We start from the raw sequence: 56,475 nt of genomic DNA on the forward strand, positions 1-56,475 counted from the left end.
TCACGCAAGACAAGCGCCCACATCAATTACCTGATCGATTGTTAAAGAGCGTCCTTACTTGAAGCCTCGTCTCACGTGGAGATCCGAGCCTTCTGCCGTGACCCGAAAGTGACTCAAGTGCTTGTCAGCGCTTGCTTTCTGGGCCGCCGTAAGGAGAGGCGTATTTTAAGGATCTTGGCGAAGATGTCAACGTCTTTCTTGTCGATTCTTGCCCGGCTCACGTTGCTGCTTGAGAACCGATCCTGGAAAAGCGAGGGGCACATCTTGCCGCCTCCGAGGCTAAGCGTCAATCGATTTTTTTCAATCTTTTCAACAGCTTAGCTAGCCTTTCTACCAACCCCGAGAACCTGTCTCGGCGTCAGCGGATGCGTACTTTACGGATCTCCCCCGGCCTTGGCAAGGGGAAATGTCGAAAAAGTGTCGCCGCGTTCCGGCGCCGGCGCTAGAGGCCGCGTATGGCGTGACTTCTGAAGGAAAATCCATCAGGCCAGAGACGCCGACGCCCGCACGAGGCGGGCGTCAATAGCCGTCGATGGCAGTCCTGCGTCAGTCGTCCTGGGCCTGCTGGTCACCAGAGGCGCTGCGGCGCTTGTCCCGGCGCGCCTTGTTGAGTCGCCCCAGCGCAAACAGCGGCCCCGACACCACGTAGCAGCCAAAGAGCGCCAGCAGCATCACCGAGGGTTCGATCGAGATCAGCACGAACAGCAGCACGATCACCAGCAGGAAGACGAAGGGCACGGGGCCCTTGAAGTCGATCTCCTTGAAGCTGTGGTAGCGCACGTTGCTCACCATCAGTACGCCGGCGGCGGCGACGACAACCGTCATCAGTACCTTGAAGCCGATGGACTCGGCATCGAAGGTATGGAAGACCCAGACGCAGCCGGCGACCACTGCGGCGGCCGAGGGGCTGGGCAGGCCGACGAACCACTTCTTGTCGGTACTGCCGATCTGCACGTTGAAGCGTGCCAGCCGCAGCGCCGCCCCGGAGACGAAGATGAAGGCAGCGATCCAGCCGATCTTGCCGATATCCTGGAGAATCCAGGTGAAGGCAACCAGCGCCGGCGCCATGCCGAACGAGACCATGTCGGCGAGGCTGTCGAATTCGGCGCCGAAGGCGCTCTGGGTGTTGGTCAGGCGCGCCACCCGGCCATCCAGACCGTCGAGCACCATGGCGATGAAGATCGCGATCGCCGCCTTGGCGTAGTCACCGTTGATCGCCGCGACGATCGAGTAGAAGCCGGCGAACAGCGCCGAGAGGGTGAACAGATTGGGCAGCAGATAGATGCCGCGACGGCGGATGCGCTTGCCGTTCTCCACCGTTTCCTCGATCACCTCGTCCTCGTCGTCGAACAGCGGCGAGGTCGCGCCGATGGTGATGGTTTCGGGCTCCTGCTCGTGGTGGCGTTCTTCCTGCGTCATGGCGGCGAGTCCTTTGATATCGAGAGCGTTCCGGTATGCAAGCCGGGCAATTCTACCCACAGCCTAGCGGCAATCGCGACACATACCCTACCCGCGCACGCAAACTTTCACCCGGGCAGACAAGCGGACATACACGCAAAAGGGGCGCGACCTCGGTCGCGCCCCTCGTTGCCTACCGCGTTCGATGCAGCTCAGTTCTTGCTCTTGTCGACCAGCTGGTTGGCGGTGATCCACGGCATCATGCCACGCAGCTTCTCACCCACCTGCTCGATCGGGTGCTCGGCGGTCTGGCGCCGGCGGGCGTTGAGCGAGGCGTAGTTGCAGGCGCCTTCGGCGATGAACATCTTGGCGTATTCGCCATCCTGGATGCGCTTGAGTGCCTTGCGCATCGCTTCTTTCGAGCTCTCGTTGATGATCTCGCGGCCGGTCACGTATTCACCGTACTCGGCGTTGTTGGAGATCGAGTAGTTCATGTTGGCGATGCCGCCTTCGTACATCAGGTCGACGATCAGCTTGAGCTCATGGAGACACTCGAAGTAGGCCATCTCGGGGGCGTAGCCCGCTTCGGTCAGGGTCTCGAAACCCGCCTTGACCAGCTCGACCGCGCCGCCGCAGAGGACCGCCTGCTCGCCGAACAGGTCGGTTTCGGTCTCGTCCTTGAAGGTGGTCTCGATGATCCCGCTGCGGCCACCGCCGATCGCCGCGGCGTAGGAGAGTGCGATCTCCTTGGCCTGGCCGGAGGCGTTCTGGTGGATCGCGATCAGGTCGGGGATACCACCGCCACGCACGAACTCGGAACGTACGGTGTGGCCCGGCGCCTTGGGCGCGACCATGATCACGTCGAGATCGGCGCGCGGCTGGACCTGGCTGTAGTGGATGTTGAAGCCGTGGGCGAAGGCAACGGTGGCACCCTCTTTCAGGTTCGGCTCGATCTCCTGCTCGTAGATCACCTTCTGGTTCTCGTCCGGCGCCAGGATCATGACCACATCGGCGCTCTTGCACGCCTCGGCGACGCTGGCCACCTTGAGGCCGGCACCTTCGGCCTTGGCGGCGGAAGAGGAACCCTTGCGCAGTGCCACGGTCACGTCGACACCGGACTCCTTCAGGTTATTGGCGTGGGCGTGGCCCTGGGAGCCATAACCCACGATGGTGACCTGCTTGGATTGGATCAGCGCGAGGTCACAGTCCTTGTCGTAATACACGTGCATGGCAAACTCCGATATCGATGCGAGCAGTCTGAAAAGTGTCGGGTCGGTATAGCGATCGCGCCGGCCGCCAGAGCGGGCGGTGATCGTCGAACCGTGATGCCACGATAAGGCAAGCGCCTCGTTGCGTAAAACGCTATATTTGCAATGCGACATTTCACATTCAGCAACGAGCACGCTTCATGGACTATCGCCCGCTCACCCACTTTCTGGCCCTGGCCGACCATCTCCACTTCGGCCGCGCCAGCGACGCCTGCCATGTCAGCCCCTCGACCCTGAGCCGCTCTCTGCGCCAGCTCGAGGAGAGCCTGGGCGTGACCCTGTTCGAGCGCGACAATCGCCATGTCGAGCTGACCCGGGAGGGGCAGCTTTTCCACACCTATGCGCGGGAGACGCTGGAGCAGTGGCAGACGCTGCAGCGCGAGCTGATGGCAGAGACTCGGGAGCTTGCCGGCGAACTCAGCATCTACTGTTCGGTCACCGCCAGCTACAGCTTCCTCTACCGTCTGCTGAGCGAATTCCGCCAGCGCCATCCGCGCATCGAGATCAAGCTGCACACCGGCGACCCGGCGGATGCGATTGCCCGGGTCCAGGCCGAGCAGGAGGAGATGGCGATCACCGCGCGCCCGCGCAGCCTGCCGGACGCGGTGGCGTTCAAGCCGCTGGCGACGTCGCCGCTGGTGTTCATCGCCCCGCGTGACGGTGCCGCCTGGCTGCCGGCGACCCCGGAGGTGCCAACGCCTGCCCAGTGGCGCGACGTGCCGATGATCCTGTCGGAGTCGGGGCTTTCCCGCGATCATGCCGACACCTGGTTCCGCGCCCTCGGGGTACGTCCGCGCATCTACGCCCAGGTCGCCGGCAACGAAGCGATCGTCAGCATGGTCGGGCTCGGCTTCGGCGTGGGCATCGTGCCGCGCATCGTGCTCGACAACAGCCCGCTGCTCGACCGTATCGCCATTCTGCCGGTCAAGCCCGAGCTGCCCCACTACGACGTCGGCCTGTGCGTGCTCAAGCGCCGTCTCAAGAGCGCCCTGATCGAAGCGCTCTGGACGCAATTGCCGGGCTGAACCACGTTCGACCGCGCTACCCCGGCGCGCCCCGCGAGTCCCCATTCCACGAGCCCCAATCCCGAGACCCCATAGCAAAACGCCCGGCGGAATCGCTTCCGCCGGGCGTCGTGCCATTGCCGTCGACGCGGCTACAGCGACAGCAGCTTGTCGCCGCGGGCGATACCGGAAACCCCGGTCCGCGCCACTTCGAGAATGCCGATCGGCGCCATCGCCTGGACGAAGGCGTCGAGCTTGCCGGCATCGCCGGTGATCTGCACGGTGTAGACGCTCGGCGTCACGTCCACGATCTGCGCCCGAAAGATGTCCGCGGTGCGCTTGACCTCGTCACGGCTGGCGCCCAGCGCCTTGACCTTGACCAGCATCAGCTCGCGCTCGATATGGTTGCCCTCGGTCAGGTCGACCAGCTTGACCACGTCGATCAGCTTGTTGAGGTGCTTGGTGATCTGCTCGATCACCCGGTCGTCGCCCACCGTGGTGACGGTCAGCCGCGACAGCGAGGGATCTTCCGTCGGCGCCACGTTCAGCGTTTCGATGTTGAAGTTGCGCTGGGAGAACAGCCCCACCACGCGGGACAGGGCGCCGGGTTCGTTTTCCAGCAGAATCGAGATGATATGGCGCATCAGGTCCGCTCCGTCTTCGACAGCAACATGTCACGCATGGAGCCCAGCGGCACCTGCATCGGATAGACGTGTTCGAAAGGATCGACGTAGATATCGAGGAACACGAGTTCGTTGGTGTCGGCAAAGGCACGCTCCAGCGCCGGCTCCAGCTCAGCGAAGGTCGTCACCTTGATCGCGGTGAAGCCGTAGGCCTCGATCAACTTGGCGAAGTCCGGCAGCGACTCCATGTAGGAGTGGGCGTGGCGAGACTTGTAGTTGAGATCCTGCCACTGGCGCACCATGCCCAGCGACTGGTTGTTGAGGTTGACGATCTTGACCCCGACATCGAACTGCTTACACGTCGACAGCTCCTGCATCATCATCTGGAAGCTGCCTTCACCGGTGAAGCAGACCACGTCGTCCTGCGGGAAATTGAGCTTGACGCCCATCGCCGCCGGGAAGCCGAAGCCCATGGTGCCGAGGCCGCCGGAGGTGATGAACCGGTTGGGCTTGGCGAACTTGTAGTACTGGGCCGCGAACATCTGGTGCTGCCCCACGTCGGTAGTGACGAAGGCTTCGCCGCGGGTGGCGCGGTAGACCGCCTCGATCACCTCCTGCGGCTTGAGTGCCTCGCCCGGCTTCGACGGCTCGTAGAGCTTGCCTTCGCGCTCGGCGCGCCAGCCGTCGATGGTTTTCCACCACTCGGTGAGTGCATCGGGGCTGGCCGGCTCGCGGTCCTGCAGCAGGCTGATCATCTCGTCGATCACGCTGCCTGCGGCACCGACGATGGGCACGTCCGCGCGCACCGTCTTGGAGATCGAGCTGGGGTCGATATCGACATGCACGATCTTGGCCGTGGGGCAGAACTTCGAGGTGTTGTTGGTGACGCGGTCATCGAAGCGCGCGCCGATGGCGATGATCAGATCGGCGTGGTGCATCGCCATGTTGGCTTCATAGCTGCCGTGCATGCCGAGCCAGCCGAGGGAGCAGCGGTCACCCTGGGGGAAGCCGCCGATCCCCATCAGCGTGGTGGTGATCGGAAAGCCCAGACGCTGCACCAGATCGGTCAGCGCCTCGGAGGCGCGCCCGGTGATGATGCCACCGCCGGTATAGAACACCGGACGCCGCGCCTTGAGCATCATGTCGACCGCTTTCTTGATCTGGCCGGTATGCCCGCGCGTGACCGGGTTGTAGGAGCGAATCTTGACCTTCTTCGGATAGACGTACTCGTAGCGCTCGGTGGGCGACGTCATGTCCTTGGGAATGTCCACCAGCACCGGGCCGGGGCGTCCGGTGGCGGCGAGGTAGAACGCCTTCTTCAGCACCTCGGGGATCTCGCTCGGGTGCTTGATCGAGAAGCTGTGCTTCACCACCGGGCGCGTCACGCCGACGATATCGGTCTCCTGGAAGGCGTCTTCGCCGATCAGGTGGCTCATCACCTGGCCGCACAGCACCACCATGGGAATCGAGTCCATGTAGGCGGTGGCGATGCCGGTGACGGCATTGGTGGCGCCGGGACCGGAGGTGACCAGCACCACGCCGGGCTTGCCGGTGGCACGGGCATAGCCGTCGGCGGCGTGGGTCGCGGCCTGTTCGTGGCGAACGAGAATGTGCTTGACGCTATCCTGGCGAAAGAGGGCATCGTAGATGTGCAATGCCGCACCGCCCGGGTAGCCGTAGATATGCTCCACCCCTTCGTCTTTCAGGAAGCGGGCGATCATATCGGCGCCGGAAAGTAATTCCACTGGTGAGTCTCCCCTGGAGGTTCGAGTGCCACTGCGCGATTTCCGCGATCGCGTAGCGTTAATGCGGCGGTACGCCGCTACCGACATGCCGTCGGCGCCTGATGCCATAATCCTGGCTATGGGCCCTGGGTGGGGACCCGCACTCATGGAAACCGTCGTGACCGGCAGGTCGACGCGGCTCCCGGCACGGCAGATCGCCGTGTGGGGTTGGCGGGGACGAGCGGGTGGCCCGTTCCCCTCTTTCCTGAGAAAGAGTTCCTTCGACAGGCGGGTAGAGGTCACGCAGAACCTACCCTTCACGCAGCGGCCAGGGGTCGCCCGACAATGGCTGCGCCCGCAATCAGGAGTCGCCTAGATTCTCCCAGCGCTCCCGGAGTGTCAACCTTGGCGGACACCCGGCGTCAGCGCCGGCCCTCGGCGCCCGACACGCGCCCCCTCCGTTTACCGAAGCGCGACGAAAGTCTACCGACGAACGCTCGCATCTGCGTCGATCCCTTGCTGTAATGCGCAAGCTGAATCGATTCATCTCATGCATACCGCGTCGTTCGACCCGGAGAAGGAGGAGTTCCATGTCGCGTATCGTCCAGTGGTCGATCACGGTAGCCCTGGCCGGGTTTCTATTCGGCTTCGATACCGCGGTCATCTCCGGCGCCGACAAGCCCATCCAGGCGCTGTGGGGGCTGAGCGACCTGCAGCACGGTCTGCTGGTGATGTCGATGGCGCTGTGGGGCACGGTGATCGGCGCCATCTGGGGCAACTACCCCACCGACCGCCTGGGCCGGCGCGCCACCCTGCTGCTGATCGGCGGGCTCTATCTGATCTCGGCGGTGGGCTCGGCACTGGCCAGCGATCCTTACTGGTTCTCGTTCTTCCGCCTAATAGGCGGTATCGGTGTGGGCGTCTCCTCGGTGGCGGCTCCCACCTATATTTCCGAGATCGCGCCGAGCGAGCGCCGTGGCCTGCTGGTGGGGCTCTATCAGTTCAACGTGGTATTCGGCATCCTGATGGCGTTCGTCTCCAACTATGTGATCGGCGCGCTGGTCGACGGCCAGGCGTGGCGCTGGATGCTCGGCGTCGAGGCGCTGCCGGCGCTGATCTACACCCTGATGGTGCTGCGCATTCCGCGCAGCCCGCGCTGGCTGATCCTGCACCGCAACGACACCGAGGGCGCCGCCGCGGTGCTGCGTCAGCTCGACCCGCAGGCCGACGTCGACGCCCAGGTCACCGCCATTCGCGCCGCCGACGACAGCGACGGGCAGCAGGCGCGACCGGCGTTCTTCTCCGGCCGCTATCGCCTGCCGATCCTGCTGGCGTTCCTGATTGCCTTCTTCAATCAGCTCTCCGGCATCAACTTCATCATCTACTACGCCCCCCGGGTACTCGAAGCGGCCCAGCTCGGCAGCAGCGCGGCCCTGCTCTCGACCGTGGGCATCGGGGTGATCAACCTGCTGTTCACCATGCTCGGCATGGCACTGATCGACCGCCTGGGGCGGCGCACCCTGCTCTATATCGGCTCGGTGGGGTATATCGTCTCGCTGGTGCTGATCTCGCGCGCCTTCTTCTCGAATGATCTGGGCGGCCTCGACGTGCCCTTGCTGCTGTGTCTGTTCATCGCCGCCCACGCCATCAGCCAGGGGGCGATCATCTGGGTCTTCATCGCCGAAATCTTCCCCAACCAGGTACGCGCCCGCGGCCAGTCCTTCGGCAGCTCGGTGCACTGGATCTGTGCCGCCTGCATTGCGCTAGTGATGCCCACGGTGCTGGGGCACTTCAACGGCGGGCCGGTATTCGCCTTCTTCGCCGTGATGATGGTGCTGCAGGTGCTGTTCGTGATGTTCCTGATGCCCGAGACCAAGGGCGTCTCGCTGGAGGCGCTGCAGCGCCGCCTGGTGCGCGGCGCGAGCGACCCGACGGCGCCCCGGCGCCAGCCCGCCCGCGCCTGAGCAACCCGGGCTCTCGGCAAGCCCCGCCCCAGAAAAGACAAGAGCCCCGCCTATCGGCGGGGCTCTGTCATGGTTATGCGTCGTGCAGCGATATCAGGTCGAGAACACCAGATGATCGTCCTCGGCGCGGACCCGGATGGTATCGCCCGGAGCAAAGCGCCCGGCCAGTAGATCCTGCGCCAGCGGGTTCTCGATCCGGTTCTGGATCGCACGCTTGAGCGGGCGCGCCCCGTAGACGGGGTCGAAGCCCACCACCGCCAGCTGGGCCATGGCGTCGCTGCTGACCTCGAGCCCGAGATCGCGCTCGGCGAGCCGCCGGCGCAGACGCTCGAGCTGGATCGAGGCGATCGCCTGGATCTGCTCCTGGCCAAGGGCGTGGAACACCACCACCTCGTCGATACGGTTGATCAGCTCGGGGCGGAAGTGGTTGCCCACCACGGCCATCACCGCATCGCGCATCGCCGCGTAGTCGGACTCCTCGCCGCCCATGCGCTGGATCACATCGGAGCCCAGGTTGGAGGTCATCACAATCACGGTGTTGCGGAAATCCACCGTGCGCCCCTGGCCATCGGTCAGGCGCCCATCCTCGAGTACCTGCAGCAGGATGTTGAAGACATCCGGATGCGCCTTCTCGACCTCGTCGAGCAGCAGCACCGAGTAAGGCTTGCGGCGAACGGCCTCGGTCAGGTAGCCGCCCTCTTCGTAGCCGACATAGCCCGGCGGCGCCCCGATCAGCCGCGCCACCGAGTGCTTCTCCATGAACTCGGACATGTCGATGCGCACCATCGCTTCCTCGGTGTCGAAGAGGAAACTGGCCAGCGACTTGCACAGCTCGGTCTTGCCCACCCCGGTGGGACCGAGGAACAGGAACGAACCGTTGGGCCGGTTGGGATCGGAGAGCCCGGCCCGCGAACGGCGCACGGCGTTGGCCACCGCGGTGACCGCTTCGTCCTGGCCGATCACCCGCTCGTGCAGCGCCTCCTCCATGCGCAGCAGCTTGTCACGCTCGCCCTCGAGCATCTTGGCCACCGGAATCCCGGTCCAGCGCGACACCACTTCGGCAATCTCCTCCTCGGTCACGTTGGAGCGCAGGAGCTGGTGCTCCGCCGCGCCGCTGGCCTCGCTCTCGCTGCTCTCGGCGATCTGCTGCTCGAGCTTAGGGATGACCCCGTACTGCAGCTCGGACATGCGTCCGAGATCGCCCTGGCGCCGCGCCGCTTCGAGGTCGATACGCGCCTGTTCGAGATCGGCCTTGTACTGGGCCGCCCCCTGGATGCTGGCCTTCTCCGCCTTCCACACCTGCTCGAGGTCGGCGTATTCGCGCTCGAGTTCATCGATCAGGCTTTCGAGATTCTCCAGGCGCTTGCGCGAGGCCTCGTCGGTCTCCTTCTTCAGCGCCTCACGCTCCATCTTGAGCTGGATCAGACGCCGTTCGAGACGATCCATCTCCTCCGGCTTGGAGTCGAGCTCCATGCGGATGCGCGAGGCCGCCTCGTCGATCAGGTCGATCGCCTTGTCGGGGAGCTGGCGGTCGGTGATGTAGCGGGTCGAGAGCTTGGCCGCGGCGATGATCGCGCCGTCGGTGATGTCGACCCCGTGGTGGACCTCGTAGCGCTCCTTGAGCCCGCGCAGGATGGCGACGGTGTCCTCTTCGCTGGGCTCGTCCACCAGCACCTTCTGGAAGCGTCGCTCCAGCGCCGCATCCTTCTCGATGTACTGGCGGTACTCGTCGAGGGTGGTCGCCCCCACGCAGTGCAGCTCACCGCGGGCCAGCGCCGGCTTGAGCATGTTGCCGGCATCCATCGAGCCCTCGGCCTTGCCCGCGCCGACCATGGTGTGCAGCTCGTCGATGAACAGGATCACCCGACCCTCTTCCTTGGCCAGCTCGTTGAGCACCGCCTTGAGCCGCTCCTCGAAGTCGCCGCGGAACTTGGCCCCGGCCAGCAGTGCGCCCATGTCCAGCGACAGCACGCGCTTCTCCTTGAGCCCCTCCGGCACCTCGCCGTTGACGATGCGCTGCGCCAGCCCTTCGACGATCGCGGTCTTGCCCACGCCTGGCTCGCCGATCAGCACCGGGTTGTTCTTGGTCCGCCGCTGCAGCACCTGGATGGTGCGGCGAATCTCGTCGTCGCGCCCGATCACCGGGTCGAGCTTGCCGTCGCTGGCGCGGGCGGTCAGGTCGAGGGTGTACTTTTCCAGCGCCTCGCGCTTCTCTTCGGCGTTGGCGTCGTCGACCTGAGCGCCACCGCGCACCTCGCTGATCGCCGTGGCCAGACGCTTACGCTCCAGCCCGGCCTGGGTCAGTACCTTGGCCACGCCGCCCTTGAGATCGAGCGCGGCGAGCAGCACCAGCTCGATCGCGATGTAGTGGTCACCGCGGCTCTGGGCCTCGCGGTCGGCCAGATTGAACAGCCGCCCCAGGTCCTGGCTCATGCTGACGTTGCCGTCGAACTGGCCGACTTCGGGCAGCTTGTCGAGATAGCTCGTCAGCCCCTCGCGCAGACGGCTGACGTCGCCGCCCGCCTTCTGCACCAGGCCCTTGACGCCGCTGTCGCGCATCTCCAGTAGCGCCATCAGCAGGTGGCCCGGGTCGAGCTGATTGTGGCCGCGGCCAACCGCCAGCGATTGCGCCTCGGCCAGGGCGTTCTGCAACTTCGTGGTCATGCGATCCATACGCATCGGATTCCCTCCAGAGCCGGCCGACCGGGTCGGCGGCGAATCAGTTCATCAGTTGACAGCTAGATGGAGGTATGTTTGCACAATTCAAGCGCTGCGCATGAAAAATTCGCCTGCGCCAAATGGACGCAGACGAATCTCATTCATGTGAGAGTCGGATACTGGGGGAGCAGGAAAGCGCGCCTCAGCGCAGCCAGATCACGCTGGCCATATGCCCGGTGCGACCCTGATCACGGCGGTAGGAGTAGAAACGCGTCTCGTCGCAGGCGGTGCAAAAGTGACCCCCGCTGATCGAGTGGATGCCCAGGCGTTCGAGGCGCAGACGCGCCAGCTTGTAGAGATCGGCCATGTGGTGGCCGAGCCGGTAGGGGCTGCGATCGAAGGCGCTCTCGGCCTCCGGCTGGACCGCAACGAAGGCTTCGAACACCTCCGGGCCGACCTCGAACTGGGCATTCGAGATCGCCGGCCCGAACCACACCAGGATCTCGCTCGGATCGACGCCCAGCGCGGCCACGCTGGCCTCCAGCACGCCACCGGCGAGGCCACGCCAGCCGGCGTGGGCCACGCCTACTCGGGTCCCCGCACGATCGCAGAAGAACACCGGCAGGCAGTCGGCGGTGAGCACCACGCAGGCGTAGTCACGCCCGCTGGTGACCGCCGCATCGGCCTCGGGCGGCGTCTCGCGGTACTCGGGCTGATAGCTCTGCATCACCCGCGCCCCATGGACCTGCTTGAGCCAGAACAGCGGGCGCCCATCGCCCACCTCCAGCGACAGCAGCTCACGGCAGCGCGCCACCGTCTGCGGGTCGTCGCCCTTGAAGCCCTGCGGATTGAAGGCGGAGAAGTGGCCGCGGCTGGGGCCTGTCTGACGCGTGGTGACGAAGGCGCCGACGGTGCTCGGCGCCGCCCAGTCAGGCAGGATCAGCGTCGGCGCATCGCTGGCCGGCGGGGCCATGCCGGGCAGTCCGGAAGCGTCACTCAGACTCATGCCTCGCCCTCCCGGTCCTGACGCAGCGCATCCAACAGCAAAAACATGTCATCGGGCAGCGGCGCGCGGCACTCCACCGGCTCGCCGCTGACGGGATGCGTGAAGCGCAGCTTGTGCGCATGCAGCGCCTGGCGCGGGAAATCGCGCAGCAGCGTCTTAAGCGACTCGCCGGCGCCGGCGGGCAGCTTGAGCCGCCCGCCATAGACCGGGTCCCCAACCAGCGGGTAGCGCACGTGGGCCAGATGCACGCGGATCTGGTGGGTGCGTCCGGTCTCCAGACGACAGCGCACGTGGGTGTGCCCGCGGAAGCGCTCCTGGACCCGGTAGTGGGTCACCGCCGGCTTGCCACCCGCGGTGACCGCCTGACGCTGACGATCCTTGGGATGGCGCCCGATCGGCGCATCCACGGTGCCGCCGGCGGTCATGGTGCCGACCACGATGGCGTCGTACTCCCGCGACACGCTGCGCGCCTGCAGCTGCTCGACCAGCGCGGTCTGGGCCTCCAGCGTCTTGGCCACCATCATCAGCCCGGTGGTGTCCTTGTCGAGACGGTGCACGATGCCGGCACGGGGGATACCGGCCAGCGCCGGAAAATGGTGCAACAGGGCGTTGAGCAGGGTGCCGTCGGGGTTGCCGGCGGCGGGATGCACCACCAGCCCGGCGGGCTTGTCGATCACCACCACCGCGTCGTCTTCGTGGACGATGGACAGCGGGATATCCTGCGCCTCCCAGCGGGTCTCGGCTTCCAGCTGCGCGTCGAGCGCCAGCCGTTCACCGCCGAACACCTTGTCCTTGGGTCGCGCCGTGCGCCCGTCGAGGCTCAGCTCGCCCTGCTGGATCCAGCTCTTGAGCCGCTCGCGGGAGAACTCGGGGAACATTTCGGCCGCCGCCTGGTCCAGACGTCGTCCGGCCAAATGCTCGGGTATGCGCTCGTCACGCTTGAGGATGTCGGCCATACGTCGGGAAGGATTCCGTTTCGCCGGTACATTTCGCCGCTACCGGGGTTTGCTTTATAGTGAGCGGATTCGGCGGATTCTATCACGGCCGCCAGGGATTGGTTGATACGAGGATGACGATGCGATTTTCAGCGCGATTTCCCGCACTGGGCGCCCTGCTGATGTCGGGCGCGCTGCTCGCCGGGTGCGCCAGTAACGAGCCCGCCCCCGATCTGCAGGAGCAGGAGCTCTACCAGCAGGCCCAGAGCTCGCTCGATGCCGGCCGTTTCTCCACCGCGGTGACCCAGCTGGAAGCGCTCGATACCCGTTTCCCCTTCGGTCGCTACGCCGAGCAGGCGCAATTGGAGCAGATCTACGCCTACTACAAGGTGGAGAACTGGGAGCAGGCGCGCGCCGCCGCCAGCCGCTTCATTCGCCTGCACCCGGATCATCCGCAGGTCGACTACGCCTACTACATGCGTGGGCTGGCCGCCTATCAGGCGGGCCGCTTCAGCCTCGAAGGCCTGGAGCTGATCGACATCTCCAAGCGCGACCTGGGCGCCTCGCGTGACGCCTATGTCGACTTCGGCGAGCTGGTGCGGCGCTTCCCCGACAGCGCCTACGCCCCGGATGCGCGCCAGCGCATCATCTATCTGCGCAACGTGATGGCGCGCCACGAGCTGCAGGTGGCCGACTTCTACCTGCGCAAGGGCGCCTATGTCGCCGCGATCGAGCGCGGGCGCTGGGTGATCGAGCACTACCCCAAGTCCACCGCGACCCGCGATGCCCTGGCGGTGATGGTCGAAGGCTACCTGGGTCTGGACATGCGCGGTCGCGCCCAGAGCGTGCTCAAGACGCTGATCGCCAACGACCCCGACAACGCCCAGCTCGATGGCAACACTTTCGAGCCCAAGCACGTCAAGGTGAACCCGCCGCTCACAGCCAACGGCTGAGCCGGGACCCAAAAAAACCGCGACCTCGTCGCGGTTTTTTTATGCCTTAAATGGGCCTGATCAGAGGCCTGGCCAGGGCCTGACTAGGCGCCGGGCTGCCACCCATTGACGATCGGATAGCGCCGATCGCGGCCGAAGCCACGCAGCGTCACCCGCACGCCCACCGGCGCCTGACGCCGCTTGTACTCGTTGCGGTCGACCAGCTTGACCACCTTGTAGACGTCGTCGCGATCATAGCCGGCGGCGATGATCGCCTCGGCGCTCATGTCGCCTTCGATATAGCGCTCGAGAATGGCGTCGAGCACGTCGTAGCCCGGCAGCGAGTCGCTGTCCTGCTGGTCGGGGGCCAGCTCGGCCGAGGGCGGCCGGGTGATCACCCGCTCGGGGATCGCCGGGGACTGGGCATTACGCCACTTGGCCAGCCGGTAGACCCAGGTCTTGTAGACATCCTTGAGTGCGTTGTAGCCGCCGACCATATCACCGTAGAGGGTGGCATAGCCCACCGCCATCTCGCTCTTGTTGCCGGTGGTCTGGACCATCAGCCCTTTCTTGTTGGAGATCGCCATCAGCAGCACACCGCGCACCCGCGACTGCAGATTCTCCTCGGTGGTATCCGCCCCCAGGCCGCTGAAGCTCTCGGCCAGGGTGGCGGTGAACGCCTCGACCATCGGCGCGATCGGCATCACCTCGTAGCCGACGCCGAGCAGTCGGGCCTGTTCGGCGGCGTCGGCGCGGGAGATCTCGGCGGTGTAGTGATACGGCATCATCACCGCATGGACCCGTTCGGGGCCGAGCGCATCGACGGCGATCGCCAGCGACAGCGCCGAGTCGATGCCCCCGGAGAGCCCCATCACCACGCCCTGGAAACCACTCTTGTTGACATAGTCGCGCAGCCCGGTGACCAGCGCGCAGTAGAGATTCTCCTCGCTCTCCGGCAGCGCCTCGCGCTCGCCCGGCTCGGGGTGCCAGCCGGCGTCCGCGGCGACGAAGCGCACCGGCATCAGCCCGGCCTGCCAGAACGGCGCGCGTACCGCGACCTCACCCCGAGCATCCAGCACCAGCGAGCCGCCGTCGAATACCAGCTCGTCCTGGCCGCCGATGGCGTTGACGTAGACCACCGGCCGGCCCGCCTCGCGGGCGCGGGTGGCGAACAGCCGCTCGCGCTCGGCGGGCTTGTCGAGATGGAACGGCGAGGCGTTGAGCGTGACCAGGATATCGGCGCCGGCCTGCGCCGACTGCCGGACCGGGGCACCGTCCCACAGATCCTCGCAGATCAGGATGCCGAGCCGCGCGCCAGCGTGCTCGATCACCAGCGGCTGGGTGCCGGGCTCGAAGTAACGGTCCTCGTCGAACACCTGGTAGTTGGGCAGCGCCTGCTTGGCGTACTCGCCGAGCCACTCGCCCCCCAGCAGCACGCCGGCGAGGTTGTAGCGCTTGCCGTCGCGCAGGCCGGGATACCCCATCACCACCAGGGTCTGCGGCGCGAACTTGGCGATCTTCTGCGCCATCTCCGCCAGCGCCTCGGCCAGGCGCGGCTCCATCGCCTCGCGCAGCAGCAAATCTTCGGGCGGGTAGCCGGTGAGATAGAGCTCGCTGAACACCACCACGTCGGCGTCGTGCTCGAGCTTCGCCTCGCGCACGGCCTCGATCGCCGCTGCGGTATTGCCGGCGATATCGCCGACCAGCGGGTCGAGCTGTGCCATTACCAGGGTCAGGTCTTGCATGGGTCCACTCTTCTCCAGACAGCTACGACAGGGTTGGCTGGCGCCCCGAAAGCGGCCTCGGCGACGTCACGATCATTTTCGCCCATGGTCGCGGCCAGGGCAAAATCCGCGCTCAGCGCGGCAGGTAAGGGGTCGGGTCGACGATCGGCGCGCAGCCGATCAGCTGATCCACCAGCAGCCGGGTCGAGGCGGGTGCCAGCACCAGGCCGTTGCGGTAGTGACCGGCATTGATATGCAGCCCGTCGAACTCCGGCACCGCACCGATGGTCGGGATGCCCTCGGGCGAGCCGGGGCGCAGCCCGGCCCAGTGGTGCTCGACCTCGCACTCGGCCAGCGCCGGCACGATGCTGCAGGCGCTGGCGTGCAGCGAGTCGAACGCCGCGGCCGTGGTCTGCTTGTCGAAGCCGACCTCTTCGAGGGTCGAGCCGGCCAGCACGCGGCCATCGGCGCGCGGAATGACATAGCGGCCATCCTTGAGCACCACCCGCTCGACCAGCCCCGGTGGCGCCTTGAACAGAATCATCTGCCCGCGCACCGGGCGCACCGCCAGGGTAACGCCGACCGACGCCAGCAGCGCGCTCGACCAGGCCCCGGCGCAGACCACGGTGTGACCGGCGTGCAGCGCGCCGGTGTCGGTCTCGACCCCGCGGATGGCCGTGCCCTGGCGGATCAGCGCGCGCACCTCACGCCCCTCGTGCAGCGTCACCCCGGGGCTGGCGGCGAGGCGCGCGCGTAGCGCCTGGCCCAGACGCGGATTGCGAATGCTGCCCAGGGTCGGCATCCATAGCGCACCGTCGAATCCGGGTGCCGCCTGCGGCTCCTTGGCATACAGGGTCGCGGCATCGATGCGCGACAGCGGCTTGGCCACCTCGCGCGCCCAGTCGAGGGCGGCGGCGACATCCTCGACGCGCAGGTAGAGCAGCCCCTTCTGGCGGAACTCGGGGTCGATGCCGGTCTCTTCGAGCAGCCGCCCGGCGAGCTCCGGGTAGCGCCCCTCGGACCAGCTAGACAGCGCCGAGATCGGCCGCGAATAGCGCCAGGGGTAAAGCGGCGAGACGATGCCACCGCCGGCCCAGGAGGCCTCGCGGCCACAGCGCCCGCGCTCCACCAGCGCCACCGAGTGCCCGGCATCGGCCAGTTGCAGCGCCGTCAGCATGCCGATGACACCGCCCCCCACGATCAAGAAATCCTGCTGCATGTCGATATCCCGACAAAAGCCCGATGTTACCACCCGCACCGCCGCCCGTGCCCGACTTCGCCCGAGGAGATACCACCATCGCCCCGCCTACCGCTCACCGCCCGCCGTGTGCGCCCACCGCCTCGTCCCGATCGCCCCGACGCCGCCAGCGCGGCTTCACCCTGATCGAGCTGCTGGTCACCCTGGTGATCATCGGCATACTCGCCGGTATCGCGATCTCCACCAGCGGCTGGCTGGAGCGCCGCCACCTGGCCAGCGAGACCGAGGCCCTGCACCAGCGCCTGGAAGCGCTGCAGCAGCTCGCCGTGGCCACGCGCCAGCCGTGGCAGCTCTGCGCCCTCGGCGCCAACGGCCAGTGCGGCAAGAACTGGAGTCAGGGCTATCTATGGCAGCGGGCCGACGGCAACGGTGGACGCCTGGCGGGCGAGCATAGGCTGAGCGGCGTCACGCTGAGATGGAATAAAGGGAGTCGACTGACCTTCAACAGCACGCCGTGGCACTTCAATACGTCACTCGGCAGCTTCTGGGTCTGCACGGCCAGTGACGGCAACAAGCTGACCCTCAACGATGCCGGCCGGGTGACGCTGACCCAGGGTGATCGCAGCGGATGCCCTCCCTGAGGGCATCCGGACGTGGTTCAACGCGGCGTGCTGCGCTCCGCGGCACGCGCCTGAGCGCTGGAGAAGATCTCGCGGGCGCCGATGCAGCGCTCGACCTGACGCCCCTCGCCGGGCGCTTCCTGGTCGAGGAAGCGCTGCAGCGCACGCTGAGCCTCGCGCACCTCGTCGATCTCGATCCAGCGAATGCGCAGGGTGCCGTCGGCCTGACGCACTGCACACTTGGCCACCTCGCGCTCACCCGCCAGCGCAGGTGACAGCAGGCCGAGTAGACAGAGCACGAGCCCCGCCAGCCCCGCGACCGGTTTCATTGTCTGCATGCCCCTGACTCGCATCACCATGCCCCCTGCTCTGTGCCATTCAGCCGCCGCCCGGTATTGCCCTGAGAATCGATCCACAGCACGCCATCGCCCTGCTGCGGACTGCCCGCCTGAGGCGTCGCGGTCATGCGCACATACTGGCCCGCCGGCGGCGTCTGGCCCGAGCCCCCGCCGGAGCAACCCGCCTGATTGCCGCAGACCGCCAGCTGATAGTCGCTGTTGCCCAGGGTGCCGCCCCCGGTGAGGGTCGCCACATCGGGGGCGTATTGCAGAAACTGGCCGTAGTAGCTCTCCTGGCGCGCCATCGCGCTCTGCAGCAGCGCCTGGCCGTCGCTGCGCCGGGAGCGCTCGACATACTGCTGATAGCTGGGAATGGCGATCGCGGCGAGAATGCCGACGATCGCCACCACGATCATCAGCTCGATCAGGGTGAAACCACGCTGGCGCTGAGTCATAAAGGCTCCGTTCGCGGACTGGTAGGACAAAGGGGTAGAAAAAATAGGTATGAAAAAGAGGTAGAAAAAAGAGAGCGCCGTCGCGATCGAAGGCGATTCGGGACCAACGCCGGCGGGATCATGGAACCGGTTCATACCAGTAGGTGCGGCGCACGCGGTAAGGCAGTTGCATGCCCCCGCCGGCCGCTTCGGCACCCGCCTTGATCAATCCTTCCAGGGAGGCGGCACCGATCCCCTGCAGGTAGAGTTCGTCGCCACGCACCAGCACCGCCGGCCGCCCCAGCAGATATTCGCCCGCCGCGACCGCACGCGCGCCCTTCTTCAGCTCAGCGTCGTCTCCACTGGCGCCACCGATACCCAGACCGGTGAGCAGGTCGATACCGAACAGATAGCTGCGCCCCACCACGGGTACACAGATCGAGTCGGGCTTGTCGGGCACGTAGGCGGAGAAGTAGACGCCACCATCGAGGGTGACACTCGGCGAGAGCACCTTGGCCCCGATCAGCGGCAGGCTGTAGCCGCGGTCGAGATAGAGCACCCAACCCGCCCCCGACTGCCAGGCCGGCAGGCAGGCCCGCGCCGCCGTGTCCGCGTCATCATTGCCCGCCTCGGCGCTGTCGGCCTGGGGATCGCAGAAGCGCTGGTCGCTGATATCGGTCAACCGATCGAGGCTGACCGGCTCGATCTTGCCCCCCTCCGCCGCCGCCACGCTGACCGGATCACGCACGGCGAAGAAGGCATCATGCACCGCCGGCGCCTGGCTGCCCTCCCCGCCCGCCTTGGGATTGGCGCGGTCACCGCTACCCAGCAGCAGCAGTTCCTGGCGGCGACCGTCGACGTCGATTCCGACAAAATCCACGCTGGTGAAGAAACGCCGATTGTTCTGACCCGTGCCACCGAGTGCCGCGATCTTGCGCACCCGCCAGTCGCCGGGGTCGCCACCGGCGAGGTCGAGTCGCCACAGATTGCCGCCCACGTCAGCCAGATAGATACGGTCGGCGACGCCGTCGTTATCGCTGTCGACCACCCGCGGCGCGGCGGGCAGCGCCTGGCGAAACGTCTCGCCGTCAACGAAATGCTTGGGCGTGCTGGGGTCGGCGCGGTAGACGAGCTCGCCGGTCAGGGCGTCGACGATATACAGCGCGCGCCCCTGGCCATCCGCCTGAGTGGCATCGCGCTCGGGGTCGTCACGCCCGGGGTCGTAGCCACCGCTGATCACGAATACCGGATTGGCATGGCCTGGCACCCGCGCCGGGGTCGGCGCCGCCCAGCTCTGGCCGAGTTCGGCGAAGGCGTCGCTGGCGCTCAGTTGCCAGGCCAGCGCCGGCTTCGCCGGGTCGGTGACATCGAGCGCGTAGTAGTCGCGCCCGCCGCGGCGCAGCCCGAAGGCCAGCAGCATGCGGTCATCGCCGTTGGGAGTGATACGCCCGTCACGATCGGCATCGATGCGCACGAAGGCGGCCGGCCCATCCACGCCATAGGGGTGGCGCGGTTCGTCATCCGCCGCCTCCTGATTGTCACGCAGCGTTGGCTGTAGCGGTGCCAGCGCCCGTGGCATGAAGGCCCACTGCTCCTGGCCGCTGTCACCGTCGACGAAATGCAGAAAGCCGGCGTTGGTGCCGAAGGCGAGATAGAGCTTCTCCCGGGTGTCACCACGGTCGGCGTCGTCGAGGCGCCCGTAGTTCAGCGCAATGGGGTCGCTGTGCAGGATGTCGCCGAGAATCCATGGTCGCGCCTGGTTGCGCACCCCATCGCCATTCTCGTCGTCCACGTCTACCCCACGCGCCCAGGCGATCAGCCGGGCGATCTCGGTTTTCGAAGTCTGCGCAGGCAGCCCCCAATTGGCGGGATCATCCAACCAACTGGATTGAGACGACAGCGCCAGCGGACGCAGCGCCCCCTGCGCCTGGGTAAGGACCTGGCGCCCGTCGTTGCCCGTGTCCTCGGCGAGCGAACGCCCCACGGCCTGACGCAGCAGCGCTCCCACACCGCCGGCCTCGACCGTGTTGCCGTCCGGCGCATCGAGGTCGAGGCCATCACTGCCAGACCACCAGGTGTAAGCGCTCTTGAGAATATCGCCGGTCTGGGCATCGAACGCCTGATTGCCGCGCACGTCCTCCCAGTGCTGCTGCGAGACGAGGCGGAGTCGCTTGACGTTGCCGCTCCAGCGCGGCGTGTTGTGGGGCAGAAAGCGTGGCAGGTAGAGCCGGTCCAGGCTCTGGGTGTTGTTGGTGAAGGCGGCGGAGACCGCCGGTGCCGAAAAGGTGGTACTGCGCGAGAGCACATCGTCGATGGCGCCCTGGAAGGCAGCGTAGAGCTGGGCAGCATTGTTGGCGGTGAAATAGCCCACGCAGGCGTCACGGCCATGGTAGCGGGTATCCCTGCGCGGCGTCGGGCAGGTCTTGCCTGGCGCCAGGTTGAGCGGGCTGGCGCTATCGACCAGCAATCGCTGATCGGTATTGAAGCCGATGGTATAGGTGGTCACCGGTCCCCGCGGTGTATCGCCCTGGGTGAAGGTTTCCAACTGCTGCATGTAGTAAGCCAGCTCCGGCATGCAGTTGAGTTCGCGCGTCGGCCACGAGTATATGTTGACCGAGGCGTACATATCACACCTGAGCCCGCTGCCGGCCACCAGCCGGGTGATGGCTGCATTGGCGGCGGTATCGTTTTGCGGCACACCGTCGGTCATGTAGATCAGGTAGAGCGGCTCACAGGGTCGCAGCGGGGAGCGATAAGACGCATAGCGACCTGCGCCATCGAGTGCCTCGGCATTGTAGGGCGGATTGCTGTCGTAGTAGGCCCGGGGCTGGGTGCCGTAGAGTGGCCGCTCGCCTTCCAGATACCGGAATATCTCGTAATAGGTCTCGCACAGCGGCGTCGAGGTCACCGGATCGAGCTGCGACAACGTTTGCCGCAGTGCCTCACGCTGGGCATCGCCGCCGCTCTTCCCGGTGCCTGGCAACGGATAGACGATACGCCCGCCATCCGGCGAATAGGCGTTGTAGTTGAAGATCGTCAGACCGAAGTCGACCTGGGGGTTGTTGCGCACCAGCGCGTCGATCACCGACTTGGCGATGTTGATCTTGCTGTCGTTGCCGCTACCGCCGGCGACCACGTCGCGCATGCTGCCGGAGGTATCGAACAGGATCATCACCTGCGGCTTGGCCCCGCGCGACTCGATGTCGTAGAGACTACGATAGATATCGGTATCGTCGGCCCCAGCCGGCAGCGTCAGGCATAGCGTGACCAACATGCTCCAGCACAGGACCAGCCGCGCCAGCACCGCCGTACCGGGCCCACTGCAGGTGGTACGCTCAGAAGATACCAGCACGGCCATCCCCTCCCGATGTCACATCCACCGTCTCGATCCGCAGCCCCAGCACCTGACGGGCATTGACCGCGGAGGCGCCACGGTTGCCGCTGGCGTCGAGCTCCAGCGGCAGGCAGCTACCGCTGGAGTAGCCGGGTACCAGGCAGGTATGGGCGGCACGCAGGAGTTCGACCCCGAGCTGACTTCCCGTGGGTAGAACCGGGCTGCTGGGTTGCCACGCCTGCGGCGTGCCCGGCTGGGCCTGCTGCACCTGCGCGCGTAGCGCTGCCTGCTCGTAGCTGGCCGCGTCGAGCACGCCGTGTAGCGACTGGAACAACGTGCGCGCCTGCTGATGCGCCACGCCGAGGCGGTTCTGGGTTGCCAGGGTTTCGGCCAGCGCCGCGGCCACGATCGCCAGCAGCAGCAAGAAGATCAGACTCATGAGCAGCGCCACGCCGCGCTGGGCATGGGGCCCGCGACACTCAACCATTGCCGCCTCCCGGCCGATGCATCTCCAGCGGCACCACGAAGGCGAGTTCCCGATAGAGCCGGCCGCCTACCGGCGCGACCTGCGTACCGTCACTCAACGCGTACTGACGCGGATCCTGATAGGTCGCGCGAGTCGCCACCGAGACCACCGCTTCGATCTGTGCCGCCTGGATGCGTGGCGCCATCGCCGCGCTCAGATTGGCGCTGCTCTGCCAACTGCCGCCGCCACCGCCGGCGTTGGCCACGTACCAGCGGTAGGCCAGCGCCTCGACCCCCTCCAGCACCTCCTGGTTAAGTAAGCGTGAGCCAGAGAGTCGCAGCCGCCGCAGCGCGGTGTCTCCATTTTGCCGACTGAGGTAGTAGAGGCTGCCGCCATAGCGCCACAGATCATGGGTATCGGCACGCGCAGGCTCAGCGGGCGGGGTGCCGTCGAAGAAGCTCGCGAAGGGGTAGAAGCTCTTCAGCGCCGGGCCACCGCAGCCAGCGGCCGCACACGGCTCGGCGGCGTAGCGGATGACCACATAAGTCTGATTGGCCAGCGGACTCTGCAGCGAGCACGCCTTGGGCTGCGTGGTCGACGCCCATACCCCCAGGGGCCGATCGGAGGCCGCCTGGGCGCTGCGCCCGAAGGCGAAGTCGCCATCACAGTCGCCGCCCAGGGTGAGCGTACCCCGGCGCTCGGCGTCGGCGGGCACGCGGCCCCAGAAGTCGGCACGACGGAACTCGCTGTCGAAGCGCTCCTGGAGCAGGCGCGCCTTGTCCATTAGGCGCGCCTGCGCGGTGGCATCAGCGGCACTTTCGGCGCTGGCGAGATAGACCCGCGTCAGCGCCAGGATCATCACCAGACCGATCGCCATCGCGATCATCAGCTCGATCAGCGTCGCCCCGGCCTGCCGACGGGGGACGCCGGCCCGGCGCGGGTCGCATCCACCGCCCGACCAGCGCATCATGCCCCCACCCAGGCCACGAGTGTCACCCAGCGCTGATGGTTGGCGCTCCCCCGGGCGCTGACGCACGCCGGCAGCTGTGACGGCGCGGTCAGTGCGATGCGCGAGTACCACACCAGGGTGACGGCGACGTCGCCGGCGGCACCCGCCGTGGGCGCGCTGACACACACCCGCGGATCGGGCAGCGCGGCGCGCGGCATCCAGGCCGACATCCAGGACTGGAGGCCGGCGGGCACCGCGTTCTGCTGAGGAGTAGCGCCGGCGTTGCCCGGCTCGTAGCTTCCGGCGAAGCGCTGGTTTCGGCCCGGGTCGAGTTTGGCACGTTCGAGCAGGTCCTCCGCCATGATCGTCGCCATGGCGCGGTGGCTGGACGCCTGCCCCAGCCGCTGCTGCTGTGCCAACAGCTGCGCGGTCCCCAGCAGGCCGATGCTGAAGACCAGCATGGCGACGAGGACTTCGATGAGCGAGAGGCCGCGCTGTTGGCGCAAGCCGTGAGGACACTGGGGCACACCCGGCTCCGCGGAGAGCCGTCGGACAAGCGACGGCCGAAAGGGTAACGACCACCGGCACCGCCGGCGGTTACATTTGTTTACCTTGTATCGGCCAGAAAGAGAGGGAGTTTAGGGTGGGATCACGCTTCGCTGACGATGACCTGCTCGCGCAGCTCGCGCGGCATGGAGAAAGTGATGGTCTCGGCGCGCCCGTCGAGCTCCTCGGGCGGTGCGGCACCCAGCTCGGTGAGGCGTTCGATCACGCCTTTCACCAGCACCTCGGGGGCGCTGGCACCGGCGGTGATGCCGATACTGGCCACGCCCTCGAGCCAGGCGGCATCGATCTGGCTGGCGTCGTCGATCAGATGCGCCGGGGTACCCATGCGCTCGGCCAGCTCGCGCAGGCGATTGGAGTTGGAGCTGTTGACGCTGCCCACCACCAGCACCAGTTCACTGCCCTGGGCCAGTTCGCGCACCGCGTCCTGGCGGTTCTGGGTGGCGTAGCAGATGTCATCCTTGCGCGGCCCCTGGATCTCGGGAAAGCGCTCGCGCAAGGCATCGATCACCTTGGCGGTGTCGTCCATCGATAGCGTGGTCTGGGTGACGAAGGCCAGCCGCGAGGGGTCGCGTACCGGCAGCTCGCGCACATCCTGCTCGTCCTCGACCAGATAGATGGCACCGCCATAGCGGGTGTCATAGCGCCCCATGGTGCCCTCGACCTCGGGGTGGCCGGCATGGCCGATCAGAACGCACTCCTGGCCACGCTTGGCGTAGCGCAGCACTTCCATGTGCACTTTGGTCACCAGCGGGCAGGTGGCATCGAACACCTTGAGCCCGCGCTGCTCGGCTTCCTGCTGCACCGCCTGTGATACCCCGTGGGCGGAGAAGATCACGATCACGTCGTCGGGCACCTCATGCAGCTCCTCGACGAACACCGCCCCGCGCTCGCGCAGGCTGTCGACCACGAAGCGGTTGTGAACCACCTCATGGCGCACGTAGATCGGCGGTCCGAACACGTCGAGCGCGCGATTGACGATGTCGATGGCGCGGTCGACCCCGGCGCAGAACCCGCGGGGATTGGCCAGCTTGATCTGCAGCGGGGGGCGCGCCGATGGCTGGGTAGTGGGCTGATCCTGTGTCATGGAAACCTCGCGCCGGAGCGCTGACTCGGGGCTGACGCCGGCCGCCCGCGGGCGTGCCGGGCTGCCTCAATGGGTGGTGGCCGGACGCACGTCGAGAATCTCGACGTCGAAGGTCAGGGTACGCCCCGCCAGCGGATGATTGAAGTCCACCTCGACATGGCGCTCGTCGACGCTGGCGATCACGCCCGGCAGCTCGCCGCCGGCGGGATCGGCAAAGGACATCACCATGCCCGGCTCGACCGCCTCCTCGAAGCTGTCGCGGGCCAGACGCTGGACGTTCTGCGGATTGTGCTGGCCGAAGGCGTGCTCCGGCGACACCGTATAGCTGCCGCTCTCGCCCGCCGCCAGCCCGCTCATCGGCGCCTCGAAGCCCGGCGGCAGGTTGCCGTCGCCGACCTGGAAGGTCGCCGGCTGCTTGTCACGGGTGGAGTCGACCACCTGGCCATCCTCGAGTTTCACCGTGAAGTGCAGGGTCACTTCCATGCCCTCGCCGACCCGGTAACGGCCATCGGCCGGCTGATCATCGCGTGTCATCGGGTGTTCTCCTCGTCGGTCCCCGCCGCGCTCGCCTTGGCCCCGCGTCGGGATTCGAACAGCGACTGCAGGATCAGGCCGATGGCGCCGAGGGTAATGGCGCTGTCGGCCAGATTGAAAGCCGGAAAATAGTAGCCGCCCCAGTGGAACGACAGGTAGTCGACCACATAGCCGTGGACCAGGCGGTCGTAGAGGTTGCCGATGGCGCCGCCGATCACCAGCGCCAGCGAGATCGCGGTGAGCGTCTCGTCACGCTTGAGCCGGTAAAGCCACAGCGTCAGCCCGACGCTGGCACCGATCGCGATCAGCGCGAACAGCCAGCGCTGCCAGCCGGCGTGCTCGGCGAGAAAGCTGAAGGCGGCGCCGGTGTTGTGCAGCAGCGTCAGGTTGAATACCGGCAGCACCTTGAGCGGCCGGCCGTAGTCGAGGTGCGCCGTGGCCAGCGCCTTGACGCCCAGATCAAGCACGATGACCAGCAGCGACAGCCACAGCCAGCGCAGCGGACGCCGCATGCGCGCGGCGTCGGCACGGTGACCGGAACGGGAGGTAGCGTTGACGTCAGGCAAAACGGCGTACCTCACCCGGGCCACCCGGCAGGTTGGCGATGGAGCGGGCCGAGAGCGTCGGGTGCTCAGGATCGGCGCCCACGTCGGCACGCCGCTCCCAGCTGCGCTCGTCCTTGTCGTAAGGGCTCAGACGCACCGCCAGCTTGAGCCCGTCGAGCTCGGTCGGCTGGGCATCGCCACCTTCGGCCAGCGGCGCCAGGGTCGCCTCGGAGGTGATCAGCACGAAACGCAGCTCGTCCTCGAAGCGCGACAGCAGCGCATGTAGCGCGTCATCGACGTAGAGCGTCACCTCGCTGTCCAGAGCGCCCTTGATCACGCCCTCGTTGCGCGCCGCTTCGAGCTGCTTGTTGACCGCCTGCTTGACCTGGATCACCCGCTCCCAGAAGTCGCGGTCCATCCCCGCCTGCTCGGACGGCAGATTGGCGGCATCCGCCGGCAGCGTGAACAGACCGCTGTAGTAGGTCTCCAGATGCACGCTCTCGCCGCGTGCGCCGGGGATGTTCTCGTAGATCTCCTCGGCGGTGAAGGCGAGGATCGGCGCAATCCAGCGCGCCAGCGCCTCGACGATATGGTAGAGCGCGGTCTGGCAGCTGCGGCGCGCCAGCGAGTCGGGCTGGGTGGTGTACTGGCGGTCCTTGATGATGTCGAGATAGAAGCCGCCCATGTCACGCGCACAGAAGTCGTGCACCTGCTGGTAGACGTCGCGGAAACGGTACTCGGCATAGGCGCGCTCGATGCGTGCCTGCAGCACCGCGGCGCGGTCCACCGCCCAGCGGTCGAGGGCCAGCATGGCATCGCTTTCGACCGCGTGTTCCGCCGGATCGAAGCCGTTCAAGTTGGCCAGCAGGAAGCGCGAGGTGTTGCGGATACGCCGGTAGACGTCGGCGGTGCGCTTGAGGATCTCGTCGGAGACCGCCATCTCGCCGGAGTAGTCGGTGGAGGCGACCCACAGGCGCAGGATGTCGGCGCCCAGCTTGTCCATCACCTGCTGCGGCGCGACCACGTTGCCCAGCGACTTGGACATCTTGCGGCCCTTCTCGTCGACGGTGAAGCCGTGGGTCAGCAGCGCCTTGTAGGGGGCGTGGCCGTCGATGGCACTGCCGGTGAGCAGCGACGAGTGGAACCAGCCGCGGTGCTGATCCGAGCCTTCGAGATAGAGATCCGCCCGCGGCCCGATGTCGTGACCAAGTGAGTCGTGACCAAGTGAGTCGTGGCCGAGCGGGTGCGAGCCGCGCAGCACGTGCCAGTGGGTGGTACCGGAGTCGAACCAGACGTCGAGCGTATCGGTGACCTTGTCGTAGTCGGCGGCCTCATCACCCAGCAGCTCACTGGGGTCGAGCTTGAACCAGGCATCGATCCCCTCGACCTCGACACGGCTTGCCACCGCCTCCATCAGCTCGACGGTACGCGGATGCAGCTCACCGCTGGCCTTGTGCAGGAAGAACGGGATCGGCACGCCCCAGTTGCGCTGGCGCGAGATGCACCAGTCGGGGCGGTTGGCGATCATGCTGTGTAGCCGCGCCTTGCCCCAGGCGGGAATGAAGTCGGTCGCCTCGACGCCCGCCAGCGCCGTTTCGCGCAGCGTGCGGCCGTCAGGCCCCTGGCGATCCATGCCGACGAACCACTGCGCCGTGGCGCGGTAGATCACCGGCGTCTTGTGGCGCCAGCAGTGCATGTAGCTGTGGGTGATCTTCTCGTGGCCGAGGAGCGCGCCCGCCTCATCGAGGGCGGTGACGATCTGCGGGTTGGCCTTCCAGATCATCTGCCCGCCGAACAGCGGCAGCGTGTCGACATAGACACCGTTGCCCTGTACCGGATTGAGGATCTCGTCGAACGCCATGCCGTAGGCGCGGCAGGTAACGAAGTCATCCTCGCCGTAGGCCGGCGCCGAGTGCACGATGCCGGTGCCCGCACCCAGCTCGACGTAGTCGGCCAGATAGAGCGGCGAGCGCCGCGCATAGCCTGCGTCGACCGCGGCCAGCGGATGCTCGAAAGCGATGTGTTCCAGGCTCGCCCCGGATGCGGTGGCGAGGGTCTCGCCCGCGAGCGCGTAGCGCGCGAGACAGCTCTCCACCAGCTCCTCGGCCAGCAGCAGCAGGCGTTCGCCGGTATCGACCAGGGCGTAGGTGAACTCCGGGTGCACGTTCAGCGCCTGGTTGGCCGGGATGGTCCAGGGCGTAGTGGTCCAGATCACCGCGCTGGCCGGCTTGGGCAGCGCGTCGAGGCCGAAGGCCGCGGCCAGCGCCTCGGGCTGGGCGCAGGGGAAGGCGACGTCGATCGCATCGGACTGCTTGTCCTGATACTCGACCTCCGCCTCGGCCAGCGCCGAGCCGCAATCGAAGCACCAGTTGACCGGCTTGAGCCCCTTGAACACATAGCCACCCTTGACCATCTCGGCCAGGGCCCGGATCTCGCCGGCCTCGTTGGCGAAGTTCATGGTCAGGTAGGGGTGGTCCCAGTCGCCCTGGACACCCAGGCGCACGAAGCCCTCTTTCTGCACCTCGACCTGTGCCGCGGCATACTCGCGGCACAGCGCGCGGGCCTGGTCGGCGGGCAGATGCTTGCCGTGGGTGGTCTCGACCTTGTGCTCGATGGGCAGGCCGTGGCAGTCCCAGCCGGGCACGTAGGGGGCATCGAAACCGGCCAGGTTCTTCGACCTGACGATGAAATCCTTGAGCAGCTTGTTGACCGCATGACCGATATGAATGCTGCCGTTGGCGTAGGGAGGGCCATCGTGGAGCACGAAGCGCTCGCGGCCGCGGCGCGTCTCACGCAGCTTGGCGTAGAGGCGCAGATCGTTCCACTGCGCGATGCGGGCCGGCTCGCGGGCCGGCAGATTGCCGCGCATGGGGAAGTCGGTCGAGGGCAGATTCAGCGTGTGCTTGTAGTCGCTCATGGTGTTTTCGGTTCGCTCAGGGCTGTGTGCGTGTCGCTCGGGCTGTTTTCATACCGCTCAAGGCTGTGTCTATACCGCTCAAGGCTGTGTCTATACCGCTCAAGATCGTCGTCGTACCGCCGGGTGACGAGGCGTTCACTCATCCGTGCGCGTATCGCGGCTCGGGCTCGGGGGCGAATCGGCCGCCGCGGTTTCATGGGGCAGCGGCGCCGAGGCCAGCGGGAAGCGTGCCGGCGGCGGGGCCAGACTGGCCAGACCGCCGCTGATGCTTGCCCTATCGCCCGGGTTTTCCGTCGTCGCCGTCTGCAGCGCATCCGGCGCGGCGGGCGCCTGGATAGCTGGCGCGGTTTGGGGCGCCTGATCGCTAGCTGGCGCGGCATCGGGCGCCTGAAAATAGCGCCGCGCCTGATCCAGGTCATGATGAATCTGTGTCACCAGGGTGTCGAAGTCGGCGAACTTGGTCTCGCCGCGCAGCCGCGCGCAGGGCACCACGCTGAGCGACTCGCCGTAGAGTTCGAGCTGGCGATCGAGCACGTGGACCTCGAGCATCGGCTGATGGGCGCCAACGGTCGGCCGCCAGCCGATATTGGCCACACTCGGCGCCCAGCTGCCGTCGGGCAGCCGGGTGGCGCAGGCGAACACCCCGCGCAGCGCCAGCGGCCGCCGGGTCAGCGGGATGTTGGCGGTGGGCACGCCGATGGTGCGGCCGAGCTGGCGGTCACGCACCACCCGCCCCTGGAAGGCAAAGGGGCGCCCCAGCATGCGCGCCGCCTGGCAGAAGTTGCCGCTGGCCAGCAGGGTGCGCACGCGGGTGCTCGAGACGCGCTCGTCGTCGAGGGTGAAGGTGCGGGTATGCTCGACGGCAAAGCCGCGCTCGCGCCCGACCGCTTCGAGCAGGGCGAAATCACCGGCCCGGTCGCAGCCGAAGCGGAAGTCGTCCCCCACCACCAGGTGGCGCACGCGCAGCCCATCGATCAGCACGCGTTCGATGAACTGACGCGCGGTGAGGCTGCGCAGGGCGTCGTTGAACGGCAGACAGAGGATGCGATCGGCGCCGTGGGCGGCCAGCAGCTCGACCTTGTCGCGCAGCCGGGTCAGCCGCGGCGGCGCCTGGTCACCGGCGAAATACTCCCGCGGCTGGGGCTCGAAGATCACCACCGTGACCGGCAGCCCGGCACTGCGCGACAGCGACTTCAACTGCTCGAGAATCGCCTGGTGGCCGCGATGCACGCCATCGAAGTTGCCGATGGTGGCGACACACTCGCGCGGCGCCCCGCTGCGGGTGGCGCCACCGGCGGGCAGATTGTGCAAGCCTCGAATCAGTTCCATAGAGTCCGTTCCCGTGTCAACGCGGGCCGCGCGGCGGCGGTATGCGACAGCGCGCCAGCCGCCGACGCCTGGCGCTTCATTATACCCGCCCCGCGCCGGCCCATCAGCCGCGCAGCCTGAAGTGTCTCAGGCGCACGCCGGTCAGCGCCAGCCACACGAAGTAGAGCGTCGCGCCGCCACCCACCAGGGCCAGCAGACAGCCCACGCGACGCGGCGCATGCCAGGCGGTCCACTGGTGCCAGTCGGGGGTCAGCCACCATAGCCCGAGCGCCATCAGCGTGCAGCCACCGACCACCTGGAACGCGTAGCGCCCCCAGCCCGGCTGGAAGCGCAGCACGCCCTGACGGTGCAGACCACGCCCGAGCAGCCCGGCGTTGAGAAACGCCGACAGCGCCGTGGCCAGCGCCAGCCCCGCATGCGCCAGCGGCACGATCAGGGCCAGGTTCATCACCATGTTGGCGACCATCGCCACGATCCCGATCTTGACCGGGGTCTTGGTATCCTGGCGGGCAAAGTAGCCCGGCGCGAGCACCTTGATCAGCATGAACGCAAGCAGCCCCAGGGCGTAGGCGCGCAGGCTACGCGCCGCCATCACCACGTCGTGGTCGGTCATCGCCCCGTAGTGGAACAGGCTCACCAACAGCGGTTCGGCCAGCAGCACCAGCGCCAGCGCCGCCGGCAGCCCGATCAGCAGCACCATGCGCAGTGCCCAGTCGAGCATACGCGCGAAGTGCTCGCGCGACTGCTCGGCGTGGCGCTTGGAGAGCGCCGGCAGGATCACCGTAGCGATGGCGATACCGAATACCCCCAGCGGCAGCTCCACCAGGCGGTCGGAGTAGTAGAGCCAGGAAACGCTACCGGAGACCAGGAAGGAAGCCAGCACGGTATCCAGCAGCAGGTTGATCTGCGACACCGAGACCCCGAACAGCGCCGGTGTCATCAGCCGCAGGATGCGCCGGACCCCGGGGTGGCGAAAGCCCAGCCGCGGCCGTGGCATCAGCCCCAGCCGGAACAGGAACGGCAGCTGGAACAGCAGCTGCGCGGCGCCGGCGATCAGCACCCCCCAGGCCAACCCCAGCGCCGGGTCGCTCATCCATGGCGTCAGCCACAGCGCGGCGCCGATCAGGCACAGGTTGAGCAGCACCGGGGTGAAGGCGGGGATCGCGAAGCGCTCCCAGGTGTTGAGCACGCTACCGGCGAAGGCGGTCAGCGAGATCAGCAGCAGATAGGGGAAGGTCAGCCGCAGCATCTCGGCGGTGAGTGCGAGCTTGCCCGGGTCGGCCTTGAAGCCCGGCGCGAACAGCCACACCAGCCAGGGCGCGGCGGCGATCGCCAGGGCGGTGATCAGTGCCAGCACCACACTCAGGCTGCCGGAGACCGCATCCAGCAGCTCGCGCACCTCGGCCCGGGTACGCTGGGTGGCGTACTCCGAGAGCACCGGCACGAAGGCCTGGTTGAAAGCGCCTTCGGCGAACAGCCGGCGCATGAAGTTGGGGATCTTGAAGGCGACGAAGAACGCATCCGCCCCGCTACCGGCGCCCAACAGCGTGGCGATCACCACGTCGCGCACCAGCCCCAGCACCCGGGAGAGCAGCGTCATCACGCTCACCACCATCCCCGAGCGCAGCAGACCACCGCGGGTGACCGGCGTCGCCGTGCCGGTGGTGGCCGCTTCCGCCAGGGCCTCGGATTCACGCTTGCGCGTCTGTTTACTCATGCCGCCTCGTCATGCGCTCGCGCCCGTGATATTCACCCTATCCAGCCACCGCGACGGCCCGCAGGGTGACCGCCAGGGATGGCCGGTCACAAAAAAACCGGCCGAAGCCGGTTTTTTTCATCAAGCGCGTCCGGCTCAGGCAGCCAGCGCCTTAATTCGCTTGTTCAAGCGGCTCTTGATGCGCGCAGCCTTCTTCTTGGAGAAGGCGTCCTTGTCGGCGATGCGGTCGATGACCGGCTGAGCGGCCTTGAACTCGCTGTTGGCCTGGGCCTGGTCGCCGGCCTGGATCGCCTTGATCACGCGCTTGATGTAAGTGCGGACCATGGAACGCTGACTGGCGTTGTGCTTGCGGCGGTCTTCCGCCTGACGTGCGCGCTTGCGCGCTTGCTTGGTATTCGCCACCGTCGACTCCTTGGAGATGTTGACAGTCAATTCTGTAAGTAGATCACCCAGGACAGCCTCGAAACCGCTTCAGGCAATCCTGAATGAGTCGGCCGAATCTTGCTGCTGCGCTTCGTGAGAAGCGAAGCCGACCGTCGTTTCCGACAGTCTTTCACGGGCCATGTCTGAGAGGATGCGGGATTCTATCACAACGACTTTGCGCGACACCAGCCTCACAGCACCACGAGATTGTCGCGATGAATCAGCTCCGGAGCCTCGACATAGCCCAGAATCTCGCCGATGCGCTGGCTCGGCTGGCCCACCAGACGCTGGGCGTCGTCGCTTGCGTAGTTGACCAGGCCCTTGGCCACCCGCGTGCCCTGTTCGTCGACGCAGACCACCATGTCACCGCGCCGGAACTGACCCTCGACCCGCTTCACCCCCACTGGCAACAGGCTCGAGCCGTGGCTGCGCAGCACCTTGACCGCACCGGCATCGAGGGTCAGCGTGCCGCGCACCTGCAGCTGCCCGGCGAGCCAGCGCTTGCGCGCCGCCAGCGGCGCATGCAGCGGCTTGAGCAGCGTGCCCAGCGCTTCGCCTTCGAGCAGCCGGGTCAGCACCTGCGGCTGACGCCCGCTGGCGATGGCGGTAACCGCACCGGAGCGCGCCGCCAAGCGCGCCGCGCGCAGCTTGGTCGCCATGCCGCCGCGCCCCAGCACGCCACCACCGCCGGCCACCGCATCGAGCGCGGCATCGTCGGCCTCGGCCTCGGCGATCAGCCGGGCTGACGGCTCGTGACGCGGATCGGCATCGTAGAGCCCCTCCTGGTCGGTCAGGATCAAGAGCGCATCGGCCTCGAGCAGGTTGGCGACCAGCGCCCCCAGGGTGTCGTTGTCACCGAAGCGGATCTCGTCGGTGACAACGGTGTCGTTCTCGTTGATCACAGGGACCACGTCGAGCGCCACCAGGGTGCGCAGCGCCGAGCGCGCATTGAGATAGCGCTTGCGGTTGGAGAGGTCGTCATGGGTCAGCAACACCTGGGCGCTGCGCAGGCCGTGGCGGGCGAAGTGGTTCTCGTAGCACTGCGACAGCCCGCTCTGCCCTACCGCGGCGGCGGCCTGCAGCTCGTGCACCGCGCTCGGCCGGGTATGCCAGCCCAGCCGCACCATGCCCTCGGCGATCGAGCCCGAAGAGACCAGCACCACCTCGACCCCGCGCTGGTGCAGCGCGGCCATCTGGTCGACCCAGCCACCGATGGCGGCATCGTCGAGACCACGCCCATCGTTGGTCAGCAGGGCGCTGCCGATCTTGACCACGACCCGCCGCGCCGCCGCCAGCGATGCTCGCCCCAGTTCCCGCTCCGCCGTCATCACTTCGCCCTCCGACTCTCGTTGGCAACGCGCCGCATGCCCGCTCAGCGGGTGTATTCGACCTCGACGTCATAGTCGTCATCGTCGAAGTCGTCATCCTCGGCCGCGACTTCGCCGCGCTTGACCCGCAGCCGCGCCTGGTGCGCCTCGACCCGCGCCACCGACTCCGCCTCCATGCGTGCGCGCATCTCGCGCTCGCGCTCGGCGACCGCTTCGTCCTCGTGCTCCAGCTGGCGCTGCTCGGTGAGCCAGCGGTGAGCCGCCTGCACCAGCGCGTCGGTGCCTTCTCCGGCGATTGCCGCAATGCGGTAGACCGGCCCCTGCCATCCCAGCCGCGCGAGAATGTCTTCGACGCGCGCCTCACGCTCGGCCTCGGGCAGCAGATCGAGCTTGTTGATCACCAGCCAGCGCGGCAGCTCCGACAGGGCCGGCGAGAAACGTTCGAGCTCCTCGGCGATCGCCGTCACCGCCGCTACCGGATCGGACTCGTCGAACGGCGCCGCATCCACCACGTGCAGCAGCAGCCGCGTGCGAGTGAGGTGCTTGAGGAAACGCAGGCCCAGCCCGGCACCGTCCGAGGCGCCCTCGATCAGGCCCGGCACGTCGGCCATCACGAAATGCTCGTGGGTCCCCAGCTTGACCACCCCCAGGTTGGGCACCAGGGTGGTGAAGGGGTAGTCGGCGACCTTGGGCTTGGCCGCCGAGACCGAGCGGATCAGGGTCGACTTGCCGGCATTGGGCATGCCCAGCAGGCCGACGTCGGCCATCACCTTCATTTCCAGGCGCAGCTTGCGCCGCTCGCCATCGGTGCCCGGCGTGGTGCGCCGCGGGGCGCGGTTGGTGGAGGACTTGAAGTGGATATTGCCAAGCCCGCGCCGGCCGCCCTGGGCGACCAGTACCACCTGCCCCTCGGCGGTCACGTCGGCGATCACCTCGAGGGTGTCTTCGTCGATCACCGTGGTCCCCACCGGCACCTTGACGTGCAGATCCTCGCCCGCCTTGCCGCTCATCTGGCGACCCTGACCGGGCTGGCCGTTCTGCGCCTTGTAGAAGCGCTGGAACTTGAAGTCGATCAGGGTATTGAGCGACTCGTCGCCGATCAGGTAGACGCTGCCACCGTGACCGCCATCGCCGCCGTCGGGGCCACCCTTGGGCACGAACTTCTCACGCCGGAAACTGAGGCAGCCGTTGCCCCCCTTGCCAGCCTCGACGGTGATCGATGTCTCGTCGACGAATTGCATGATTCTCTCCCGGCGACGACCTGCCGCCTCTTATGTCCCGAACGCCCTTGCCACTACGAACACCCGTGTCGCTGCCAATACCGAGAACCCTCGACGCCATCGACCACACGACCGGTGCCGCCATTGCCGACGGGGATACAAAAAAGCCCCGCCTGAGCGGGGCTTTTTCAGCAGCGTTCGTGAGGTCTCAGGCGGAGACTACGCTCACGAACTTGCGGTTCTTCGGGCCTTTCTGTTCGAACTTGATCACACCATCGGTGAGCGCGAACAGGGTGTGGTCCTTACCGATGCCCACACCGGTACCGGCGTGGAACTTGGTGCCGCGCTGGCGCACGATGATGTTGCCGGGGGTGGCTTTCTGCCCGCCGAACAGCTTGACGCCCAGGCGTTTCGATTCTGAATCGCGACCGTTACGCGTACTACCAGCGGCCTTTTTATGTGCCATGGTGAATACCTCTCTCTGGGGGAACGATCCGCTTAGGCGGAGATTCCGGTGATCTTGACTTCAGTGAACCACTGACGGTGGCCCTGACGCTTCATGTGGTGCTTGCGGCGACGGAACTTGATGATGTGAACCTTCTCGCCGCGGCCGTGGGAGACGATCTCCGCGGCCACCTTGGCACCCTCGACCAGCGGCGCGCCGACCTTGACGTCGTCGCCGTCGGCGACCAGCAGAACCTGGTCGAACTCCAGGGTCTCGCCAGTTGCGATCTCGAGCTTCTCGAGCTTCAGCGTCTGGCCTTCCTGGACGCGGTATTGCTTACCGCCACTCTTGATTACAGCGTACATGGAATCTCTCCGGGCCCGCATCGGGCTAACAGCGCAGTCGGGCTACAAACTTCGGTCTGGCCCCAACCGTTGGGCCAAGTGCGTCGACTCGTCGAAGACAGTCGTGTCGCTGTGTCTTCACTGGCCGGGTCTTCACCAGCGGCTCATCGCGGACGCGCGCATGAACCATCAAGCCGTGTGCTCTTCGAGACCTGCCTCGAGTGGTGCCCCTTCCGGCAACCATCTAACAGGGAGCGTGACGAGTCGGGTCGCGGATTATAGCGATTGCCCGTGCCCGGAGCAAGCACCCGCCCGGGCGCGGCTTGACGCACTTCGGGGCGCCACCTAGCATAGCCGCTCACGTCGCCTCTCGGCCCCGGGGCTTCGAGCGGCCCACCCGAATCCCCCTGTGACAAGCCGATCATGCAATCCAACGCTGCATCCATTCATGCGGCGGTGGCTGAGGACTTCGCCGCCGTCAACCGCACGATCCTCAGCCAGCTGGCATCGCGCATCCCGCTGGTCGAGACCATCGGCCAGTACATCATCGAGAGCGGAGGCAAGCGTCTGCGCCCGCTGCTGGTGCTGCTCGCGGCACGCGCCCTCGACTACCGCGGCGACCGCCACATCACCCTGGCCACACTGATCGAGTTCATGCACACCTCGACCCTGCTGCATGACGACGTCGTGGATGAGTCGAGCCGGCGGCGCGGCAAGGCCACCGCCAACGAGACCTGGGGCAACGCGCCTTCGGTGCTGGTCGGCGACTTCCTCTATTCGCGTTCGTTCCAGATGATGGTGGAAGTCGGTTCGATGCGCATCATGCAGGTGCTCTCCGGGGCGACCTGCGTGATCGCCGAGGGCGAAGTCCAGCAGCTCACCAATATCGGCAATGCCGATATCGAGGAGTCGGACTACTTCGATACCATTCAGGGCAAGACCGCCATGCTGTTCGAGGCGGCCTCCCACAGCGGCGCGATCCTGGCCGAGGCGGACCCCGACGCCGAGCGCGCGCTCAAGCTCTACGGCCGCTATCTGGGGCTGGCCTTCCAGCTGATCGACGATCTGCTCGACTACCAGGGTGATGCCGAGACCATGGGCAAGAACGTCGGCGACGATCTCGCCGAGGGCAAGCCGACGCTGCCGCTGATCCACGCCATGCGCCAGGGCACCCCGGCACAGGCGGCACTGATTCGTCAGGCGATCACCGATGGCGGCCTCGAGCGGCTCGACGAAGTGCTGACGATCGTGCGCGAGACCGGCGCGCTCGAATACACCCAGCGTCGTGCCGAAGAGATGGCCGCCAAGGCTCGCGACCAGCTCGCGCTGCTCGCGCCCAGCCCCTACCGCGAGAGCATGGAGACGTTGACCCACATCGCCGTCGAACGCCAGGTGTGACCCGCCCAAGTCGAGGGAGCGTGACCCGCCGCTGCGGCGGTCGTTAGCACCCGTTCGAGGCGCCCCGAGGGGCACAGGAAGCGCTAGCGGTGAACGCCGCGGTCTTCCAAGAGAGAGTTGCAAAAGAAGGGGTTGCGCGCGCCTCAGGGATGCGTATAATTCAGCTCCGTCGAGTTTGGCTCGGCGCAAAAGTCGGAGTGTAGCTCAGCTTGGTAGAGCGCTGCCTTCGGGAGGCAGAGGTCGTAGGTTCGAATCCTGTCACTCCGACCATCGTATTGAAAAATGCCCGCTTCGGCCTCGCCGAAGCGGGCATTTTGCTTGTCGGGCTGCTGCCGGGCAGGCAAAAGGCCAATGGGCAGGGCTTTCAGGTAACGCTACAGTGACAGAGCGCCGCGCGCTCATCTCGCGCTGCCCGCCCCGCCTTCGCCAGGAGACCCGCCATGCCACTTTATACCTGTCTCGCTGCGCTCGGTTTCGGTCTGCTGCTGCTGGCCGGCGGCGCCCGCGCCAACGATCCCCCCGCACCGCCCCCGTGGTCGAATCAAGAGGTCGCCAACGCCCAGGGACAGTGTCGTGCCAACCTCACCGCCACCGGCATCGAAGGCCCCAAGGTGGCGCGCTACTGCGAGTGCGTGACCACCGCACTGCAGGCGCGCTTCAGCGCCGCCGAAGTGCGCCGCATGAAACGCGCCCATGATCCCGGCGCCGATGGCGACAACCGCCCGCCGGCGCTGGCCAAGACGCTGGAGCAGTGCTCACCGGTGCTCGAGTCCCCCTAGGCTTTGTAGGAAAACTGCCTGCGTTCGGCAATACGGCGTTAAAAATCGGCTCAAAATGCTCATTTACACCCACGTAAACTCCGCCTTTTCGCCGATTTTTGCCTTGTCTCGCCTTCACTCGCCGACTTTTCACACAAAGCCTGACCACGCCAAACGCCGCGGTCGCGCACTCAACCGCCACGGGCAGAACGCGCATCCTGTGCCATGCTGAGGAGAATCGCCCCAGCCCAAGGCATGAGCCAGGGCCAGCACGCCCCAAGGCGAGCCTTCGAAGGAGATCGCGCATGCCCAATACGCTCTCGCCCCCGGCTTCGGCAACCCGCGGCCGCCGGCGCCATCCGTTACCGGTCAGGCTCTGGCACTGGGTCAATCTAGGGTGCCTGGTGGTGATGTTGATGAGCGGCCTGCAGATCTTCAACGCCCATCCCGCGCTCTACTGGGGCAGCGCTTCCGACTTCGACGACCCCTGGCTGGAGCTCTACGCCATCCGCGCCCCGGACGGTGACATTCGCGGCCAGACCGCCCTCGGTCCCTGGGTCTTCGATACCACCGGGGTACTCGGCTATTCCGCGGCGAACGGCCAGGAACAGGTGCGCGGCTTCCCCGCCTGGAGCACCCTGCCCAGCTATCAGTACCTCAGCATGGGCCGGCTGTGGCACTTCTTCTTCGCCTGGCTGTTCGCAGGAGCGGGGGCGCTATTCGTGCTCTACGCCCTGCTCAGCGGCCATCTGCGCCGCGATCTGTGGCTCTCCGGCGCCCAGTGGCGCGGGCTGGGTCGCGACCTGCTGGACCACCTGCGCCTGCGCTTCCACGGCCCCCACGGCGGCTACAACGGCCTGCAGAAGCTCAGCTACCTGGGCGTACTGCTGGTGGCGCTGCCGCTGATGATCGTCACCGGTCTGTGCATGTCGCCCACCTTCAACGCCGCCGCGCCCTGGCTACTGGAGCCGTTCGGCGGACGCCAGAGCGCGCGCTCGATCCACTTCATCGTCGCCGCCGCGCTGGTGCTGTTCTTCCTGGTGCATATCGCCATGGTGCTGCTGAGCGGCCCGTGGCGTCAGCTCAAGGGGATGCTCACCGGCGGGCCGCGGATCACCGAGGAGCCCGCTGCGACGACCACCACGTCCACCACGCCATCCAGCCACAGCGGGAGAGACCAGCATGACGCGTCGTGATTCCGGCCGCCGCGACGCCTCGCGGCGGCGCTTCCTCCAGCGCTCGGCGCTGGGTGCCGCCGCGCTCGGTCTCACCGGCTGCGATCGTCTGTCGCAGAGCGAGCAGGTCGCCGACACCCTGAATCTGGCCCAGCGCCTCAACCTGCGCGTGCAGCGCTTCCTCGCCGGCGAGCGCGGGCTGGCGCCGGAGTACCCGGCATCGATGATCGACCCGGTGTTCCGCCCCAACGGCTCCACTGACCCGCAGGCAGCGCGCTACCGGGAGCTGGCGGCCAACGGCTTCGCCGACTGGCGGCTGACCCTGGATGGCCTGGTGGAGACACCGCTGTCACTGTCGCTCGACGAGATCCGTGCGCTTCCGGCGCGCACCCAGATCACGCGCCACGACTGCGTCGAGGGCTGGAGCGCGATCGGCCAGTGGACGGGGCCGGTGCTCGGGGACCTGCTGGCACGCGCCGGGGTCAAGCCACAGGCGCGCTACGTGGTGTTCCACTGCATGGATCAGTTGAATGGCAAGGACTTCTACTACGAGAGCCTCGACCTGGTGGAGGCGCGCCACCCGCAGACGATTCTTGCCCACTCGCTCAACGGCGCCCCGCTACCCACCGCCAACGGCGCGCCACTGCGCCTGCGCGCCGAGCGCCAGCTGGGTTACAAGATGGCCAAGTATCTCTCGGGCATCACGCTGGTCACCGACTTCGACGACCTCGGCGGCGGCAAGGGCGGCTACTGGGAGGACCGCGGCTACACCTGGTACGCCGGTATCTGAACCCGGGCGATGAAGCGCGCCGCCCGGCAATGCGCGGGCGCGCCAGCGGTTGCCGACTTGACAATCCGGCGCCATGAGCTGCACTCAGAGGGTGTTTACCAATTAGGCGAGCGAAGGCAAGACAAGGCGAAATCGGCCGAAGAAGCGGAGTTTACACGGGGTAAATGAGCATTTTGAGGTCGATTTCAACGCCGTATTGTCGAGCGCAGACATTTTGTAAACATCCTCTCAGATCCACGCCGTGACGCATCGATATACACCATGACACATCGATATACACCATGACACATCGATACTGGCCATGGCGCGAGCACACTCAACCTCGATACGGAAGGATTCGTTCATGGCTATCCCCCGCTCCACCCTCACTGCCCTGCGTCGCACCCTCGCCGGGCTGGCACTCGGCTGTGTCGCCGCCACCGCCCTGGCGGCCCAGAACGGTGATGCGCCCCAGCATCTGCGCGGTACCATCACCGAGGTCGGCGATCACGCCTTCAGCGTCGAGTCGCACCCGGACGGCAAGGTCCATAAGGTCACCTTCGACGACGCCACACGCCTCGCCGCGGTCGACCGCAGCAGCCTCGATCAGATCGAAGAGGGCACCTTCATCGGCACCGCCAACGTGCCCGGCGCCGACGGCAAGCCGTCACAGGCGTTGGAGGTGGTGGTCTTTCCCGACTCGATGCGCGGCACCGGCGAGGGCGACTACCCCTGGGATACTCCGCGCGGGGCCATGTCGGAGAGCTCGGCCGACGCCAAGGCGGGCAGTGAAAAACTGGGCGGCGCCAGCAGCGGCTCGACCATGACCAATGGCACCGTCTCCAGCACCAGCGGCCAGGCGATGGGCGCCGGCGAGAAGCTCGGCGGCGCCGCCAGCGGCTCGACCATGACCAACGGCACGGTCGACAGCTCCCAGGCCCAGGATGGCACCCTGACTCTGACGGTGGACTACGGCAACGGTAGCAAGCAGATCCAGGTACCCAGCGACGTGCCGGTGGTCAAGGTGCGCAAAGGGCAGATGGACGATCTGAAAAACGGCGCGGCGGTTTTCGTCGCCGGTGACATGAACCAGGACCCGATCCCGGCCAAGGTGGTGATCGTGGGTATCGATGGCACCGTGCCGCCGATGTGAGGCGCTAGCGCCGGCCCAGTATCGGACGACGACGGGTGCGCGAGCGCTCGCCGTCGTTCTCTATCGGGCGCACGCCCGGAAAGCGCGCTTCCGTAATACGACATCAAACGACATCAAGCGCCCTCAGACGTCGTCGCGGGCGGCATCGCGCCGGCGCCGCTCGCGGTTGCGCCGATAGCGCCGCGCTAGCGCCAGCCAACCGGCGGCCAGCAGCATCAGCACCAGGGTCAGCCCCTGCCACGGGCGCGCCGCATCGCCGAGCCAGGTCTCGAGGGCGATGATCGCGACGAAGCCTACCGCCTGTGAGGCGATCGCCATGCGTCGCAGACCGTCGCGCTGTGTCGTCGTCGCCATCCTGCCTCCCGCTGCCTCTGAATCGATCATCGCGCCCGTGTCACCTGACCGCGGACGACTGCCGCACGCCGCGGCAGTGTAGCATCGCCACCCATCGAGATGCGCAGCGCTTAAGACTGCCTCGCCTTTACGCTAGAATGCGTCGCCCACTCCCCCCGCAGCTGAGCATACCGAGGCATCATGAGCGACTTCACCCCCGGCCAGCGCTGGATCAGCGACGGCGAAACCGAGCTGGGACTAGGCACCATTCTCAGCGTCGACGCCCGCAGCGTGACCGTGCTCTTCACCGCCAGCCAGGAGACGCGCACCTACAGCGCGCGCCAGGCGCCGCTGACCCGGGTCATCTTCGCCGCGGGGGATCGCATCGTCGATGCCGAGGGCCACACCCTCACGGTCGACGACGTCGAGATCGACGCCGGCTGTATCGTCTACCACGGCCACGACGAGCAGGGCGCCCCGGCGACGCTGCCCGAGGCGCGCCTCTCCGACAGCATGCGCTTTCATCAGGCCCAGGATCGCCTGCTCACCGGCCAGGTCGACCGCAACGACTGGTTCGAGCTGCGCTACCGCTCGCTGCACCACCATCAGCGCCTCTCGCGCAGCCCGGCGCTGGGTCTGGCCGGCCCGCGCATCGACCTGATCGCGCACCAGCTCTACATCGCCGACGAGGTCTCCCGGCGCCACGCCCCGCGCGTGCTGCTGGCCGACGAGGTGGGCCTGGGCAAGACCATCGAGGCCGGTCTGATCCTGCACCGGCTGCTGCTCACCGGGCGCGCCAGCCGTGCCCTGATCCTGGTGCCGCCGAGCCTCACCCACCAGTGGCTGATCGAGCTGCTGCGCCGCTTCTCGATCTCGGTGACCCTGCTCGACGAGGCGCAGAGCGAGGCGTGGGGCGACGACAACCCGTTCGACAGCGGCCAGTGCATTCTCGCCAGTCAGGCATGGCTGTTCGCCAATCCGCAGCGCCAGCGCCAGGCCGAGGAGAGCCAGTGGGACCTGATGATCGTCGACGAGGCGCATCACCTGGACTGGACGCCCCAGGCCGAGGGCCCGGGCTACGCCTGCGTGGCGCGCCTTGCCGCGCGTATTCCGGGGCTGCTGCTGCTCACCGCGACACCGGAGCAGATGGGCCTGGAGAGCCACTTCGCACGACTGCGCCTGCTCGATCCGGACCGCTATCAGGATCTCGACCGCTTCAGCGCCGAAGAGGCCGGCTACGCCGCGGTGGCTGACGCCATCGACGCCCTCGAGCGGCTGCCGGGCGAGGCGGCGGCGCGGGACGCGGTCAGCGCGGTGATCGGTGCGGGCGACGGCGACAGCCAGGCGCTGCTCGCCACCCTCGCCGATGCCGAGAGCGACGACACCCAGCGCGCCAGCGCTCGCCGCCAGCTGCGCGAGCAGTTGCTCGATCGCCACGGCACCGGTCGGGTGATGTTCCGCAACAGCCGGCGCCATGTCGGCGGCTTCCCCGAGCGCCACCTGCACAGCGCCGAGCTCGATATGCCGGCAGCCTATCAGGCCCAGCTCGACGAGCTCGTCGCCGGCAACGACCATGTCGCCGCGCAGCTGAACGCCGCCGAACTCGGCCAGCGGGAGGCGCGCCTCTACCCCGAGGCGACCTACCGCGCCGTGCAGGAGGCCGCACACCAGGACGACACGCCGTGGTGGCAACAGGACCCCAGGGTCACCTGGCTGCTCGGCCTGCTGGAATCACTCGGCCGCCAGACCAAGGTGCTGCTGATCGTCCACTATCGCCAGAGCGCCATCGACCTGGCCGAGGCGCTGCGCGTGCGTGCCGGCATTCAAGCGCCGGTGTTCCACGAGGAGATGAGCCTGGTCGAGCGCGACCGCGCCGCCGCCGCCTTCGCTGACGATGAGGCCGGCTGCCAGCTGCTGATCTGCTCGGAGATCGGCTCCGAGGGGCGCAACTTCCAGTTCTGTCACCATCTGGTGATGTTCGACCTGCCGTGGCACCCCGATCTGCTCGAGCAGCGTATCGGACGCCTCGACCGTATCGGCCAGCTTCACCCCATCGATATCCACGTTCCGGTGATCGCCCACAGCCCCACCGCCACCCTGCTGCGCTGGTATCGCGAAGGGCTCGACGCCTTCACCGCACCGCACGCCGCCGGCGGCGACGTGCTCGACGCCTTCGGCGAAGCGCTGCGCGAGAGCCTCGACGACGAGAGCGGCGTTGACACCCTGATCGAAGAGACCCGCACCTTCAACGCCGACCGCCTGGCCCAGCGCGAGGCCGGGCGCAATCGCCTGCTGGAGTGGAATGCCTGCCGCCCCGAGCGCGCCGAGTCGGTGATCGCCGCCGTACTCGAGCAGGACAACGATCCCGCGCTGCCGCGCTATGTCGATCAGGCGCTGGATATCTTCGGCGTCGACAGCCGTGAACTGGGCAACGCCCTGACCCATCTGGCCCCCGGCTCGCACATGCTCGACAGCCTGCCCGGGCTCACCCAGGGCGACGAGGGCTTCACCGTCACCTACTCGCGCACCCAGGCGCTGGCGCGGGACGACGTTCAACGCCTCTCCTGGGAGCATCCGCTGGTCACCGCGATGCTCGAGCGCGTGCTCGACTCGAGCCTTGGCAATACCGCCCTGGCGCTGCTCAAGCATCCCAGCATTCCCGGTGGCCGGCTGATGCTCGAGCTGGTCTACCGCACCCACTGCCCCGCGCCCAAGCAGCTTCAATTGGGGCGCTTCCTGCCCGACACCGGCATTCGCGTGCTGCTCGACGAGAGCGGCGCCAACCTCTCGGACAAGGTCAGCTTCAGCGGCCTGTCGCGCAATCTACAGCGGGTCAAGAAAGGGGTCGCGCGGGAGCTTCTGAAGTCGCGCCACGAACAGCTGCGCGCGCTGCTGAAGAGCGGCGAGCAGGAGGCACTGCGCGAGCTGCCGACGCTGGTCGAGCGCGCCCAGACCGAGATGCGCGCGACTCTCGATGGCGAGCTGGCCCGGCTCAAGGCGCTGGCCCGGCGCAGCGGTGCGATCCGTGCCGACGAGCAGGCCGCCCTGAGCCAGGAGCGCGCGGATCTGGATGCGGCGATCGAAAGTGCCGCCCTGCGTCTCGACGCGGTGCGGGTCATCGTGACCGTGGACAACGAGCAGCGCTAGCCACTGTCTGAAAGGTACTGCGCTGGCCAGCTCTTCAGTAGCACCTGGTCAGCAGCACCTGGGCCGCGGCGCGAGCTTCGCGCCGCTAGGCCTCAGCGCGGCAGAATCGCCGCCAGCGCAGTGTCGAGCGTGGGATAGGTAAAGCGGAACCCCGCCGCTTCGAGCCGCGCCGGGCGCATGCAGGCGCCGGTCAGCAGCAGCCGCGACATCTCCCCCAGCCCCAGTTTGAGCAGCGTGGCCGGCACACGGAAGGGGGTCGGCCGCTTGAGCTGGTGGCCCAGCGCGCGGGTGAATTCGGCATTGGTCACCGGCGCCGGCGCCGAGGCGTTGAACGGCCCCGCGAGCGATGGTTCGGCGAGCAGGAACTCGATCGCCGCAACCAGATCCTCACGATGAATCCACGGCATATACTGGCGGCCATCACCCAGACGGCCGCCGAGCCCCAGCTTGAACACCGGCAGCAGTCGCGCCAGGGTGCCGCCATCCGCATCGAGCACCAGCCCGATGCGCACGCAGGCGACCCGGGTGCCGACCTCGGTGGCCTTGTTGGCCTCGCGCTCCCACTCTTCGCACAGCCGATGGGCGAATTCATCGTGCGGCGGCGTCGACTCGGTGACGTCGCGCTCGCCCTGATCGCCGTAGAACCCCATTGCCGACCCCGAGACCAGCACCTCGGGGGCGTCGCCGCTCTGCGCCAGCTGCTCGCACAGCTCCACGATCTCGCGGGTGATATGCCGGCGCGACTCGATCAGTCGCGTCTTCTGGGAGTCGCTCCAGCGCTTGTCGGCGATCGGCTCGCCGGCCAGATTGACGATGCCTTGAGGGCGCTGGTCGGCGAACGCCGCCACCGAGTCGCCCACCGCGACGGCTGCAGGCAGCTTTCGCCGCGCACGTTGTGGCTGGCGCGAGACCACCATGACCTGGTGGCCGCCCGTCAGGGCGCGCTCGACCAGACGCTGGCCGACGAAACCGGTACCGCCGGTAATCAGAAGTCGCATGGCTCTGACCTCAGTTATACGAATATTGTACAGCATGCCCAGCATAGCAGCGCCAGCGACGCGCTGCGTCATCCAGCAAATGCCTCGGCACCGATCCAGCCGGGGCGACAGCGCTACGCGCCGGGTGGCTTCGCGAACATCGCCCCCCGTGAATAGCTTGCCCCATGAACATCGCCTTGCCCACACCGGTCGACCGTCGCCGTATCACCGCAGCGCCGGCATATCCGCGCGCGCCGACGGGTGCACAACGCTTTCGTATTACATTAAAATTGTACAAATCGCTTGAAGCGTACAATGTATTCACCCATGCTTGAGCCATGGACATCAATGCCGTCTCGCCGGAGCCGATGAACTCGAGAGATCACGTCCCTCGCCTCACCAAGAGGGAAAGACGAGAGACCATGACCGATTCGTCGGCAAACCCAGGTGACGTCGCCGGAGCAGCAGGGCAGAATTGGTAAACCGTGTTTAAGCAATCAATTAGCGTAAGTGGACCCGAAGCTCCGTGGTGACGACCTGCAGTATCGATAAGCGTTCGATTCGACGAGATGGCGCACGCAGAGACCTCGCAGGAGGACTTGCATGAGTTACAAGGCTATGGAATCCAACGCCGCGCCGCTCTACCCCATTCGCGAAGTGTCGCGCCTCACTGGCGTCAACTCCGTGACGCTGCGCGCCTGGGAGCGTCGCTACGGCTTGATTCGGCCCCAGCGCACGCCCAAGGGCCACCGCCTTTATGCCCGCGACGACATCGAGCGCGTCGAGCGTATTCTGCAGTGGCTCAACCGCGGCGTCCCCGTCAGTCAGGTGCGCGAGCTTCTCGACCAGCCCGAAACGGTCGAGACCCCGGCACCGCAGATGGGTGACTGGTCGAGCCAGCGCCAGCACGTGATCCACGCGGTCGACGCCCTCGATATGGCGCGCCTTGAGACACTGTTCAATCAGAGCCTGGCGCTCTACCCGGTGGGGCTGTGTATCGCCGAACTGTGGCAACCCACCATCCAGCAACTGGAAGAGCGCTGGGGAGACCAGTTCGGTGCCACGCTGCAGCGGCGCCTGCTCGAGACCTTTCTGCGCACGCGCATCGGTACCCGTCTCTACCATGCCAACCAGACCAACAGCGGCGGTGAGCTGCTGATCGCACGGCTGCCCGACGATACCAGCGGCTTCTGGGCCATGCTGATGGCCCTGGCGGCCTCGGCGGCGGGTTACCGCATTCAATTGATCGACGGCGAGGTGGCGCTGAGCGAACTGCCGATGGCAGTCGACCGTCTCGGTATCAAGGCGGTGCTGCTGGCCAGCGGCCAGGCCGAGCGCAGCGACCTGGTGCGCCGCCAGCTGCCGCGACTGGCCGAACAGAGCGACGTGCCAATATGTCTGGTAGGGCCGGTGGCGCGTATTCGCGTCAGCGACTTCGAGAACACCGAGGTCGCGGTGCTGGGCGAAGACACCACCCAGGCACTCAGCCGACTGCGCTCGATCGTCGACAACGAAGACTGAGCGCGGTCTCCCTGGCGACCGCTCCCTCGAGATGGCCACAAGGAAGTGCCCATGTCCGATCTGCAGCTGGTGTGGTTCCGTAACGATCTGCGCACTCTGGACAACACCGCGCTGAGCGCCGCCGCCCAGCGCGGTCCGGTGATCGGCGTCTTTCTCGCCTGCCGTGAGCAGTGGCGCCGCCACCAGCACGGCGCCAACAAGATCGAATTCATCCATCGCGGTGTACGCGCCCTGAGCGACGCTCTGGACGCACTCAATATCCCGCTGCTCTATCGTGATATCGGCGACTTCTCCCGGGCGCCCGAGGTGCTCGAGGAGATCGTGAATGAGCACGATATCGCCGCCCTGCACTTCAATCGCGAATACCCCCTCGACGAGCGTCAGCGCGACGCAAAAGTGAGCGAGCGCTTACACCAGGCCGGTATCGTGGTCCACGACTACACCGACCATATCGCCTTCGAGCCGGGTGAGCTGCTGACCGGCCAGGGCGACTACTACAAGGTGTTCACGCCATTCGCCAAGGCCTGGCATCAACGGGTTAGTGCCGAGCAGCTGACCCTGCGCGAGACCCCAACGCGCCAGCGCGCGCTCACGCTGAGCCGCAACGCCATTCCGGCACTCCCCGAGGCGGACCGCTCCACGGTGGTCGATGCGCATACCTGGGTCGCCGGACAGGACGCCGCGGCCGACAAACTGGAGCGATTTCTCGACGCGCGTGCCCGCCGCTACGCTACCGACCGCGACTTTCCCTCCCTCGCCGGCACCAGTGAGCTCTCGGCCTACCTCGCCACCGGCATGATCTCGCATCGCCAGTGCCTGCAGGCGGTGATGGCCAACAATGGCGGCCATCTGGCCGACGGCGACGCCGGTCTCAAGAGCTGGACAAGCGAACTGATCTGGCGCGAGTTCTACCAGCACGTGGCGGTGGGCTTCCCCTACATCTGCCTGCATCAGCCGTTCCAGACCCATACCGCCAAGCTCAAGTGGCGCCACAGCGACGCCGACTTCGAGGCATGGTGCGAGGGCAGGACCGGTTTCCCGCTGGTCGACGCTGCGATGCGTCAGCTAGTGGCCACCGGCTGGATGCACAACCGTCTGCGCATGCTCACGGCGATGTTCCTGAGCAAGCATCTGCTGCTCGACTGGCGCCGCGGCGAGGCGTTCTTCATGGCGCACCTGGTCGACGGCGACTTCACCTCCAACAACGGCGGCTGGCAGTGGGCGGCCTCCACCGGCACCGACGCCGCGCCCTATTTCCGCATCTTCAACCCGATCACCCAGTCCCAGCGTTTCGATCCGGAGGGCGAGTTCATCGCCCACTGGGTGCCGGAGCTGGCCGAGTTGCCGGTCAAGTCGCGCCACCAGCCCAGCGCCAACGAGCGCCGCGATACCGGCTATCCCCAGGCCATCGTCGATCACAAGCGTGCCCGCCAGCGCGCCCTGGACGCGTTCAAGGAGCTCGACTGAGCGCCCTTCGGCGGCACCCGGCGCGCCTGAGGCCGGCTTTGCCACCCACCGGGAGCGTGTCATGACCGCAACACCTGCCGGCGCCAGCGCCGAAGCGATCGCTCACTTTCGCGGCCTGTTCCAGCCGCTGACCCAGGAGGGGCTGACGGCACTCGCCGAGTGCTACAGCGACGACATTGACTTCACCGACCCCCTGCATCACCACGTCGGCCGGCGTGCGGTCATGGCTTACTACCGCGAGCTGATGACCGAAGTCAGCCACTGTCACTTCGACTTTCACCAGCAGCACGTGCTGGACCAGCGCTGTTTTCTCGAGTGGACGATGCACTATGCGCATCCAAGCGTGCGCGGCGGACGTACCTTGAGCGTGGCCGGGTGTTCACACCTCACCTGGCGCGATCAGCGGGTATGCCGCCATCGCGACTACTATGACGTCGGCGAGATGCTCTACGAGCAGCTGCCGCTGATCGGCTGGGTCGTGCGCCGGATCAAACAGCGCCTCTAGACTCGCCGGTACCAGGCGAGAGCGTCGCACCGGTGCGACATCGATGATTGAAGAGAGCAGGGAGAGACCATGGCCAGCCTACCCGGAACCCAACGCATCTGGTTGACCGGCGCCACCTCCGGCATCGGCGAGACGCTGGCCAAGCGCCTGCTCGCCGACGGCCACCGGGTGGCGCTCACCGCGCGCCGTGAAGAGGCGCTCCAGGCGCTGGCCGCGGGTTATCCCAATGCCCTGGTGGTGCCCGCCGACCTCACCGATCGCGCCGCGACCCGGCGCGCCGGCGCGGCGATCGACGAGGCCTTCGGTGGGCTCGACATCGCCCTGCTCAACGCCGGCACCTGCGAATATGTCGATGTGCGCAAGTTCGATGTCGAGCTGGTCGAGCGCGTCTTCGCCACCAACTTCCAGGGCACCCTCTACGCCATCGACGCCGCGCTGCCGCTGCTGCGACGTGCCGAGGGGCGCACCCAGGCGCCGCTGCTCGCCGCGGTCTCCAGCGCTTCCGCCTATCTGCCGCTGCCGCGCGCCGAGGCCTATGGCGCCTCCAAGGCGGCGATCTCGCACTTCCTGGAGTCGCTGCGCCTCGATCTGGCCGCGGAAGGCATCGATGTCAGCGTGATCCACCCGGGCTTCGTCGAGACGCCGCTGACCGCACGCAACGACTTCTCGATGCCGATGCAGATCAGCGCCGAGCGCGCCGCCGAGTACATCGTCGAGGGGCTGGCCAAACGGCGCCTGGACATTCACTTCCCGCGCCGCTTCACCTATCTGGTCAAGGCGCTGGGCGTGCTGCCGCCGGCCCTGCGGCGCCGCTGCGGCCTGCGTATCGCCGGCCGCGGGCGTGGCGGAGAGGCGGCATGAGCGAGCTGGATACCCCAACCGCATCGCCTGGCCCGGCGGGGCAGCGTATCGCCGTGATCGGCGGCGGCATCGCCGGCATGGCCGCGGCCCACTATCTATCGCGGCGCCACCAGGTGACGCTCTACGAAGCCGGTGAGCGCCTGGGTGGACACACCGCCACCGTCGACGTCGAGCACGCCGGGCGCGAATACGCCATCGACACCGGGTTCATCGTCTTCAACGATCGCACCTACCCCCACTTCCAGGCGCTGCTGGCCTCGCTCGGCGTGGCCGCCCAGCCCACCGAGATGAGCTTTTCGGTGCACGAGAGCGGGCGCGACTTCGAGTACAACGGTCACACCCTGGCCACCCTGTTCGCCCAGCGGCGCAACCTGCTGCGCCCGCGCTTTCATCGCATGCTGGCGGACATTCTGCGCTTCAATCGGCGTGCTATCCGCGATTTCGAGCAGGACCGCCTGCCCCCCGAGCTGAGCCTGGACGAGTACCTCGAGACCGGCGGCTACGGTGAGGACTTCCGCCGCCGCTACCTGCTGCCCATGGGCGGGGCGATCTGGTCCGCCAGCGAGTCCGGCATGCGCGCCTTTCCCGCGCGCTTCTTCATTCGCTTCTTTCATCACCACGGCCTGCTGTCGGTCAACGACCGCCCGCAGTGGTACACCATCAGCGGCGGCTCGCGGCGCTATATCGAACCGCTGGTCGCGCCCTACCGCGAGCGGGTCCATCTGCGAAGCCCGGTGACCGCGCTGCACCGCGATGCCGACGGCGTGACGCTGACCAGCCCCCAAGGCGAGGCGCGCTTCGATCAGGTGGTACTCGCCTGCCACAGCGATCAAGCGCTGGCGATGCTGGGCGAGACGGCCACCGCCGCCGAACGCGAGATTCTTGGTGCCATCGGCTATGCCAGCAACCGCGTGGTGCTGCACACCGATACCCGTCTGCTGCCACGCCGGCGCCGCGCCTGGGCGAGCTGGAACTACCGCCTCGACGGTCGCGATGCCGAGGCCTGCGTGCCGGTGACCTACAACATGAACATTCTCCAGCGGCTGAAGAGCGAGACCACCTTCTGCGTCACGCTCAACGACGAGGCGCGGATCGATCCGGCGCAGATCCTGGCGCGCTTCGACTACGCCCATCCGCAGTTCACCCTGGCCGCCCAGCACGCCCAGACACGCTTCGCCGAGATATCCCAGACGGCGCGCCGGACCCACTTCTGCGGCGCCTACTGGCGCAACGGCTTCCACGAGGATGGGGTGTGGAGCGCCTGGCGTGTGGCCCAGGCGATCGACGGCGGCGCCGCTCCTGCGTCGAGCGCCGCCCCCCCTGTCGGTAGCGAGGTGGCCTGATGGCGTCCGCCCCGCGCCGCTGGCACAGCCGGCTCGCCACCGGGCAGCTGCGCCACCGCCGTTTCGTCCCCACCCAGCACCGTTTCGACTACCGGGTGTGGATGCTGTGGCTCGATCTCGACGAACTGCCGGCACTGCTGGCCCGTACCCCTGGCTTCGGCACCCGGCGCTACGCCCCGGCGCGCTTTCGCCGCGAGGATTACCTGGCGCCGCACGCGCTGCCGCTGGCGGCGGCCGTGCGCCAGCGGCTACGCGAAGAACTGGGCGAAGAACTGGGCAAAGAGATGGGCGAAGAGCTGGATGAGATCACGGACGGCCCGATTCGCATGCTGACCCAGTTGCGGCTGTTCGGGGTGCTGTTCAATCCGCTGACGCTCTATTACGTCTACGATCGCGACGAGCGCCTGCGTGCGGTGCTCGGCGAGGTCACCAACACGCCCTGGGGCGAGCGTCAGGTCTACGCCTGCCGGGTCGACGATACACGCCACCTGTGCCAGGCGCAGTTCGCCAAGCGCCTGCACGTATCGCCGTTCAACCCGATGGCGATGACCTACCGCTGGCGCTTCAACCGCCCCGATGAGCGCCTGCTGATGCACATGGAGACCTGGGCCGAAGCGGCCCGGCATTTCGACGCCACCCTGACCCTGAGCCTGGCACCGGCGACCCGGCGCGCACTGGTCGGCGAGCTGCTGCGCCATCCGCTGATGACGCTGAAGACCATCGCCGCGATCCACTGGCAGGCGCTCAGGCTGTGGCTCAAGCGCACGCCCATCCACGACCACCCAGGACGAGAGCAGAATTCACCATGACCACCGCCCCCTCCTCGACCGTCGACCGGCGCCGCGACGCGCCGCGTCTGTCGCGCTGGCTGCGGCCGCGCATCCTGAAGGCGCTGGACGCGCTCGACGGCGGCGTGATCACACTCCACGAAGGCGGCCAGCGACACCGTCTGGGACGCGGTGATCCTGCCGCGGCCGACACCCTGACGCTCTGCGTGCACGTGCACAGCGCCGTGGTGTGGCGGCGTTTCGCCCTCGGTGGCACCGTCGGCGTGGCCGAGTCCTACATGGACGGCGAGTGGGAGGTCGACGACCTGGTGGGGCTGGTACGCCTGTTCGCGCGCAACGTCGAACGCGTCAATGCCGGCATGGAGAACGGCACCGCACGCTTCAGCCGCTGGGCGCTGGCCGCGCTCTACGCCCTGCAGCGCAACACCAGTACGCGCGCACGACGGCATATCGCCGCGCATTACGATCTCGGCAACGCGCTGTTCGCGACGTTCCTCGACCGCGACCACTGGATGTACTCCAGCGCCGTCTTCCCGCATCCGGCGGCGACCCTGGAGGAGGCCTCGACCCACAAGCTCGATCTCATTCTCGACAAGCTCGCGGTCGAACCCCACCACCACCTGCTCGAGATCGGCACCGGCTGGGGCGGCCTGGCGATCCATGCCGCGCGCACCCGCGGCTGCCGGGTGACCACCACCACCATCTCCGAGGCCCAGTACGCCTACACCGCCGAGCGCGTGCGCGAGGCCGGGCTGGAGTCGCAGATCACCCTGCTGCGCGAGGATTACCGCGCACTCACCGGGCGCTACGACCGCCTGGTCTCGGTGGAGATGGTCGAGGCGGTGGGGCATCAGTATCTCGATACCTATCTCGGCTGCGTCGACCGTCTGCTCACCGACGATGGCCTGGCCCTGCTGCAGTGCATCACCATCCGCGATCAGCGCTTCGAAGCGGCCAAGCGCGAAATGGACTTCATCAAGCGCTACATCTTCCCCGGCGGCTTTCTGCCCTCGCACACCGCCATCCTCAGCGCGCTGAGCCGCCACACTCAGCTCAACCTGCTAGACCTGGACGAGATCGGCCTGCACTACGCCCGCACCCTGCGCGAGTGGCGCCAGCGCTTCGAGGCAAGCCTCGAACGGGTGCGCGAACTGGGCTACGACGAACGCTTCATCCGCATGTGGCGCTACTACCTGTGCTACTGCGAGGGCGGCTTCGTCGAGCGCGCCATCGGCACCTGCCACCTGCTGCTGGCCAAGCCCGGCGCACGCCGGGCGCCACTCAGCGGGCAGCCGTGAGTCGCCCGTCGGTAGCACAGCCATGAGCCAGCGCCGCCCACTCGCTCTGGTGCTCAACGCGCTGGCCTTTCAGGTCGGCTGGTTCGTCTGCGTGCTGGGCGGCTCGCTGCCGGCACTGCTCGCCCTGGGTCTGATTGTGAGCGCCCACTGGCGCTGGCTGGCGCGCCCCGGCGAATGGCGCTGGTGGCTGGGCTTTGCGCTACTCGGGGTAGTGGTGGACGGCAGCCTGGTGGCCCTGGGCGGCATCCGCCTGACCACGGGCTGGCCACTGTGGCTGTGGGCGCTGTGGCCGCTGTTCGCCACCACCCTGCACCACTGTCTGGCGTGGCTGTGGCCGCATCGCTGGCTGGCGCTCGTGTGCGGTGCCGTGGGCGGGCCACTGAGCTATCTCTCTGGGGCAGCGCTGGCCGGAGCAGAGATCGCCACCTGGGCACTGATCGTGGAAGCGTTGGTGTGGGCGGGGCTGTGCGTCGCGGTCAGCTGGCGGTTGGGCGGTACAGGCCCGGCTCAGGCGTAGGTCGCACTGGCCGGCTTCAAGCGCTGGGCTACAGCACCGGCTGGCTGCGGGCGGGCATAGAGGAAGCCCTGCACGTGACGGCAGCCACGCGCCATCAGGAAGCTGCGCTGGGCCTCGGTCTCCACGCCCTCGGCGATCACGTCGAGGTTGAGCCCCTGGGCCATCGCCAGCACCGCCGAGGTGATCGCCGCATCGGCGTGGTCATGCGGCAGCGCGCGGATGAACTCGCGGTCGAGCTTGAGCTTGTCGATCGGTAGCCGCTTGAGATAGGCCATCGAGGAGTAGCCGGTGCCGAAATCGTCGATCGCGATCTGCAGCCCTTCGCGCCGCAGCGCTTCGAGCCGCGGCGAGATATCACCGGCGCGCTCGTCGAGCAGCACCGACTCGGTGAGCTCGAGACCGAGATAACTCGGCGCCACCCGGTACTGGCTCAAAGTCGAGATCAGACGCGACTCGAGATCGCCTTGGATCAGCTGTAGGGCGGAGATGTTGACCCATACCGGCACCACCGTCAGCCCCTGATCGCGCCAGTTGGCGAGCTGCGCCACCGCCTGGTCGATGACCCAAGCCCCCAGCGCCGGCATCAACCCATGACGCTCCGCCAGCGGAATGAAGTCGCCGGGGGGAATCATGCCCTCCTGGGGATGATGCCAGCGCAGCAGCGCTTCCATGCCGATCAGCTCACCATCGTCGAGACGATGCTGGGTCTGGTAATAGACCTCCAACTGTTCGTTCTGCGCCAGCGCCTGACGCAGCTCGTTGATGATCGCCAGTTGGCGGTCACCCTCGACCTCGAGCGACGGGCGAAAGCGGCGATCGTGGTTGCGGCCATGGCGCTTGGCGCTATAGAGCGCCGATTCCAGTCGCTGGAACAGCACCCCCGCCTCCTTGCCATCCTCCGGCGCGCGGCAGCTGCCGATGGTCAACCCCAGGCGCAGGGTGTTGTCGTCGATCTCGAACGGCTCGCTGAGGTGGTGGCGCAACCCCGCCACCCACTTTTCATGATCGTCGAAGGTGGTGGTCCGGATCACCATGAACTCGTCACCGCCGAGCCGCCCCACGATGCCCCCGGCGACCTGCGCCGCCAGCCGCTGGCCGAAGCGCGCCAGCAGACGGTCGCCGCTGTCCACGCCGAGGCCGTCGTTGATCGCCTTGAAGCCGTCGATATCGATCAGCGCCAGGTCCAGCCCCTCACCGGCGCGCAGATGACGCAGCCGGGAAGCGAGCAGATCGTGCAGCCGCCGCCGATTGGGCAGCCCGGTCAGCGGGTCTTCGAAGCCGATCCGGCGCAAATCCTGTTCGCGCGCCTTGTGCCGGCTGATGTCGGTGAACAGACCGACGTAGTGCGACACCCGCCCCTTGCTGTCGTGGCAGGCGCGCACACGCAACCACTCGGGGTACTGGTCGCCGTGCTTGCGCTGGTTCCAGATTTCGCCCTCCCAGCGCCCGGTGGCAGCGAGGGTCTGCCAGTAGCGCTCGTAGAAGGCCTTGTCATGGCGCCCAGAGGAGAGCGCAGAGGGGTCGAGCCCCTCGATCTCGTCGAGGGTATAGCCGGTGATCTGGGTGAAGGCGGGATTGATGGTGATCAGACGATTGGCGGCATTGGTGATCATGATGCCGTCCTGGGAGAGTTCGAGCGCCTGCTCGCTGAGCCGGCGGCGCTGATGCTCGAGACGGATCTGGCGCCAGCCATCGGCCAAGCCGACCACGACCAGCGCCAGCGCCGCGAGGCGAAGCATCAGAAAAGGCAACAGGCTGGCAGCGGCCAGCGCCGCGAGTCCCAGCCAGACCAGCGGTCGATTCAGCGAAAAAGAAGGCCACATAGATCTTCGGTTATGGTCGTTATACGAATCGACTCAGGTCGATACTCACCCAATCGCTCCCGCCTCGCATCATGCCCCCTCGGCGCGCGCCAGGGCAAGCGCGGCCGGCGCCCCCTTTCGCGCGGGGCGCCTGGCAGGCCGCAATTGCACGTAAAAGCGCACAAGACTAGCCTTTGGGCCACGTGCATTCGCTGCCCACAGCCATTAGACTGGCCCCGCCTCGCAACCCATGGGGCAAACTCTTTTTCGATTCTCGGAACGATCTAGTGACCAGACAGCACTCTTTCAGCCACGACGATCTGCTGAAATGCAGCCGGGGGGAACTGTTCGGCCCCGGCAACGCCCAGCTCCCCGCCCCCAACATGCTGATGCTCGATCGCATCACGCAGATCAACGAGGATGGCGGCAAGTACCACAAGGGCGAGATCATCGCCGAGTTGGATATCCACCCCGACCTGTGGTTCTTCCAGTGCCATTTCCCCGGTGATCCGGTGATGCCGGGCTGCCTCGGACTCGACGCCATGTGGCAGCTGGTCGGCTTTCACCTCGGCTGGCTGGGCAATCCGGGTCGCGGTCGGGCACTGGGTTGCGGCGAGGTCAAGTTCTCGGGCCAGATCCTGCCCGACGCCGGCAAGGTCTCCTATCACATCGAGATCAAGCGCGTGATCACGCGTCGCCTGGTCCTGGGTATCGCCGACGGCACCCTGGCGGTGGACGGCAAGGACATCTACCAGGCCAAGGATCTGCGCGTCGGCCTTTTCACCAACACTGAGACTTTCTGAGCGGGAGGCTTCCATGAAACGAGTGGTAGTCACCGGACTGGGTATCGTGTCCTGTCTGGGCAATGACGCCCGGCAGGTACTGGATGCTCTGCGCCAGGGACGCTCCGGCATTCGCTACAAGCCGGAATACGCCGAGCTCGGTTTCCGCAGTCAGGTGGCGGGGAGCGTGGAGATCGACATCGACGCGCTCGTCGACCGTAAGCAGCTGCGCTTCATGGGCGACGCCGCGGCCTATGCCTATATCGCCATGCAGCAGGCGATCGACGACTCGGGCCTGGCCGCCGATGCCATCTCGAATCCGCGCACCGGCTTGATCGCCGGCTCCGGCGGCGCCTCCAGCGCCAACCAGGTCGAAGCGGCGGACATCATGCGCCAGAAGGGCCTGCGCCGTGTCGGCCCCTATCGTGTCACCCGGACCATGGGCAGCACCGTCTCGGCATGCCTGGCGACGCCGTTCCAGATCAAGGGGATCAACTACTCGATCTCCTCGGCCTGCGCCACTTCCGCGCACTGCATCGGCAGCGCGGTGGAGCAGATCCAGTTGGGCAAGCAGGATGTGGTCTTCGCCGGTGGCGGCGAGGAGGAGCACTGGACGCTGTCGTGCCTGTTCGACGCCATGGGTGCGCTGAGCACCGGCTACAACGACACGCCGGAAAAAGCCTCGCGCCCCTACGACACCGATCGCGACGGCTTCATCATCGCCGGCGGTGGCGGCATGCTGGTGGTCGAGGAGCTGGAGCACGCCAAAGCGCGCGGTGCCAAGATCTACGCCGAGATCACCGGCTACGGTGCCACCTCCGACGGCCACGACATGGTCGCCCCCTCGGGTGAA

At 67.1% G+C, this 56,475-nt stretch carries 49 protein-coding genes and 1 tRNA gene (1 of these 50 only partly in view); 21 read left to right on the forward strand and 29 right to left on the reverse strand.

Going from position 1 to position 56,475, the window contains the following annotated elements; translation table 11 throughout:
- Positions 1-546 precede the first annotated feature (546 nt).
- Complete coding sequence (gene pssA / locus J0A90_RS17375; protein WP_051895614.1) at positions 547-1,419, reverse strand: CDP-diacylglycerol--serine O-phosphatidyltransferase; 873 nt, start codon at positions 1,417-1,419, stop codon at positions 547-549.
- Between the two features lie 191 nt (positions 1,420-1,610).
- On the reverse strand, positions 1,611-2,627 hold the full coding sequence (gene ilvC / locus J0A90_RS17380; protein ID WP_035470454.1) for a ketol-acid reductoisomerase: 1,017 nt from the start codon (positions 2,625-2,627) through the stop codon (positions 1,611-1,613).
- 179 nt (positions 2,628-2,806) lie between these two features.
- Between ilvC and ilvY the strand changes: the two genes are divergently transcribed.
- The gene (gene ilvY / locus J0A90_RS17385) at positions 2,807-3,691 is read left to right on the forward strand and encodes an HTH-type transcriptional activator IlvY (protein WP_207037202.1); all 885 of its coding nucleotides are present in this window, start codon (positions 2,807-2,809) and stop codon (positions 3,689-3,691) included.
- A 131-nt stretch (positions 3,692-3,822) separates the two neighbouring features.
- Here the strand turns inward: ilvY and ilvN are convergent, their stop codons facing one another.
- Positions 3,823-4,314: an acetolactate synthase small subunit gene (gene ilvN, locus J0A90_RS17390; protein ID WP_035470452.1), complete on the reverse strand. Its 492-nt coding sequence runs from the start codon at positions 4,312-4,314 to the stop codon at positions 3,823-3,825.
- Positions 4,314-6,038 (reverse strand): acetolactate synthase 3 large subunit, encoded by a 1,725-nt coding sequence (locus J0A90_RS17395; RefSeq protein WP_207037201.1) that lies wholly within the window; start codon positions 6,036-6,038, stop codon positions 4,314-4,316. Before J0A90_RS17395 ends, ilvN begins: the two co-directional genes overlap by 1 nt.
- Before the next feature lie 569 nt (positions 6,039-6,607).
- On the opposite strand from J0A90_RS17395, the gene J0A90_RS17400 reads away from it, so the two are divergent.
- Positions 6,608-7,981 carry a sugar porter family MFS transporter gene (locus J0A90_RS17400; protein WP_207037200.1) on the forward strand — a complete coding sequence of 458 codons (1,374 nt, stop codon included), beginning with the start codon at positions 6,608-6,610 and terminating at the stop codon, positions 7,979-7,981.
- 93 nt (positions 7,982-8,074) lie between these two features.
- On the opposite strand, the gene clpB is transcribed toward J0A90_RS17400, so the two are convergent.
- The 3 genes from clpB to rluD all read right to left on the reverse strand — a co-directional run bounded on the left by clpB (position 8,075) and on the right by rluD (position 12,601).
- Positions 8,075-10,660 carry an ATP-dependent chaperone ClpB gene (gene clpB, locus J0A90_RS17405; RefSeq protein ID WP_207037199.1) on the reverse strand — a complete coding sequence of 862 codons (2,586 nt, stop codon included), beginning with the start codon at positions 10,658-10,660 and terminating at the stop codon, positions 8,075-8,077.
- 181 nt (positions 10,661-10,841) lie between these two features.
- Positions 10,842-11,645 (reverse strand): peptidoglycan editing factor PgeF, encoded by an 804-nt coding sequence (pgeF, locus tag J0A90_RS17410; protein WP_370635811.1) that lies wholly within the window; start codon positions 11,643-11,645, stop codon positions 10,842-10,844.
- On the reverse strand, positions 11,642-12,601 hold the full coding sequence (gene rluD / locus J0A90_RS17415) for a 23S rRNA pseudouridine(1911/1915/1917) synthase RluD (protein WP_207037198.1): 960 nt from the start codon (positions 12,599-12,601) through the stop codon (positions 11,642-11,644). The genes pgeF and rluD overlap by 4 nt, the downstream gene beginning before the upstream one ends.
- A 119-nt stretch (positions 12,602-12,720) precedes the next feature.
- On the opposite strand from rluD, the gene J0A90_RS17420 reads away from it, so the two are divergent.
- The gene (locus J0A90_RS17420; protein ID WP_035470448.1) at positions 12,721-13,533 is read left to right on the forward strand and encodes an outer membrane protein assembly factor BamD; all 813 of its coding nucleotides are present in this window, start codon (positions 12,721-12,723) and stop codon (positions 13,531-13,533) included.
- A gap of 83 nt (positions 13,534-13,616) precedes the next feature.
- Here the strand turns inward: J0A90_RS17420 and J0A90_RS17425 are convergent, their stop codons facing one another.
- Both J0A90_RS17425 and thiO read right to left on the reverse strand, forming a co-directional pair.
- Complete coding sequence (locus J0A90_RS17425) at positions 13,617-15,257, reverse strand: NAD+ synthase (protein ID WP_207037197.1); 1,641 nt, start codon at positions 15,255-15,257, stop codon at positions 13,617-13,619.
- Positions 15,258-15,369: 112 nt separating this feature from the next.
- A complete protein-coding gene (thiO, locus tag J0A90_RS17430) occupies positions 15,370-16,455 on the reverse strand; it encodes a glycine oxidase ThiO (protein WP_207037196.1) in 1,086 nt (361 codons plus the stop codon).
- 23 nt (positions 16,456-16,478) lie between these two features.
- Between thiO and J0A90_RS17435 the strand changes: the two genes are divergently transcribed.
- Positions 16,479-17,075: a Tfp pilus assembly protein FimT/FimU gene (locus J0A90_RS17435; RefSeq protein ID WP_207037195.1), complete on the forward strand. Its 597-nt coding sequence runs from the start codon at positions 16,479-16,481 to the stop codon at positions 17,073-17,075.
- Positions 17,076-17,092: 17 nt separating this feature from the next.
- Here J0A90_RS17435 and J0A90_RS17440 read toward each other — a convergent pair whose 3' ends face one another.
- The 17 genes from J0A90_RS17440 to rplU all read right to left on the reverse strand — a co-directional run bounded on the left by J0A90_RS17440 (position 17,093) and on the right by rplU (position 35,049).
- A complete protein-coding gene (locus tag J0A90_RS17440) occupies positions 17,093-17,392 on the reverse strand; it encodes a hypothetical protein (protein WP_207037194.1) in 300 nt (99 codons plus the stop codon).
- 14 nt (positions 17,393-17,406) lie between these two features.
- On the reverse strand, positions 17,407-17,847 hold the full coding sequence (locus J0A90_RS17445; protein ID WP_255702234.1) for a type IV pilin protein: 441 nt from the start codon (positions 17,845-17,847) through the stop codon (positions 17,407-17,409).
- Between the two features lie 118 nt (positions 17,848-17,965).
- On the reverse strand, positions 17,966-21,178 hold the full coding sequence (locus tag J0A90_RS17455) for a PilC/PilY family type IV pilus protein (protein ID WP_207037193.1): 3,213 nt from the start codon (positions 21,176-21,178) through the stop codon (positions 17,966-17,968).
- Positions 21,162-21,647 carry a hypothetical protein gene (locus J0A90_RS17460; protein WP_207037192.1) on the reverse strand — a complete coding sequence of 162 codons (486 nt, stop codon included), beginning with the start codon at positions 21,645-21,647 and terminating at the stop codon, positions 21,162-21,164. The genes J0A90_RS17455 and J0A90_RS17460 overlap by 17 nt, the downstream gene beginning before the upstream one ends.
- Positions 21,640-22,596 (reverse strand): PilW family protein, encoded by a 957-nt coding sequence (locus J0A90_RS17465; RefSeq protein WP_207037191.1) that lies wholly within the window; start codon positions 22,594-22,596, stop codon positions 21,640-21,642. Before J0A90_RS17465 ends, J0A90_RS17460 begins: the two co-directional genes overlap by 8 nt.
- The gene (gene pilV, locus J0A90_RS17470; RefSeq protein ID WP_207037190.1) at positions 22,593-23,102 is read right to left on the reverse strand and encodes a type IV pilus modification protein PilV; all 510 of its coding nucleotides are present in this window, start codon (positions 23,100-23,102) and stop codon (positions 22,593-22,595) included. The genes J0A90_RS17465 and pilV overlap by 4 nt, the downstream gene beginning before the upstream one ends.
- A 122-nt stretch (positions 23,103-23,224) precedes the next feature.
- Positions 23,225-24,226 carry a 4-hydroxy-3-methylbut-2-enyl diphosphate reductase gene (gene ispH, locus J0A90_RS17475; RefSeq protein WP_207037189.1) on the reverse strand — a complete coding sequence of 334 codons (1,002 nt, stop codon included), beginning with the start codon at positions 24,224-24,226 and terminating at the stop codon, positions 23,225-23,227.
- Between the two features lie 66 nt (positions 24,227-24,292).
- A complete protein-coding gene (gene fkpB / locus J0A90_RS17480) occupies positions 24,293-24,760 on the reverse strand; it encodes an FKBP-type peptidyl-prolyl cis-trans isomerase (protein WP_051895604.1) in 468 nt (155 codons plus the stop codon).
- Positions 24,757-25,272 carry a signal peptidase II gene (gene lspA, locus J0A90_RS17485; RefSeq protein ID WP_207037203.1) on the reverse strand — a complete coding sequence of 172 codons (516 nt, stop codon included), beginning with the start codon at positions 25,270-25,272 and terminating at the stop codon, positions 24,757-24,759. The genes fkpB and lspA overlap by 4 nt, the downstream gene beginning before the upstream one ends.
- A 46-nt stretch (positions 25,273-25,318) precedes the next feature.
- The gene (ileS, locus tag J0A90_RS17490) at positions 25,319-28,222 is read right to left on the reverse strand and encodes an isoleucine--tRNA ligase (RefSeq protein ID WP_207037188.1); all 2,904 of its coding nucleotides are present in this window, start codon (positions 28,220-28,222) and stop codon (positions 25,319-25,321) included.
- 135 nt (positions 28,223-28,357) lie between these two features.
- Positions 28,358-29,551, reverse strand: a complete 1,194-nt coding sequence (ribF, locus tag J0A90_RS17495) for a bifunctional riboflavin kinase/FAD synthetase (RefSeq protein WP_207037187.1) — start codon at positions 29,549-29,551, stop codon at positions 28,358-28,360.
- A gap of 103 nt (positions 29,552-29,654) precedes the next feature.
- Positions 29,655-31,166 carry a murein biosynthesis integral membrane protein MurJ gene (gene murJ / locus J0A90_RS17500; RefSeq protein ID WP_233076907.1) on the reverse strand — a complete coding sequence of 504 codons (1,512 nt, stop codon included), beginning with the start codon at positions 31,164-31,166 and terminating at the stop codon, positions 29,655-29,657.
- 237 nt (positions 31,167-31,403) lie between these two features.
- Positions 31,404-31,670, reverse strand: a complete 267-nt coding sequence (gene rpsT, locus J0A90_RS17505; protein WP_035470436.1) for a 30S ribosomal protein S20 — start codon at positions 31,668-31,670, stop codon at positions 31,404-31,406.
- A 212-nt stretch (positions 31,671-31,882) separates the two neighbouring features.
- On the reverse strand, positions 31,883-33,019 hold the full coding sequence (gene proB / locus J0A90_RS17510; RefSeq protein ID WP_207037185.1) for a glutamate 5-kinase: 1,137 nt from the start codon (positions 33,017-33,019) through the stop codon (positions 31,883-31,885).
- Between the two features lie 44 nt (positions 33,020-33,063).
- A complete protein-coding gene (gene cgtA, locus J0A90_RS17515) occupies positions 33,064-34,260 on the reverse strand; it encodes an Obg family GTPase CgtA (protein ID WP_207037184.1) in 1,197 nt (398 codons plus the stop codon).
- A gap of 187 nt (positions 34,261-34,447) precedes the next feature.
- Complete coding sequence (gene rpmA / locus J0A90_RS17520; RefSeq protein ID WP_110674029.1) at positions 34,448-34,705, reverse strand: 50S ribosomal protein L27; 258 nt, start codon at positions 34,703-34,705, stop codon at positions 34,448-34,450.
- A gap of 32 nt (positions 34,706-34,737) precedes the next feature.
- Entirely contained in the window at positions 34,738-35,049 is a 312-nt protein-coding gene (rplU, locus tag J0A90_RS17525; RefSeq protein ID WP_035470431.1) for a 50S ribosomal protein L21, read from the reverse strand.
- Between the two features lie 402 nt (positions 35,050-35,451).
- On the opposite strand from rplU, the gene ispB reads away from it, so the two are divergent.
- The 6 genes from ispB (at position 35,452) to J0A90_RS17555 (ending at position 40,281) form a co-directional block, all read left to right on the forward strand.
- Positions 35,452-36,426 (forward strand): octaprenyl diphosphate synthase, encoded by a 975-nt coding sequence (ispB, locus tag J0A90_RS17530; RefSeq protein ID WP_207037183.1) that lies wholly within the window; start codon positions 35,452-35,454, stop codon positions 36,424-36,426.
- A 193-nt stretch (positions 36,427-36,619) separates the two neighbouring features.
- Positions 36,620-36,696: transfer RNA gene (locus J0A90_RS17535), tRNA-Pro, on the forward strand.
- Positions 36,697-36,866: 170 nt separating this feature from the next.
- The gene (locus J0A90_RS17540) at positions 36,867-37,205 is read left to right on the forward strand and encodes a hypothetical protein (protein WP_207037182.1); all 339 of its coding nucleotides are present in this window, start codon (positions 36,867-36,869) and stop codon (positions 37,203-37,205) included.
- Between the two features lie 284 nt (positions 37,206-37,489).
- Positions 37,490-38,380 carry a cytochrome b/b6 domain-containing protein gene (locus tag J0A90_RS17545; protein ID WP_207037181.1) on the forward strand — a complete coding sequence of 297 codons (891 nt, stop codon included), beginning with the start codon at positions 37,490-37,492 and terminating at the stop codon, positions 38,378-38,380.
- Complete coding sequence (locus J0A90_RS17550) at positions 38,367-39,149, forward strand: molybdopterin-binding protein (protein WP_207037180.1); 783 nt, start codon at positions 38,367-38,369, stop codon at positions 39,147-39,149. The genes J0A90_RS17545 and J0A90_RS17550 overlap by 14 nt, the downstream gene beginning before the upstream one ends.
- A 343-nt stretch (positions 39,150-39,492) precedes the next feature.
- Positions 39,493-40,281, forward strand: coding sequence for a hypothetical protein (locus J0A90_RS17555; RefSeq protein ID WP_051895601.1), 789 nt, complete (start codon positions 39,493-39,495; stop codon positions 40,279-40,281).
- Positions 40,282-40,404: 123 nt separating this feature from the next.
- Here the strand turns inward: J0A90_RS17555 and J0A90_RS17560 are convergent, their stop codons facing one another.
- The gene (locus tag J0A90_RS17560; protein WP_207037179.1) at positions 40,405-40,635 is read right to left on the reverse strand and encodes a hypothetical protein; all 231 of its coding nucleotides are present in this window, start codon (positions 40,633-40,635) and stop codon (positions 40,405-40,407) included.
- 180 nt (positions 40,636-40,815) lie between these two features.
- Between J0A90_RS17560 and rapA the strand changes: the two genes are divergently transcribed.
- The gene (gene rapA / locus J0A90_RS17565; RefSeq protein ID WP_207037178.1) at positions 40,816-43,761 is read left to right on the forward strand and encodes an RNA polymerase-associated protein RapA; all 2,946 of its coding nucleotides are present in this window, start codon (positions 40,816-40,818) and stop codon (positions 43,759-43,761) included.
- A 92-nt stretch (positions 43,762-43,853) separates the two neighbouring features.
- Here rapA and J0A90_RS17570 read toward each other — a convergent pair whose 3' ends face one another.
- Positions 43,854-44,759, reverse strand: a complete 906-nt coding sequence (locus tag J0A90_RS17570) for a TIGR01777 family oxidoreductase (RefSeq protein ID WP_207037177.1) — start codon at positions 44,757-44,759, stop codon at positions 43,854-43,856.
- 582 nt (positions 44,760-45,341) lie between these two features.
- On the opposite strand from J0A90_RS17570, the gene J0A90_RS17575 reads away from it, so the two are divergent.
- The 8 genes from J0A90_RS17575 to J0A90_RS17610 all read left to right on the forward strand — a co-directional run bounded on the left by J0A90_RS17575 (position 45,342) and on the right by J0A90_RS17610 (position 53,038).
- The gene (locus tag J0A90_RS17575; RefSeq protein ID WP_207037176.1) at positions 45,342-46,259 is read left to right on the forward strand and encodes a MerR family transcriptional regulator; all 918 of its coding nucleotides are present in this window, start codon (positions 45,342-45,344) and stop codon (positions 46,257-46,259) included.
- Between the two features lie 51 nt (positions 46,260-46,310).
- The gene (gene phrB, locus J0A90_RS17580; RefSeq protein WP_207037175.1) at positions 46,311-47,726 is read left to right on the forward strand and encodes a deoxyribodipyrimidine photo-lyase; all 1,416 of its coding nucleotides are present in this window, start codon (positions 46,311-46,313) and stop codon (positions 47,724-47,726) included.
- Positions 47,727-47,787: 61 nt separating this feature from the next.
- Positions 47,788-48,231, forward strand: coding sequence for a nuclear transport factor 2 family protein (locus J0A90_RS17585; RefSeq protein WP_207037174.1), 444 nt, complete (start codon positions 47,788-47,790; stop codon positions 48,229-48,231).
- A 69-nt stretch (positions 48,232-48,300) separates the two neighbouring features.
- Positions 48,301-49,092 carry an SDR family oxidoreductase gene (locus J0A90_RS17590; RefSeq protein ID WP_207037173.1) on the forward strand — a complete coding sequence of 264 codons (792 nt, stop codon included), beginning with the start codon at positions 48,301-48,303 and terminating at the stop codon, positions 49,090-49,092.
- Complete coding sequence (locus tag J0A90_RS17595) at positions 49,089-50,435, forward strand: NAD(P)/FAD-dependent oxidoreductase (protein WP_207037172.1); 1,347 nt, start codon at positions 49,089-49,091, stop codon at positions 50,433-50,435. Before J0A90_RS17590 ends, J0A90_RS17595 begins: the two co-directional genes overlap by 4 nt.
- Positions 50,435-51,244 carry a DUF1365 domain-containing protein gene (locus tag J0A90_RS17600; protein ID WP_207037171.1) on the forward strand — a complete coding sequence of 270 codons (810 nt, stop codon included), beginning with the start codon at positions 50,435-50,437 and terminating at the stop codon, positions 51,242-51,244. Before J0A90_RS17595 ends, J0A90_RS17600 begins: the two co-directional genes overlap by 1 nt.
- Entirely contained in the window at positions 51,241-52,521 is a 1,281-nt protein-coding gene (locus J0A90_RS17605; RefSeq protein ID WP_207037170.1) for a cyclopropane-fatty-acyl-phospholipid synthase family protein, read from the forward strand. The genes J0A90_RS17600 and J0A90_RS17605 overlap by 4 nt, the downstream gene beginning before the upstream one ends.
- A 22-nt stretch (positions 52,522-52,543) precedes the next feature.
- Entirely contained in the window at positions 52,544-53,038 is a 495-nt protein-coding gene (locus tag J0A90_RS17610; RefSeq protein WP_207037169.1) for a DUF2878 domain-containing protein, read from the forward strand.
- Here the strand turns inward: J0A90_RS17610 and J0A90_RS17615 are convergent.
- The gene (locus J0A90_RS17615) at positions 53,029-54,861 is read right to left on the reverse strand and encodes a bifunctional diguanylate cyclase/phosphodiesterase (protein WP_207037168.1); all 1,833 of its coding nucleotides are present in this window, start codon (positions 54,859-54,861) and stop codon (positions 53,029-53,031) included. The two genes, J0A90_RS17610 and J0A90_RS17615, sit on opposite strands and share 10 nt — an antisense overlap.
- A 266-nt stretch (positions 54,862-55,127) precedes the next feature.
- On the opposite strand from J0A90_RS17615, the gene fabA reads away from it, so the two are divergent.
- Positions 55,128-55,643 carry a 3-hydroxyacyl-[acyl-carrier-protein] dehydratase FabA gene (fabA, locus tag J0A90_RS17620; RefSeq protein ID WP_035470411.1) on the forward strand — a complete coding sequence of 172 codons (516 nt, stop codon included), beginning with the start codon at positions 55,128-55,130 and terminating at the stop codon, positions 55,641-55,643.
- 13 nt (positions 55,644-55,656) lie between these two features.
- Positions 55,657-56,475 carry the 5' portion of a beta-ketoacyl-ACP synthase I gene (gene fabB / locus J0A90_RS17625; RefSeq protein WP_035470410.1) on the forward strand. 399 nt of this gene lie beyond the right edge of the window, so 819 of the gene's 1,218 nt are visible here — the first part of the coding sequence; it begins with the start codon at positions 55,657-55,659; its stop codon lies beyond the right edge, outside the window.

Source organism: Salinicola sp. DM10 (genome assembly GCF_017306975.2).
Taxonomy (GTDB): Bacteria; Pseudomonadota; Gammaproteobacteria; order Pseudomonadales; family Halomonadaceae; genus Salinicola.

What these genes read in the sequence shown, in the direction of transcription:
- J0A90_RS17615 (WP_207037168.1), bottom strand. Translation starts at nt 54,861, where the DNA reads ATGTGGCCTTCTTTTTCGCTGAATCGACCGCTGGTCTGGCTGGGACTC.
- J0A90_RS17545 (WP_207037181.1), top strand. Translation starts at nt 37,490, where the DNA reads ATGCCCAATACGCTCTCGCCCCCGGCTTCGGCAACCCGCGGCCGCCGG.
- ilvN (WP_035470452.1), bottom strand. Translation starts at nt 4,314, where the DNA reads ATGCGCCATATCATCTCGATTCTGCTGGAAAACGAACCCGGCGCCCTG.
- phrB (WP_207037175.1), top strand. Translation starts at nt 46,311, where the DNA reads ATGTCCGATCTGCAGCTGGTGTGGTTCCGTAACGATCTGCGCACTCTG.
- J0A90_RS17575 (WP_207037176.1), top strand. Translation starts at nt 45,342, where the DNA reads ATGAGTTACAAGGCTATGGAATCCAACGCCGCGCCGCTCTACCCCATT.
- ispB (WP_207037183.1), top strand. Translation starts at nt 35,452, where the DNA reads ATGCAATCCAACGCTGCATCCATTCATGCGGCGGTGGCTGAGGACTTC.
- rapA (WP_207037178.1), top strand. Translation starts at nt 40,816, where the DNA reads ATGAGCGACTTCACCCCCGGCCAGCGCTGGATCAGCGACGGCGAAACC.
- J0A90_RS17540 (WP_207037182.1), top strand. Translation starts at nt 36,867, where the DNA reads ATGCCACTTTATACCTGTCTCGCTGCGCTCGGTTTCGGTCTGCTGCTG.
- ispH (WP_207037189.1), bottom strand. Translation starts at nt 24,226, where the DNA reads ATGACACAGGATCAGCCCACTACCCAGCCATCGGCGCGCCCCCCGCTG.
- fkpB (WP_051895604.1), bottom strand. Translation starts at nt 24,760, where the DNA reads ATGACACGCGATGATCAGCCGGCCGATGGCCGTTACCGGGTCGGCGAG.
- ilvC (WP_035470454.1), bottom strand. Translation starts at nt 2,627, where the DNA reads ATGCACGTGTATTACGACAAGGACTGTGACCTCGCGCTGATCCAATCC.
- J0A90_RS17590 (WP_207037173.1), top strand. Translation starts at nt 48,301, where the DNA reads ATGGCCAGCCTACCCGGAACCCAACGCATCTGGTTGACCGGCGCCACC.
- J0A90_RS17425 (WP_207037197.1), bottom strand. Translation starts at nt 15,257, where the DNA reads ATGCAAGACCTGACCCTGGTAATGGCACAGCTCGACCCGCTGGTCGGC.
- rplU (WP_035470431.1), bottom strand. Translation starts at nt 35,049, where the DNA reads ATGTACGCTGTAATCAAGAGTGGCGGTAAGCAATACCGCGTCCAGGAA.
- ribF (WP_207037187.1), bottom strand. Translation starts at nt 29,551, where the DNA reads ATGGAACTGATTCGAGGCTTGCACAATCTGCCCGCCGGTGGCGCCACC.
- J0A90_RS17605 (WP_207037170.1), top strand. Translation starts at nt 51,241, where the DNA reads ATGACCACCGCCCCCTCCTCGACCGTCGACCGGCGCCGCGACGCGCCG.
- J0A90_RS17595 (WP_207037172.1), top strand. Translation starts at nt 49,089, where the DNA reads ATGAGCGAGCTGGATACCCCAACCGCATCGCCTGGCCCGGCGGGGCAG.
- thiO (WP_207037196.1), bottom strand. Translation starts at nt 16,455, where the DNA reads ATGCAGCAGGATTTCTTGATCGTGGGGGGCGGTGTCATCGGCATGCTG.
- ilvY (WP_207037202.1), top strand. Translation starts at nt 2,807, where the DNA reads ATGGACTATCGCCCGCTCACCCACTTTCTGGCCCTGGCCGACCATCTC.
- J0A90_RS17420 (WP_035470448.1), top strand. Translation starts at nt 12,721, where the DNA reads ATGCGATTTTCAGCGCGATTTCCCGCACTGGGCGCCCTGCTGATGTCG.
- J0A90_RS17610 (WP_207037169.1), top strand. Translation starts at nt 52,544, where the DNA reads ATGAGCCAGCGCCGCCCACTCGCTCTGGTGCTCAACGCGCTGGCCTTT.
- J0A90_RS17400 (WP_207037200.1), top strand. Translation starts at nt 6,608, where the DNA reads ATGTCGCGTATCGTCCAGTGGTCGATCACGGTAGCCCTGGCCGGGTTT.
- J0A90_RS17550 (WP_207037180.1), top strand. Translation starts at nt 38,367, where the DNA reads ATGACGCGTCGTGATTCCGGCCGCCGCGACGCCTCGCGGCGGCGCTTC.
- J0A90_RS17435 (WP_207037195.1), top strand. Translation starts at nt 16,479, where the DNA reads ATGTTACCACCCGCACCGCCGCCCGTGCCCGACTTCGCCCGAGGAGAT.
- J0A90_RS17600 (WP_207037171.1), top strand. Translation starts at nt 50,435, where the DNA reads ATGGCGTCCGCCCCGCGCCGCTGGCACAGCCGGCTCGCCACCGGGCAG.
- clpB (WP_207037199.1), bottom strand. Translation starts at nt 10,660, where the DNA reads ATGCGTATGGATCGCATGACCACGAAGTTGCAGAACGCCCTGGCCGAG.
- murJ (WP_233076907.1), bottom strand. Translation starts at nt 31,166, where the DNA reads ATGGTGGTGAGCGTGATGACGCTGCTCTCCCGGGTGCTGGGGCTGGTG.
- J0A90_RS17440 (WP_207037194.1), bottom strand. Translation starts at nt 17,392, where the DNA reads ATGCAGACAATGAAACCGGTCGCGGGGCTGGCGGGGCTCGTGCTCTGT.
- ileS (WP_207037188.1), bottom strand. Translation starts at nt 28,222, where the DNA reads ATGAGCGACTACAAGCACACGCTGAATCTGCCCTCGACCGACTTCCCC.
- J0A90_RS17555 (WP_051895601.1), top strand. Translation starts at nt 39,493, where the DNA reads ATGGCTATCCCCCGCTCCACCCTCACTGCCCTGCGTCGCACCCTCGCC.
- pgeF (WP_370635811.1), bottom strand. Translation starts at nt 11,645, where the DNA reads ATGAGTCTGAGTGACGCTTCCGGACTGCCCGGCATGGCCCCGCCGGCC.
- rpmA (WP_110674029.1), bottom strand. Translation starts at nt 34,705, where the DNA reads ATGGCACATAAAAAGGCCGCTGGTAGTACGCGTAACGGTCGCGATTCA.
- rluD (WP_207037198.1), bottom strand. Translation starts at nt 12,601, where the DNA reads ATGGCCGACATCCTCAAGCGTGACGAGCGCATACCCGAGCATTTGGCC.
- J0A90_RS17570 (WP_207037177.1), bottom strand. Translation starts at nt 44,759, where the DNA reads ATGCGACTTCTGATTACCGGCGGTACCGGTTTCGTCGGCCAGCGTCTG.
- cgtA (WP_207037184.1), bottom strand. Translation starts at nt 34,260, where the DNA reads ATGCAATTCGTCGACGAGACATCGATCACCGTCGAGGCTGGCAAGGGG.
- pssA (WP_051895614.1), bottom strand. Translation starts at nt 1,419, where the DNA reads ATGACGCAGGAAGAACGCCACCACGAGCAGGAGCCCGAAACCATCACC.
- J0A90_RS17465 (WP_207037191.1), bottom strand. Translation starts at nt 22,596, where the DNA reads ATGATGCGCTGGTCGGGCGGTGGATGCGACCCGCGCCGGGCCGGCGTC.
- proB (WP_207037185.1), bottom strand. Translation starts at nt 33,019, where the DNA reads ATGACGGCGGAGCGGGAACTGGGGCGAGCATCGCTGGCGGCGGCGCGG.
- J0A90_RS17585 (WP_207037174.1), top strand. Translation starts at nt 47,788, where the DNA reads ATGACCGCAACACCTGCCGGCGCCAGCGCCGAAGCGATCGCTCACTTT.
- J0A90_RS17445 (WP_255702234.1), bottom strand. Translation starts at nt 17,847, where the DNA reads ATGACTCAGCGCCAGCGTGGTTTCACCCTGATCGAGCTGATGATCGTG.
- J0A90_RS17460 (WP_207037192.1), bottom strand. Translation starts at nt 21,647, where the DNA reads ATGGTTGAGTGTCGCGGGCCCCATGCCCAGCGCGGCGTGGCGCTGCTC.
- lspA (WP_207037203.1), bottom strand. Translation starts at nt 25,272, where the DNA reads ATGCGGCGTCCGCTGCGCTGGCTGTGGCTGTCGCTGCTGGTCATCGTG.
- J0A90_RS17560 (WP_207037179.1), bottom strand. Translation starts at nt 40,635, where the DNA reads ATGGCGACGACGACACAGCGCGACGGTCTGCGACGCATGGCGATCGCC.